Genomic DNA, 56,356 nt, shown 5'->3' with positions numbered 1-56,356 from the left:
CAGTCGTACGGCGAGCGTGGTCTTCCCCACGCCGGGCAGACCGGACACGACCACGATGGGCGGACCGAGCCGATCCGCGCCCGCCCGCAGCAGCTCCAGCAGCTCGGCGATCTCTCCCGCACGCCCGACGAAGTCCGCGGTATCGCCGGGTAACTGGCACAGCCCCCGGAACGCCATCGGCCGCGCGCCCGCTTCGACGTCCGCTTCGAGGTCCGCTTCGACGTCCGCGGCAGGCGGCATGCGGTGCCGGTCGGCGTCCGCGGCAGGCGGCGGCGCATGACGACCGGACTCTGCGGCCGGTGGCGGGTGATGATCGGTCTCGCCGGGGAGCAGCGGCGAACGGCGATCGGCGTCGCCGGAGAGCAGCGCGGCGTGCAGGCGGCGCAGCTCCGGGCCCGGCTCGATGCCCAGCTCGGCCACCAGCAGCTCACGCGCCTCGCGGAAGGCGTCGAGGTCCTCGTCCCGCCGCCCGCTGCGGTGCAGGGCGACCACGAGCTGCTCGCGCAACCGCTCACGCAGCGGGTGGGCGGCGACGAGGGTGCGCAGTTCGGCGGCCAGGCCGTCGTGGCCGAGCGCGAGCCGTACGTCGATCCACTCCGATCTGGCCACCGCCAGCTGCTCCTCCAGCTCGGTGATCCGCGGCGCCACGGCCCCGCTGAGCGGTACGTCCTCGGCCGGGGTTCCGCGCCACAACGCGACCGCGGCCGCGTACTCCCGCTCGGCCGCCACCAGGTCGCCGTTCGCCCGTTCCCGGCGCGCCCGGCGTACGCCCTCCTCGAACACCAGCAGGTCCAGACGCTCCGGCGGGACCTCGCAGGCGTACCCCGACCCCTCGGTCCCCAGCCACAGGCCGCTGCCCTCCAGGGAGCGGCGGAGCTGATGGACGTAGGTCTGGACGTTGGACAGTGCCGAGCGGGGCGGGTCGTCCCAGAGGAAGCCGATCAGGCGTTCGGTGGAGACGGTCGCGTTCGGGTGGAGCAGCAGGACCGCGATCACGGCCCGTTGCTTGCGGCTGAGACGGATCCGGCCGCCGGGACCATTGAGGCGAATGGTGCCCAGGATCGCGAAGTCCACCGGTCCTCCCTCGTGCGTAATCGGATGATCAGCTTTCCGGAAGGCAGTACACCTCTGGTGACGCCCATTTGACAAACGCGGCAAACCGCGGCCCGCGGGGCCGGTATCGCGGCGCACACAGCGCCAGAACCGGTCGGCGCGTCCTTCTTCTTGCGTGTGCCCGAGGGATCGTCTACCTTAATTCCCACTAAACCAGTCGCTTATTGTGGAATAGAGGCAGAGACGGTGATCCGTGGGGTCGGGCTGCGGGTGGCGGGGGTGGTCCTGCTGGCCGCGATCTGGTGGGCGGTGGCGGCCTCCCACCTGTGGCCCGAGGTGTTCGTCCCCAGCCCGGGGTCGGTGTGGGAGCAGTTCTTCCTGACCTCCTCCGTGCACGACGGCCAACGCGGTTACGGCGGCTACCTGCTGTCGGAGCACCTGCTGGCCAGCCTGCGCCGCATCCTGCTCGGCAGCCTGTACGGCATCGCGGGCGGCATCGCGCTCGGCCTGGTCGTCGGCCTGGTCCCCACCGTGCGCGCCCTGCTCAACCCGCTGATCACGTTCGTCCGCACGTTGCCGCCGCTGGCCTACTTCAGCCTGCTGATCATCTGGCTGGGCATCGACGAGCCGCCCAAGGTCTCGTTGTTGTTCGTGGCCGCGCTGCCGCCCGTCGCCGTGGCCACCGCCGACGCGGTACGCGGGGTGCACGAGGACTACCTGTACGCGGCCAGGTCGCTGGGGGCCGGGCGGTGGCAGCTTCCGTACCGGATCGTGCTCCCCTCGGCGCTGCCCGAGGTGATCACCGGCGTCCGGGTCGCGGTCGGGGTGGCCTACACCACGGTCGTGGCCGCCGAGACCGTCAACGGCGTGCCGGGCATCGGCGGGATGATCCGCGACGCCCAGCGCTACAACCAGACCGACGTCGTCGTGCTCGGGCTGCTCGTCATCGGCGCGTCCGGCCTGCTCATCGACACCCTCCTGCAATTCACCGAGCGCCTGCTCGTGCCCTGGCGCGGCAAGGCCTGACCCCCTGCGAAGGCATCAGCCATGAAACATCGCCTCATCCCCGCGCTGGCGCTCGCACTGTGCCTGGCGGCCTGCTCCACCGGCACCGGAGCCGCCACCGGCGCCGCCACCGGCGCCGCCGCCGACGGCAGCCCCAAGGAACTGCGGATCGGCTACCAGCTCATCCCGAACGGCGACCTCATCGTCAAGGACCAGCGCTGGCTGGAGAACGCGCTGCCGAACACGAAGATCAGCTGGATCAAGTTCGACTCGGGCGGCGACGTGAACACCGCGATGGTCGCGGGCAGCATCGACATCGGCCTGGCCGGCAGCAGCCCGGTCACCCGCGGCCTGTCCGCGCCGCTGAACATCCCGTACCAGGTGCCGTGGATCTTCGACGTCATCGGCGAGAACGAGGCGCTCGTGGCCCGTCAGGCGGGCTCGGTGGCCGAGCTGAAGGGCCGGAAGATCGCGACGCCGTTCTCCTCGACCTCGCACTACAGCCTGCTGGCCGCGCTCCAGGAGGCCGGGCTGAGCGAGTCCGACGTCACCGTCGTCGACCTGGAGCCGCCCGACATCCAGGCCGCCTGGACGCGCGGCGACATCGACGCCGCCTACGTCTGGACGCCCGTGCTCGGCGAGCTGCGCAAGAGCGGCAAGGTGCTGGTCACCAGCAAGGAGCTGGCCGCCAAGGGCAAGCTGACGGCCGACCTCGCCGTCGTCCGCACCCAGTTCGCCGCCTCCTACCCCCAGGCGCTGCGCACCTGGCTCACGCAGCAGGACCGGGCGGTCAAGCTCGTACGCGCCGACAAGCGGGCCGCGGCGGCGGCCGTCGGACGCCAGCTCAACCTGAGCCCCGACGAGGCCGCCGGGCAGATCGACGAACTGATCCTGCTGGACGCCAAGGAGCAGGCCGGCCCCACCTACCTGGGCACCCCGGACAAGCCGGGCGCGCTGGCCGAGAACCTGCGCAGCGCCGCCGAATTCCTCAAGGCCCAGAACAAGCTGCCCGAGGTGCCCGCCCTGGAGGTCTTCCAGAAGGGCCTGGACACCAAGGACCTGCGCGATGCCTTCACCGGCTGACACGCTCACCGCGGCGGCGGTGCGGCTGGAGGGCGTCTCGCTCACCTACCGGCCGCGCTCCCGCTGGTCGAAGGCGGAGCCCGTGGAGGCGCTGCGCGGGATCGGGGCCGACGTCGGCGCGGGCGAGTTCGTGACGATCGTCGGGCCCTCGGGCTGCGGGAAGAGCACGCTGCTCAGGCTCGTCGCCGGGTTCGCCGCGCCCACCTCCGGGACGGTCACGGTGGGCGGCGAGCCCGTGGCGGGGCCGGGTCCCGACCGGGGCGTGGTGTTCCAGCAGCCGCGGCTGTTCCCCTGGCTGAACGTACGGCGCAACGTCGAGTTCGGGCTGCGCATGACAGGGGTGCCGAAGCGGGCCCGGACGGCCAGGGCCGACGAGCTGCTCACGCTCGTGGGGCTGGCCGAGGTGGCGGGGCGGCGTCCGTACGAGTTGTCCGGCGGCATGCAGCAGCGCGCCGCCATCGCCCGTGCGCTCGCGCCCGACCCCGCGATCCTGCTGATGGACGAGCCGTTCGCCGCGCTCGACGCGCTCACCAGGGAGCGGCTCCAGGAGGAGCTGCGACGGCTGTGGCAGGCCACGGGCAAGACCGTGCTGTTCGTCACGCACAGCGTCGACGAGGCCGTCTACCTGGGCACCCGCCTGCTGGTGATGAGCCGCGGGCCGGGCACGATCGTGCTCGACCAGCCCTCGGAGCTGCCGCGCGCGGATGATCCGCGCCCCCATCCCGACTTCCCGTCCGTACGCGAGACCGTGGCCGCAGCCGTCCGGCGGGCCGCCTCCTCCGACCCCGAGGTTTCCTGATGCGTTTCCACTGGTTCCTGCCCACGACCGGTGACGGTCACGACGTACGCTCGGCCATCACCACCACCGACGCCTACCGCCCCTCCGCCCGCCCGGCCACCGTCGCGTACCTGACGCAGGTGGCCAGGGCGGCCGAGCAGGCGGGGTTCGAGGCCGCGCTCACCCCCGTCGGCGCGGGCTGCCCCGACCCGTGGATCGTGTGCGCGGCCCTGGCCCAGCACACCGAACGGCTGCGGCTGCTGGTCGCCTTCCGCACCGGGTACGCGCTGCCCACCCTGCTCGCCCAGCAGGCCCAGTCCTTCCAGGAGATCTCCGGCGGCCGGCTGCTGCTGAACGTCGTGACCGGGGGCGACCCCGTCGAGCAGCGCGCGTACGGAGACTTCCTCGACCACGACGCCCGCTACGCCAGGACCGGCGAGTTCCTGCACCTGCTCCGCCGTGCCTGGGACGGCGCGCCGTTCGACCACCACGGCGAGCACTACCGGGTCGAGGGCGGCGGCCTGCCCGCGCCGCTCGACCCGAGGCCGCCGCTCTACTTCGGCGGCGCGTCACCGGCCGCCGAGCAGGTCGCCGCCCGCCACGCCGACGTCGTGCTCATGTGGGGCGAGCCGCCGCAGGCGGTCGCCGAGCGGGTGGGCAGGTTGCGCACGCTCAGCGCCGCGCACGGCCGCACCCTCGGGTACGGCCTGCGCGTGCACGTCATCGCCCGCGACACGAACGAGGCCGCCTGGGCCGAGGCCGACCGGCTGCTCGCGGGCATGGACCCGGCCCGCGTCGCCGAGGCCCAGCGCCGCTTCGCCCGCTACGACTCCGTCGGCCAGCGCCGCATGGTGGACCTGCACGCCGGCGGCACCCGTGAGCTGGAGATCCACCCGGGGCTGTGGGCCGGGGTCGGGCTGGTGCGCGAGGGCGCCGGCACCGCCCTGGTCGGCTCGTACGACGAGGTCGCGGCGCTGTTCCAGGAGTACGCGGCGGCAGGGGTGGAGGAGTTCGTGCTGTCCGGGTGGCCGCATCTGGAGGAGGCGTACCGGGTCGGCGAGCACGTCCTGCCGCGCGTGAGGTGCGACGTCAGCCGAACTGCCACCAGTTCAGGTTGAACAGGTAGCCGCTTCCGCCGGTGAACTTCAGGTACAGGTCGCGGGTGCCGGTCGCGCCGCTGACCGGACAGGACACGGTGGTCCAGGTCTGCCAGCCGCCCGTGCCCGGCACGGTGCACGTCCCGGCCGACGGGCCGTTGACGCCGTCCAGGCGGAGTTCGAGCCTGCCGCCGGCGGCCGCCGAGGCGACCCGCGCGGTGAAGGTCCTGGCGCCGGCGCCGAACGCGACGCCCTTGACCTTGATGTAGTCGCCGTTCTCGATCCAGCCGACGTTCATCCCGCCTTCGCTGGAGGGCTCGGTCTCGACCCCCGACTCCCAGGCGATCGTCTCGGCCTCCTGGCGGACGTACGGGTTGAGGGTGCCCACCTGGGGCGGCCCGGACGCGGTCATGTTGATCGTCGGGATCGTGCCGCCGGAGCCGTAGGCGAACTTCTCCACGGCCACCGAACGGGTGAAGCCGCCGCCGCCCGGCAGTGCGCCGTTGTGGTAGAAGAAGTACGAGCCGCCCTGGTAGTCGACGATGCCCGCGTGGTTGGTGAAGCTGCCGCCCTGCGTGGGCATGATCGTCCCTCGGTAGGTCCAGGGCCCGGTGGGGCCGGGGGCCGTGGAGTAGGCGATGAACTCCGAGCAGCACTTGGCCGCGAACACGAGGTAGTACAGGCCGTTCCGCTTGTAGACCCAGGGCCCCTCCTCGAACAGCGTCGGGCGGTTGGCGTCACCCGTCCTGGTGCCGAATCCCGCCGTGGTGAGCGGGATCTGCGTCGCGCTTCCCGAGTACGAGGTCATGTCGGCGTTCAGCTTCACGTACCAGAGATGCGGATTGCCCCAGTAGAGGTAGGCCTGCCCGTCGTCGTCGATGAAGACCGTCGGGTCGATCTCGCCGTTCTCGATCAGCGGCCGGCCGAGCGCGTCCCTGAACGGCCCGGTCGGACTGTCGGAGACGGCCACCCCGATGGCCATCCGGCCGGTCGCCCGGTTGGTGGTGGGCACGTACCAGTAGAACAGGCCGTTCCGGTAGATGGTCTGTCCCGCCCAGGCGTCGGACTTCGCCCAGCTGAACGTGGTCAGGCTCAGCGGGGATCCGTGGTCGGTCCAGTTCACCATGTCGGCGGAGGACCAGACCCGCCAGTCCTTCATGGTGAACCAGGTCGAGCCGTCCTCGTCATGGCCGGTGTAGAGGTACACCCGTCCGTTGTGCACCAGCGGCGCCGGGTCGGCGGTGTAGACGGTCTGGATGATCGGATTGTCCGCCCTGGCCGGGTGGGCGGGCAGGAGCGCCACAAGCCCGAGCAGGACCAGCAGCCCTACGATTCCGCGTCCGGCTCTTGTGGTGGCCGGCAACCGTAATGCCATTCTCACGATCGCTCCCGGATGACGGATCAGCTACGGGTCCAGCGCTGGTTGGCGCCGCCGTTGCACGACCAGATGGTCAGCTTGGTGCCGTTGGCGGTGGCGTTGTTCGGCACGTCCAGGCACTTGTTCGCACCGACGGCGGTGAGGGTGCCGTCGGCGTTGAAGCGCCACTGCTGATTGCTCTGGCCGTTGCAGTCCCAGATGATGACGTTGGTGCCGTCGGCGGTTCCGCCGTCGTACACGTCCAGGCACTTGCCGCCGTAGACGCGCAGTTCGCCGCTCGCGGTGGGCGTCCACTGCTGGTTGGCCTGGCCGTGGCAGTCCCAGATCTGCGCCTGTGAGCCGTTGGCCTGCGAGGCGCCGGCGACGTCGAGGCACCTTCCCGAGCCCACTCCCTTGATCGCGACCGTGGCGGGCGGGACGATGCCGCCTCCCGTCACGACGTACATGGCCGCCCCGTGCCCGGGGACCGGCGCGCTGATCGTCCCCGTCGAGGAGGACGTCGCGTGCGCCCACAGGTCACGCACGGAGTAGGAGGACGCCGAGCCCAGCCCCAGAGCCGCGGCGGTGGTGGAGACGGTCGCGGTCGAGGTGCCTCGGTTGAGCAGGACGACCGCGACCGAGCCGTTCTTCATCGGCTTGCGCCAGACCTCCAGGTCGCCGTTGTCGCTGATCTTGTGGCCCTGCCGGCCGCCCCAGTCCTGGTTGACCGCGATGACCTCGGTGTTGGTGAGGATGGTGCGCGTGTCGGCGCTCATCGTCCGGAGGTCGTTGCCGGCGATGAGGGGCGCGTTCAGCAGCGACCACAGGCTGAAGTGCGCGCGCCCCTCGGTGCCCGTCACCGAACCGACGCCGACCTCCAGCATGTCCGGGTCGTTCCAGCCCCCCGGGCCCGAGTACGACTCCAGCCCGACCTGCTGGTCCAGGATGCCCATGATAGAGCTCCAGTTGGCCGCGATGTCGCCGGTGTCCCGCCAGGAGTTGCCCACCGGCGCCCCCCAGGTCCACACGTTCTCCTGACCCCAGTTGCACAGGCTGTACACGATCGGGCGGCCGGTGGCGGCCAGCGCGTCCCGCATGGCCGTGTACCGCTGCTGCCCGTTCATGCCGCGGTGGTCGCCGCAGTTGTCGTATTTCAGATAGTCGATCCCCCACGACGCCCACAGCGCCGCGTCCCGCCGCTCGTAGCCCAGGCTGGCCGGGTAGCCCGCGCACGTCGTGGTGCCCGCCGAGGAGTAGATGCCGAGCTTGAGCCCTTTGGAGTGCACGTAGTCGGCCAGGGCCTTGATGCCGTTGGGGAACTTCTGCGGATCCGGCACCAGGTCGCCGCTCGCGTTCCGGCTCTTGGTGGACCAGCAGTCGTCGATGTTGACGTAGGTGTAGCCCGCCGCCGCCATGCCGCTGGAGACCATGGCGTCGGCCGTCTGACGGATGAGTCCGTCGTTGACGTTGCAGCCGAAGCTGTTCCAGTCGTTCCAGCCCATCTGCGGGGTACGGGCGAGGCCGTTGTCCAGCGCGACGGCCGGGGACGTGGCACCGCCGACCGCGACGAGGGAGCCGGCCGCCAGTAACGCGGCCGTCGTCAGGCCGAGAATTCTGCGCATTCGCTTCTCCACCTCCTGGGTGTCGTCATGAGCCGGCGCGGGTCCAGCGCTGGTTGGCGGCGCCGCTGCAGGACCAGATCTGGAGCTTGACGCCGTTGGCGGTGCTGTTGCTCGGCACGTCCAGGCACTTGTTCGCCCCGACGGCGGTGATGGAGCCGTCGGCGTTGAAGCGCCACTGCTGGTTGCTCTGGCCGCTGCAGTCCCAGATGATCACGCCGGCGCCGTCGGCGGTGCTGCGGTTGGCCACGTCCAGGCACTTGCCGCCGTACACGCGCAGCTCACCGGCGCCGGTCGGCGTCCAGCGCTGGTTGCTCTGGCCGTTGCAGTCCCAGATCTGCGCCTGCGCGCCGTTCGCCTGGGACGCGCCGGTGACGTCCAGGCACCGGCCCGAGCCCACGCCCTTGATCTCCGTCCCGCCGGAGGGTTCGCCCTGCGGCTGGCCGATGCTGCCGGGGACCGATTGCAGCGCCGCGTACCAGGCGGCGGCCATCTTGTCGTAGCCGCCGGCGGTCGGGTGGACGCCGTCGATCAGGTCCGAGGTGGTCAACCTGCTGTGCATGTCGACCAGGTGGACGTGCTTGCCGCTGTTCACCTTGCTCTGGACGATGCCGGGGATCGCCGCGTTGAAGGTGCGGGCGGCCGACTCCTGTCCGGCGTTGGACAGCGGGATGACGGTCGCGACGAAGACGTCCGCGTCCGGCACGGCCGCGGTGATGTGGTCGATCAGCGTGGACAGCCGTTGCGGCGCGCCGGCCACGTTGTAGTTCTGCAGGATGTCGTTGGTGCCCAGGTGCAGCAGCAGCGTGCGCGGCGTGTACGTACGCAGCCAGCCGGTGAGGTTCGCGTCGATCTGGTCGATCCGCCAGCCTGGGTGGCCCTCGTGATCATGATCGCCCAGGCTGCCGGGCCCGTTGAACTGTGAACCGACGAAATCGACCGTGTAGCGGCCCACGGCCAGGCGCTGCCACAGGCCGATCCGGTAACCGCCCGGCACCTGCGTGCCCTCGGTGATCGAGTCGCCGAGGGGCATGACCCGTACCCCGCCGTTGGACTCGGCTCCGGCGACCCCCGTCCCCATCGCCGTCCCGGCCGCCAGCAACGCCGCCACCGTCAGCACGGCGGCCCGCCATCGTCTCCAGGTACGCATGCTCACCCCTTCACGACCGGCCGCGAGCCGGGCGAGCCGGCCGACGACGCCCGCGCTGACACGTCGCGCGCCCTTGAGGCATGCGCATCGACCCCGCTGTTGGTTGGGACATCAGGACCTCCTGTGATCACGTTCGCTGTCGCTGACCTCGCACCGGCCTCAGGTGCGGGTCCAGCGTTGGTTGGAGCCGCCGTTGCAGCTCCAGATCTGGAGCCTGGTGCCGTTGGCGGTGCTGTTGCTCGGCACGTCCAGGCACTTGTTCGCCCCGACGGCGGTGACGGAGCCGTCGGCGTTGAAGCGCCACTGCTGGTTGCTCTGGCCGCTGCAGTCCCAGATGATCACGCCGCTGCCGTCGGCGGTGGCGCGGTTGGCCACGTCCAGGCACTTGCCGCCGTACACGCGCAGCTCACCGGAGGCGGTGGACGTCCACTGCTGGTTGGGCTGCCCGTGGCAGTCCCAGATCTGCGCCTGGGCGCCGTTGGCCTGGGAGGCGCCCGCGACGTCGAGACACCTGCCCGACCCCGCGTTCTTGACCTGGCCGCCGGGCCCCGGGCCGGGCGAGGTGCCGTCGAGCCCGAGGAAGGAGAGGGCGTGGGGGAACATGCCCGTCAACGGCAGGGAGTGGCCCTGCCCCGCGAAGCTGAGCCCCTCGACCCGCGGTTGGGCTCCGGTGCCGCCGTACCGGGTGCGGGTGACGCCCGAACGCGGGCTGTCGGTGTACGCAGGGGTCTGGCTCACCCCGTTCAGGCCGGACCACTGCTTGATTTCTTCGCCGAAGTTGGCGTAGGCCAGTGTGGTGTCGGCGGTGCCGTGCCAGAGCTGCATGCGCGGGTAGGCGCCGGTGTAGCCGGGGAACATGGCGCGGGCCTGGTCGCCCCACTGCTGGGCGGTCTTGACGATCCGGCCGCCGGAGCACTCGCTGTTCCACAAGGACCCGTCGGCGGTGGCGAAGCAGCCGGCCGGGACGCCCGAGAACGCCGCGGCGGCCGAGAACACGTCGGGGTACTGCGCGGCGAGTACGTTGGTCATCATCGCGCCCGAGGAGAAGCCGCTGACCACGATCTTGGCGGGGTCCACGTCGTGGCGCTGCCGGGCATAGCTGACCATCGACATGATCCCGGTGGAGTCCCCGCCGCCGTCACGTCTCAGCGCGGCCGGAGTGGACACGTCGAAGCACTGGCCGCTGCGGGTGGCCTCCGGGACCACGATGATGTACCCGTACTGGTCGGCGGCGGTGACGTAGTCGTGCCCGACGCCGTTGAACACCCCGGCGGCCGAGCCCGTGCAGTAGTGCACCATGACGAGCAGCGCCGGCCGGGGCGCCACCCGGTCCGGGACATAGATGTACATGTTCAAGTTCGTCGGGTTGTTGCCGAAGCCGGTCACCCGGGTCAGCGACGCAGCGGCGGCGGGCCTGACGCCCAGCAGCACCGCGGCGGCCATCAGGAGGACGGCGGCCGCCGCGAGTGCGGCACGCGATGCCCGGGTCGTCGCGGGGCCGCGGTCGACGCGGCGGGCCGGGGGCATCACGTCAGAGTCCACTTCTGGTTGGCGCCGCCGTGACAGGTGTAGAGCTGGAGCCCGGTGCCGTTGCCGGTGCCTGCGCCGACGGCGTCGAGGCACAGCCCGGACTGGACGCCGGCGATGGTGCCGTCGCCGTTGACGCGCCACTTCTGGTTGTCGCCGCCCCAGCAGGAGTAGATCTGGATCCTGGCGCCGTTTCCGGTGCCTCCGGCGTCCAGGCATTTGTTGCCGTAGACCCTGAGCTCTCCGGCCGAGGTCCGCGTCCACTGCTGGTTGGTGCGGCCGTTGCAGTCCCACAGCTGGACGGCGGTGCCGTCGGCGGTGCCGGCGTTGGGCACGTCCACGCAGCGGCCGGAGGCCACTCCCCTGATCTGCCCGGCGGCCGGCGGGGTCGGCGTCGTGGTGGACGAGCCGCCGTCCAGGCCGAAGAAGCGGATGGCGTACGCCGCCATCCCCGGGTGGGGCAGGTCATGTCCGGCGCCGGTGACGGTGTACGCCTCGACCTGCCCGGAACCGAACACCCGCCGCGTCCAGCCGGACTGCGGGCTGTCGGTGGAGGCGGGGGTCTGGCTCAGGCCGTGGACGTCGGTCCACTGGTCGACCTCCTCCTGCAACATCGTGTACGACAGCACGGAGTCGGCGGTGCCGTGCCAGGCCATCACGCGCGGCCGGGGCCCGGTGTAGCCGGGGTAGGCGTTCCTGACCAGGTCGCCCCACTGCCGCGGCGTCTTGTCCCCGCATCCGGCGGGCCCGAGGCAGCCGTAGGGGACGCCCGAGAACGGCGCTCCCGCCTTGAACACGTCGGGGTAGGTGGCGAGCAGGTTGTTGGTCTCCATCGCGCCGGAGGAGAAACCGGTCGCGAACACCCGGTCCGGGTCGCCGTTGTAGCGTTGCAGCACGTAGTTCGTCATGGAGACGATCGACACCGGGTCGCTGCCGCCGCCGTGCCGCAGGGCCTCGTTCGACCAGACGTCGAAGCAGTTCGACAGGCCGTTGGCGCTCTTGTTCGCCTGCGGGTAGATGACGATGAAGCCGTACCGGTCGGCCAGCGAGGCGAACTCGGTGCCCTGGTGGAAGCCGGGGGCCCAGCCGTTGCAGCCGTGCATCGCCACCAGGACGCCCGGCCTGGCCGCCACCCTGTCGGGGACGTAGAGGTACATCCGCAGCCCGCCGGGATTGGTGCCGAAGTTCGTCACCTCGGTCAGGGCCGCCGCCGACGCTCCCGGAGCAGCGGTGAGGAACATGGCCAAAGTGGTGGCCGCCGCCGTGATCACAGCCGCCAGCGCGGCTCCGATGCCCGCGCGTCTTCTCCTGCGCGATTCGCCTGGTTTCATGCATCCGCCTCTCGTATGTTAGCGCTAACAAAGCGCTAACCCGTCGAGCTCTTCCGGGCTGTTGGAAGGGACGGAGGGAGCAAATAGGAGCCGGAAAGGCGCTGTCAAGAGCACCACGGCGCGCGACGGCCGGAGGAGGCCGCCGCCGAGCGCGCTCACCTTGACTTATCGAGCCGGGCCACCGAGGACGTCACCATGAAACTTTCATCCGCCTCCCCGGACAGGAGGCTGACGAAAATTTCCGGATCACAAGATGCACGTAGTAGCTGCACAATCGAGACGAACAGCCCGGCGACGCCGGAACTTTCACTAAATCCTTGACAATTTTCGGACACTATTCTCACACTGAGTGCCCGAGGTGGTCCCCCCATCGGATCGGCGGGACGGAGGCTCCAGCATGCGTGTCAACGCCATGTCCCCACCGACCGCCGCCCCAGGCGCTGGAAGTCGCCGAACCAGGTCGCCCGCGCGACCAACACGTCACGCACGATCGTCGTTCGTCACGCATCGATCCCTCGACACCCTTCGTCGTGCCCGCACTCCTAACGACTTGGAGGTCGCGCGGACAGGCGCTCCGGAGGTGCCTCTGGGTGACAGATGTCCGCTGCTAGGCTGAACGCATGTCAGCCGCATCGTGCTCGGCCGCTTGCGCGGCAGTGACCAGAACGTCCCGCTAGCGGCGGGACGTTCGACGCACAGCACCACCAACCTGGAACGTCCAGCCGCCTCGTGATCAGTCCGGAGCGGCTCTTCGTGCTGCCCGGAAACTCTTCAGAGCGACGGAGCACTCGATGCTTTCAGGCATTTCTTCTTCCCGCGGGCGAAGGACGTCTTCCACGCGCGCGTGGCTCGCGCTGTGCGCGATGTCAATGCTGCAGTTCCTCATCGCGGTCGACGTGACCGTGGTCAACATCGCGCTGCCCTCGATCGGCGCGAATCTCGGCGTCGATGGCCACTCGTTGACCTGGGTGGTGGTCGGCTACACCATCACCGGTGGCGGGCTGCTGATGCTCGGCGGCCGCCTCGGCGACCTGCTGGGCCGCCGCCGCACGCTGCTGGTCGGAACCACCTTGTTCGGTGCGGCGTCTCTGCTGGCGGGGCTGGCCCCCTCGTTCGCGGTCCTGGTGGTCGCGCGCCTCCTTCAGGGGGCCGGCGAGGCGATCGCGCTGCCGGCCGCGATGGCCGCCATCGTGCTCATGTTCCCGGAAGGCCCGCGCCGGTCGCGGGCTCTGAGCGTGTGGGCCGCGGTCGCCAGCTGCGGGCTGGTGCTCGGGTTCGCCCTGTCGGGCATCATCACCGCCCATCTGGGCTGGCGATGGATCTTCCTGATCTCGGTGCCGTTCATCCTGGTCGTGATCGTGGCCGCGCTCATGCTTGTCCAGGCCGACCGTCCCGCTCCCCGTGGACGGGCCCGGCTGGACCTGCCGGGCGCGATCTTGCTGACCGCATGCCCGCTGCTGTTCACCTACGCCGCGGTCGAGGCAGGTGAACCCGGCACCAGCCCCTGGGTGAGCCTGGCGTCGCTGGCCGGCGCGGTGCTGGCCGCCGCCGGGTTCATGCGGGTCGAGTCGCGGTCCCTGAACCCGCTGGTACCGCCGGCCTTCTTCGCCAACCGCCCCCGCCTGAGGGCGAACCTGACGACGATGCTGCTCAGCGGGGCGCTGTCGACCTCGTTCCTGCTGTTCACGTTCTACCTGCAGGACCGTCTCGGGATCGGCCCGCTGGGCGCCGGGCTCACGATGCTGCCGTTGGCCGGCGCGCTGATCGCGGCCTCGGTTCTTGTGCCCCGGCTGCTGGGAAGCTGGGGAGCACGCGCGTGCGTGCTGGCAGGCCTCGGCTCCGCTGCGGGCGCGATGACGGTGATCGCGCTCGTGGCAGCTCTGGGGGCCGGAGCGGCGTGGCTGCTTCCGGCGATGCTGCTGATCGCCGCCGGGATGGGCTTCGGCCTGGTGGGGCTGCAGTACATCGCGGTCAGCGGAACCACTGACGAGGACGCCGGGATCGCCTCCGGCATCCAGCGAGCAGCCGACCAGCTTGGAGGGGCCGGCGGCGTGGCGGTCTACGTGGGCATGGGGTTCGCCCCCGCCGTGCACGCCGGCGACCCGTTCCTGATCGCCGCGGTGCTCGCCATCGCCGGGCTGGTCGTCGGTGCCGTGGTCATCAGCCGTTCCTCGGCCACGACAGAGCTGCAGCCGAAGGCCGAATAAGAAACCATGCCGCCACGCACTGCCCTCGCGCAGTGCGTGGCGGCACGCCCCACCCGGCACGACCCGCCAAGCATCAGCGGAAGCTCACGTGCCCGTACTCCCCGCTTTCGTCACCGACCCCCTGTGGGACCAGTTCCAGGTTCTCCTTCCTGAGCGAACCGTCAGCCACCCATGGGGCTGCCATCGGCCCCGTGTTCCCGACCCAGTCGTCTTCGAGCAGCTCCACTGATCCATGAGCGGGCCGCCGACGCCCGCGTTGTTGACCGGGCTCCAGCGGTTCTGACCCGCACCCGCACCACCTCGGGGCCGGACACGAGCATGACGGCGATCCGGCACAGCGCACATCGCAGGCGCGGCGGCATGCGCCGCCCGACGAGACCACGCCGCCCGGCGGCCGGCGGCATCTGCCCGCGCACCCGGCCACGCCCGGCTCGGCTACGACCGCGCCCGGATCCCCCGCGCCGCCGGCCGCGATCTTGGCGGTCACCGCTCCCCCTTTGTGTCGGTCCAGTCGAAGCAGATGGCTCCGGGCGGTGCGCCGCCGTCTCGCAGGCGTGCGTAGGTGGATTCCGCGTCCAGGGGAGACACCCGCTCGGAGATCATTCCGGCGGTGCGGAACGTGCCGGAGGCGAGGCGGCGGAAGTACAACTCGGCCACCGCGTCGCGGTTGAGCGGGCCGGTTGACGGGTCGTCGGAGACGAGGCCGGCGTGCGCTCCGAGGATGGTCAGCGAGTTGCTGACCACGCCGGGCCCGAGCATCTGCCGGGACGGCGTGGGCGTGTCGCCGAGCAGGACGACGCGGCCCAGCGTACGGGCCAGCCGTACCGCCTGGGAGAGCACGGCGGGGTTGCCGGTGACGTCGAAGACCACGTCGGCGAGCCGGCCGCCGGTCAGGTCGGCGACGGCGGCGCGGGCGTCGGCCGCGGTCGCCGCGAGCAGGTCGCTCGCGCCGCTCGTTCGCGCCAGGTCGAGCCGCCGGGCATCGGTGTCGACGGCGATGACGCGGGCGGCTCCGTGCGCGACCGCGTACTGGACGACCAGCTGCCCCACCGGCCCGAGTCCGAGAACCACGACGGTCTCGCCCAGGGCGATCGCGGCTCTGGCGGTGCCCGCCGCGGCCGTGACGACGAGAGGCACCCACACCGCCTCCTCGTCCGTCACGCCTGCGGGCAGCAGCCGGACCTCGCGCTCGGCGAGTGTGACCAGCTCCTCGTGTGACGCGTAGCTCTGCACGCGGTCGCCGGGCCGCAACGTCGTGACGCCTGCGCCGACCGCCTCCACGACCCCGGCCATGCTGTACCCGGGCCGGAACGGGTAACGCACCCACTCCTCCCAGTTGGTGCCGGGGTCGAAGTCGCCGCGCAGGCAGGCCAGCTCGGTGCCGGGGCTGATCAGCGACAGCGTGGTGCGGCACAGCACTTCGCCGGAACCCGGCGGAGCGACGTCCTCACGCGCCACGCGCACCTCGCCCGGCTTCGGGAACTCCACGAACAACGACCTCATCGGCCCCTCCGAAGGTGGGCGGTTCATGCGATTTCGTCCATGCGTACGAACCGGGCGCCGGCCGCGCGCAGCCCGTCGATGACCAGCGGCAGGGCACGGCCGGTGGCCGTGGTCCAGGGATGGAACAGCACCACGGCGCCGTCGCCGTACGCGGCGGCCTCCTCGATGACCAGGCGGGCGACGCCCGGCCCGGTGGCCTTGCCGCGCCAGTCGAACGGGTCCACGTGCCAGCTCGTCTCCCGGTAGCCGAGCCGGTCCAGGGCGGACCGGATCGCCGGGTCCTCGCTGCCGTCGCCGAACGGGCAGCGGAACCAGGGACGCGGGTCGTGGCCGGTGGCGCGGCGGATGGCGCGTTCGGCGAGCTGTACGTCCTGCTTGAGGGCCTTCTGCGACAGCCAGCTCATCGGCGCGTGGTGGTGGGAGTGGTTGCCGATCAGGTGACCGCGGGCGGCCAGGTCCGCGGCCAGCGAGGGGTTGGCCTGGGCCCAGCGTCCTTGGACGAACATGGTCGCCACGGCCTCGCGCTCGGTGAGCGTGTCGAGCACCTGCCGGGTGCCGTCCGGGTGAGCGGGCCGGTCGCCGTGCTCGACGTCGAAGGTCAGCGCCACTCGCCAGGGCGCCGGTCGGGTTGGGGGTGACTTCGTCACGCTTTGTCACCTGCCTCTGAGTCGGGGGGCCGCCTTGACAGAGGTAGCGGCTGTGATCAGTGTCGGTGTTGCTGACAACATTGTCATCAAACAACCGCTTGGCAGATTCCGGAAGGAAGCGAACGCCCGATGGCCCGCTATCGGCTCGAAGCCGGTCCGATCCCCCTCCACCACCAGGTCTACCTGGATCTGAGCGCCAGGCTCGACGAGGGGGAATGGCAGGCGGGAGACCGCCTGCCACCGGAAAGAGAGCTGGCCCGCCGCTACGGATGCAGCCTCATCCCGGTCCGGCGGGCCCTGGCCGAGCTGGCCCGCGAGGGCCGCCTGGAGCGCACCCGCGGGCGCGGCACGTTCGTCCTGCATTCCCGGCTGGAGGTCGACATGGGCACCAGCCAGAGCTTCGCCGACCTCATGCACCTGCACGGCATGGACCCGGACACCAGGCTCGTCGAGTCCGGGATCGAGAGGCCGGGAGAGATGGTCGCCGCCGCGCTGGCCCTGCCGGCCGGGGCGCAGGTCGTCTACCTTGAACGCCTGCGCATCGCCAACGGCGAGCCGCTGATCCTGGAGCAGGTCCACCTGCCGGCCGACCGCTTCGCCGGGCTGCTCGACCATGACCTTGAGCGCAACTCCCTCTACGGTCTGCTGGCCGAGCACTACGGGGCCAGGATCGTGCGCGCCCGCGAGGTCATCGAGCCGGTACGGCTGCGCGCCCACGAGGCCCGCCTGCTCGACCAGCCGGTGGAACGCCCCGCCATGCTCGTCGAGGGCATCGCCTTCGGCCCCGGCGACGAGCCCGTCGAGTTCACCCGCAGTTACGTCAGAGGCGACCGCGCCCGCCTCTCCTTCGAGCTCTCGCTCGCCCGCCCCCCGAACCCCAGCCTCGGGAGAGACACGTGAATCGCTTATCGAACGCCCTGCTCGCGATCGCATCGGCCGTGGCACTGGCCGCCTGCGGAGCCGCCTCCCCGCCGGGCGGTGACGCCGCGGCGGTGGAGCTGCGCTGGTACTGCTGCCTCGGCACCGGGGAGCAGGCCGAGCAGGTCAAGGCAGAGCAGAAGGTGATCGAGAAGTTCCACGCCGCCCAGCGCAGGATCAGGGTGAAGCTGGAGGTCGTCACCTACGACTCCGCCCGTGACACGCTCGCGACCCAGATCGCCTCCGGCAACGGGCCCGACCTCGCCGGTCCCGTCGGCGTCGGCGGCGCCGCCGCCTTCCACGGTCAGTGGCTCGACCTGGCTCCCCTCATCAGGTCCAGCGGTTTCGACCTCAGCCCGTACGCCAAGGGCAGCGCCGACCTCTACCGGATCGGTTCCGTGCAGGAGGGAATCCCCTTCGCGATCTACCCGTCGACCCTGTACTACAAGGCCGACATGTTCGAGGAGGCCGGTCTGGCCGCGCCGCCGCACAAGTACGGCGAGAAGTACACCTGGCCCGACGGCCGCCAGAGCGAGTGGAACTACGACACGCTCAGGGAACTGGCCCTCAGGCTCACCGTCGACAAGAACGGGAAGGACGCCACCCAGGCGGGATTCGACCCCGGCGAGATCGTGCAGTACGGCTTCGAGCCGGCCCGCGACGACCTGCGCTACCAGGGAGCCGCCTTCGCCCCCGGCTCGCTGGACGCCGGCGACGGCAGGACCGTGAAGATCCCCGGCGCCTGGGCCGACGCCTGGCGCTTCTTCTACGACGGCATGTGGAAGGACCGGTTCATCATGACCGGCCCCGTCTTCGAGACCGAGCAGTTCAACGGGGACGGCGCCGCCTTCTTCTCCGGGCACGTCGCGATGAGCGTCAACTTCCTGTGGTCCACCTACGGCGTGGCCGGCGCGGGCGACGACTGGGACCTGGCCGCGATGCCCGCGCACGACGGCAGGACGACCTCCCCCACCAGCGCGGACACCTTCCGGATCCTGGCCGGCAGCAAGCACCCGGCCGAGGCCTTCGAGTTCCTGAAGTACCTGGTCGGCCCGGCCTCGCAGGAACTGCTGTCGGCGTACGGCGCGATGCCCGCCCGTACCGCCGACCAGGAAGCCTTCTTCGCCAAGCTGGCCGGGCAGTTCACCAACAAGGTCGACTGGCAGGTCGTCAAGGACAGCGTGGCGTTCGCCGACAACCCGCACTCGGAGTCGTACACGCCCAAGTACAACCAGACGCTCACCATCCTCGGCACCTACCGGAGCCGCTGGATGACCAAGGGCGGGCTCGACATGAACGCCCAGCTCAAGGAGATGCGCGAGGAGATCCAGGCGGCGTGGAACCGCTCATGAGAGGCGAGACGATGTCCCGGGCGGCCCGCCGGGAGGCCCGGTACGGATTCCTCTTCGTCCTTCCGTGGATCATCGGGTTCCTCGCGTTCACGGCGCTGCCGATGGCGGCCACGTTCGTCTTCACCTTCCTCAACATCTCGCCGGCCGAGCAGCGGCCGCTCATGTTCGTCGGCCTGGCGAACTACCAGCGGCTCTTCGCCGACCCGCAGGCGTGGGCCTCGCTGTGGGTGACCGCCCGCTTCGCCCTGCTCTGGCTGCCGCTGGTCGTCGCCCTGCCGTTCCTGCTCGCGGTCGCGGTCAACAGCAGGTACGTGCGCGCCGCCGGGCTGCTGCGCGTGCTGCTGTTCATGCCGTACGTGGTGCCGTTCGTGGCCGGCGCGCTGATCTGGCAGAACATGCTGGTCGACGACGGGTGGATCAACACCGCGCTGCGCCGGCTCGGCGTGGACGACGCGCCGAGCTGGCTGAGCGACCCCGCCTGGGTGATCCCCGGGCTCGTCATGATCGGCCTGTGGGGACTGGGCTCGGGCGTCATCATCAACCTGGCAGGGCTGCGCGGCATCCCCACCGAGCTGTACGACGCCGCCCGGCTCGACGGCGCCGGATGGTGGCGCCGGCTGTGGCACGTGACGATCCCGATGATGTCGCCGGTGATCTTCTACACGATGATCCTCGCGGTCGTCGAGGTCATGCAGTACTTCCTCGTCCCGCTGGTGCTCTTCAACGGCACCGGCGACCCCGGCGGCGCGACCCGCTTCTTCAACCTCTACCTGTACCAGACCTTCTTCACCTATCAGGAGATGTCCTACGGCTCGACGCTGGCGTGGCTGCTGTTCGTCATCACCCTCGTCGTGACCCTGGTGCTGTTCCGGCTGTCCAGACGCTGGGTCCACTACACGAGTGAGAGGTGACCCGGTGCCCCCGTACGCGGCCCGCCGCATCCGGACCGCCCTGATGACGATCGTGATGTTCGGCATCGTCGCGGCGTTCCTGTCGCCGCTCGTCCAGATGACGCTGGCGTCGCTGAAGAGCGAGCGGCAGGTCAGCCAGGCGCACGCGCCGCTGCTGCCGTCCGACCCGCGCACCTTCACCCATGAGGGCCGGCAGTACGACGTCTACCAGGTGCCGGTCGACGGCGCGGTCCGCGAACTCGCCCTGGTGAAGAAGGGGCGCGCCGAGAGCGAGTTCGTCGACCCGGCGGCGCCCGGGAAGGGAACCGTCATCTGGCGCGGCTCCTGGCGCACCCTCGAACCGAGCTGGACCCTGGCGCCGCAATGGTCGAACTACGCCGCGGTCTGGAAACTCATCGACTTCCCCCGGCTGCTGCTCAACACCATCGCACTCGCGGTGATCAGCACGATCGGGACCGTCCTTTCGTGCACGCTGGTCGCCTACGGCTTCGCCCGCTTCCGCTTCCCGGGCCGAGGACCGCTGTTCACCCTGCTCATCGCCACGATCTTCCTGCCCGCCGCGGTGACGCTGATCCCGACATATGCGATCTTCGCGCAGCTCGGCTGGGTCGGCACCTGGCTGCCGCTGCTCGTGCCGGCCTTCTTCGCCAACGCCTACAGCGTCTTCCTGCTCCGGCAGTACTTCCTCACCATCCCGCGCGAGATGGACGAAGCGGCCTCGATCGACGGCGCCGGACCGCTGCGCACGTTGCGTTCGGTGATCGTGCCGCAGGCGTGGCCGGCGATCACCGCCGTCACCCTGTTCAACTTCGTCTACACCTGGAACGACTACTTCACCCCGCTCATCTACCTCTCCGGCCGGCCCGAGCTTCAGCCGCTGCAGGTTGGCCTGGCCGCCTTCAACGGCCTGTACTCGACGAAACCCGCCTACATCCAAGCCGGGGCCATGATGACGATCGCCGTACCAGTGATCCTTTTCGTCTGTTTCCAGCGCACGTTCGTGCGCGGCATCATGAGCACCGGAGTGGAGAAATGACACCGGCGGCCCACCGAACACCCTTCCGTCAGAGGGAGCGGAGGGCTCCGGTGAAGGTTGCCGTCGCCACGCTCGGCATGAGGAAGAAGAGGTATCTCAATCACCCTTTTGCGGTAATGGTGCGGCGGGCTGCGAAGAGTCATCGTCAAAGGACTGACATGCGGCTCCGGAGGCACAGATGCCTGGAACGACCCCTCCCCTGATGGCGTACTGGGCCATGTACGACGCGATGACTCCCGAGGAGCAGAAGGAGCACGACAAGGCCACCCGCAAGGGGATCAAGCTCGCCCTCAAGCTCGCGAAGCACTGCGCGGACGTTGACACTCCAGATCCTGACGACAAAGACGACTGAGCCTAGCGCCGGCGAGGGCTTGGGGCGCGGAGGAAGGATCGCTGAAGTGCTCACACTGACGGCGATCGCCGAAGACCCCCTTGTCCTGACGCGTCGCCTGAACCTGAAGGACGGTTCGGAGGTCGTCTTCCGGCCGCTCCTGCACACTGACGCGGAACGTCCGGCAGCCTTCCTGGAAGGGCTGTCGGCCGAATCGAGGCGACTGAGAGAACGCAGCTCTTCCCGCTCATCGCGGACGTCGCACGGCATTTCGGCAGGAAGAGAATCATCCTGTTCGGCGGCGTTCACGCCGACAACCCACGCGCCGTTCGCTACTACAAGAAGCACGGCTTCCAGCTGGTCGGCTCCTTCACCGGGAGCGACGGCGCACAGTCGTTCGACATGATCCTGGACCTGCATCCGCTTTCAGGCCAGTGACGCCTTCGTCCAAGCTTCGGCGGCACACGCTTGACCTTCGCCGGCGCGGACCGAACGAGATCGGATCCCTCCTCTTGCCGTCGCCGAACACCTGACCCCGGTCTCGCGCATCCCATCCGCACCGGATGCGACGGTCTGTGCCGTCGTCAGCTTCATGCGTGAGAGCGCTGTGTCGCGTTCCCATCATGCACGGCGGCGTATTCTTCGATCACGCTACGATGGCCCCATGGCATTGCTCTACCAGGCAACGCTTCGGCCTACGAAGCTTGAGCTGCTGAGCGACTGGTTGCCGGGACGCCCCTGGTACTCCGGGTCGGCCGGCGAGATGCAGCAGACAGCCTCCTACCGGTTCGACGACCCGGCCGGCGCGGTCGGGATGGAGACGATTCTGGTACGGGTCGATGACGGCCCGGTTCATCAGATGCCGCTCACCTACCGGGGGGCGCCGTTGCCCGGTGGCGACGCGTGGCTGCTGGGCACCACCGAGCACTCGGTGCTGGGTACACGCTGGGTTTATGACGCGGTCGGTGATCCTGTCTACGCTGCGGCACTGGCGAGTGCGATCATCGGTGGCACGGGCCAGGCCGAGAAACTGGTGCAGGTCGATGGCCGCCTGGTGCGTCGCGAGCCTGACATGAGCGTCGTCGGCGGTGGAGGCGGGGCAGGGGTGACGCCGGCCGTGGGAGAGATCGAGCGCGTCACCGAGGACGACCCGACGGTCATCGTGACAGACACGATCGAGCTGGTCGTCGTCCGCCGACTCGACGTCGGCGTCGAGCTCGCGGACGTGGTGCTACGTGGCGCCTGGCCAGGCCAGGAGACGCCGGCGCCACTGGCGTCCGCGAGACTTCGCTGACGTCCACCAGACCACGGCTCAGGTCAGACCACGGCTCAGGTCCCGATACGAGCTCAGCTGAGCGGACAGGCGCCTCCTTCGGTTGCCTGCCGAGCGGCAGTGCGGAGACGGTGAACCGCGATGTCAGGTACGCCCGGCCGTCCGGCGCACGGACGGCACGGACGCGCCCGACCTTGTGAGCTACCAGTTACCGTCGCTGATGGGCTCCAGCCGGAACTTCTCGTTGTCCTGGGTGCCGGTGTCGTACTGGTTCAGGCTGGCGCCGTCCTTGAGGCTGGCGTTCTCGATCGCCAGCACCTTGCCCGACTGCTTGACCACGATGCGGACGTAGCCGTCGCCGGCGTCCCGCAGCTCGAACTTCTCGTTGTCCTGGGTGCCCGTGTCGTACTGGTTCACGCTGGCACCCGGATCGAGGCTGGCGTTCTCGATCGCCAGCACCTTGCCCGAATGCTTGACCACGATGCGGACGTAGCCGTCGCCGGCGTCGCGCAGCTCGAACTTCTCGTTGTCCTGGGTGCCGGTGTCGTACTGGTTCAGGCTGGCGCCGTCCTTGAGGCTGGCGTTCTCGATCGCCAGCACCTTGCCCGACTGCTTGACGATCAGCCGGGCTCGCGACGGGTAAGGAGCCATGGCTACCTCCTTGATAGGGGGATTCGGGGCAGGACCCTGCCACACACACCGGACGGTGCGGCCCTGCCAGTGGTCACCGCGTTGAGCCGGTCGACACTCAAGGGTCAATAGAGGCACAGTTGCCATATCGAAGACATATTCCTCAGCCTCGAATTCCGGCAGATGCGCCCGTCAAGAAAACCCGTGATGAGCTGCCAAACCACGGCTGCGCCTCGACATCATGGAGTTGTCGGTGATGGCCAGAATTGGCGACAGCAGAAATGGCCATTTGATCCCCTCCAATTGATGATCGAGGCGGCGACGCGCTGTTCGTCTCCATGAAACTTGATTGCGGGCGGGAAATCACCCTCCGGGCCGTGGCCACATCCGGCCAGGGTTCAAACCTCCGCCACCTGATCCCACCAGCGGTGTCAGGCAAGATCATCACGAGCTGCGAGGCCAGAGCTGCGGCCATCAGACAACGGCTCCGCCAGATCATTGTCTGGCATGACGTTGCGAATGTCTTGTAGCGGGATCAGAATGCCGTCATGGGCCAAGGGGCGATGCGGAAGCTCGCTGCCGTACGGCAGCGCGACGACTTGGATGCGTGCCAGGGAATAGCGTATGAGTGGGATCGGGGTGGTTCTGAGGCTATCGCGTTGAAGCATGTCCGATGGCGCCGAAATTACTTGGCAATGCCGCTGAATGTATGCATGCACTAAAGCGTGTCGACCTTGCCAAAAATCGGCCTAAATTTCGCGGACGTGAAGCCGGAGGCCGCGACCAGGGCCCGCCATAGGCCCTTTGTCCATGCAACGGACGGTCCTTGCTGTAGCCCGGCATCCGTTCTCGTGGAGCCGCAGGTCAGCGGGCGGCGACCGTGGCTGACAGGGCCAGGGTGGCGGCGCCTCGGGCGTGGCCGCTGTCGTCCCAGGGGCGGACCATGATCTCCACTCCCGACAGCACGCCGCTCTCCACCGCCGGCCGGAACCCGGGCTCCAGGTACGGCCACAGCACGTGGCTCTCGCCGATCACCGCCAGCGCCCGTACGGCCAGGACGTTCACCACGCCCGCGGCCGCCCTCCCGAGCGCCGCCCCCGCCTCGGCCATCAGGTCGCGCACGCCCGGCACGTCCTCGGCGGCCAGCCGGGGCAGCTCGGCCACCGGCACCGGCACCGGCGTCAGCCCGCGCTCGTACGCGCGGGCGGCCAGGGCGTAGTCGGCCGCGTAGGACTCCAGGCAGCCGCGCCGCCCGCACACGCAGGGCGGCCCCTGCGGGTCGATCGGCACGTGCCCGAACTCGCCCGCGACGCCGTCGGGCCCGCGATGGATGCGCCGCCCGAGCACGATGCCCATGCCGATGCCGCCGCCGACGGCCAGCACCAGGAAGTCGTCGTGGTCGCAGCCGGCGCCGAACAGCAGCTCGGCGCTGGTGCTGGCGCGGGTGTCGTTGTCGATGAGGACGGGGACCGGCAGGCGTTCGGCCAGCAGGGGCCGCAGCGGCAGGTCCGACCAGCCCAGATGCGGCGAGATGCGCACGATCCCCCTGGCCTGGTCGATCACGCCGGGGACGGCCAGGCCGATGCCGCGCACCCGGCCGCCGGCGGCGGGGTCGGCCAGCTCGCGGGCGCACACGGCGGCGAGCTGCCCGACGGGGTCGGCACGCGGGTCGAAGGGCACCGTGAAGCGGCGCGCCTCGCTGCCGTTGAGCCGCATGAGCACGCCGACCACGTGCGTGTGGTGCACCCGCAGGCCGAGCGTGTACGCGGCGTCCGGCACCAGCTCAAGGGGTACTTTCGGGCGACCACGCCCGGCCGCCTGCGGCGCCAGCTCGCGTACGTAGCCGAGCTCGATGAGGCGGCGGGTGTGCTCGGTCACGGTCGCCGCGCCGAGCCCCAGCCTGAGGGCGAGCTGCGTGCGGTTGAGCGGCCCGGACCCGAGCGTCGTCAGGATCTCCGTCCTGGCCAGATCCTCGCGCATCCGCAGTTCTCCCTCTTGACGTGTGTTCCGGAGCAAGCCTAGGGTTCCGCATCAATAATAAATTCGACCCCGAAAAATATACCTTGACGGAGGTCCCCCCATGAAGGCACTCCTGGCCGCGGGGCTCGTACTCCTCGCCGGCGTCACCGCGTGCGGCGGAGGCGGCGGCGCGGGCACGGCGGGCGGCGCCAAGCAGGACGACGGTACGGTCACCCTCGACTGGGAGATGTGGGCGGGCAGCGAGGAGGAGAAGGCGCAGCTCGACCACCTGGCCAAGCTGGTCACCCAGCAGGACCCGAAGATCAGGATCAACCTGCGGACCGCGCCCTTCAACGCCTACTTCACCAAGCTGCAGACCGAGTTCGCCGCGGGCGAGCAGCCATGCGTGGTCTCCATGCAGAGCCTGCGCCTGGGCGCCTACGCCGATCTCCTCGAACCCCTCACCGCTCCCGAAGGCTTCGCCCCCGCGGCACTGGACGCGCTGAAGATGAACGGCCGGCAACTGGCCCTCCCCTACGACCTGGGCCCGATGCTCCTCTACTACAACAAGGACGCCTTCGCCAAGGCCGGCCTGGCCGAGCCCAAGCCCGGCTGGACCACCGCCGACTTCGAGCAGGCCGCCAGGAAGCTGACCACCGGCGGCAAGTACGGGTTCGGCATGTCCTTCTCCGACCTGCACCTGCTGTCGATGCTGCTGTCCTACAACGGCGCCAAGCCGGTCACCGATGACGTGAAGCTGCAGCTCGACAGCGAGCCCATGGTCGCGGCCACCACCTGGTACGCGGGCCTGGCCGGGAACAAGGCGGCCAGCGTGCCGGCCGGGTCGGCGGAGCTGGGCTGGGGCGAGACGCAGTTCGTCAACGGCAACGCCATGATGGCGGTCGACGGCTCCTGGAACATCGGATCCACGATCAAGGAGGCCAAGTTCCGGGTGGGCATCGCGCAGCTTCCCGCCGGGTCCGGGGGCGCGAAGACGTACGTGGCCAACTCCGGGTTCGGGGTGGCCAAGGGCTGCCCGTACAAGGAGCAGGCGGTCAAGGCGGTCTCCGTGCTCAGCGGCAAGCAGGCGCAGGCGTACCTGGCGGGTGAGGGGCGCGGCTTCCCGGCGATGACCTCCGAGCAGTCGGCGTACGAGAACTTCCTGGTCGGCAAGAACCAGGACAAGGCCGACGACGTGCGGGCGGCGCTGTCGGCGGTCAAGGAGGCGGTGGCCGGGGGCGTGCCGCTGTTCACCACCAAGAACTGGGACGACGTCACCAAGCTCATGGCCCAGCACCTGCTCCAGGTCTACACCGGCGCGAGCGGCGCCAAGGAGGCGCTCGCCACCATCCAGCAGCAGGGGGCGCGCGGGCAGTGAGGTCACGAGAGCAGTGGCACGCGCTGGGGTTCGCCACGCCCAGCGTGCTCGGCCTCGGGTTGTTCACCCTGTTCCCGGTCGGCATGGCCGTGGTGATGAGCTTCTTCGACTGGCCGATGCTGGGCGGGAGCAGCTTCATCGGCCTGGAGAACTTCCGCTACCTGTTCGGCGAGGACCCGGCCTTCCTGTCCGCGCTGCGCAACACGTTCGTCTTCACCGGCCTGTACGTGCCGCTCAACATCGTCCTGGCGCTGGCGCTGGCGTTCTGGATCAGCAGGTCGCGGTGGCAGAACCTGTGGCGGGTGCTGTTCTTCATCCCGGCGATCACGCCGATGGTGGCCAACGCGGTCATCTGGAAGCTGCTGTTCCAGATGGTCGGCACCGAGCCGAACCTGCTGGCCGACGGGCGCACCGCGCTGGTGTCGGTGGTGGCCATGAGCGTCTGGCAGGGGTTCGGGTACAACCTGATCGTCTTCTCCGCGGCGATCAACGAGATGTCGCCGTCGGTCCTGGAGGCGGCCTCGCTCGACGGGGCCACCGGGCTGCGCAAGCTGGTCAGCGTGCAGCTCCCGCTGATCTCGCCGGCGCTGTTCTTCGCCACGACGATGACGGTGATCAACTCGTTGCAGGTGTTCACGCAGCCGTACATCCTCACGGCCGGCGGGCCGGGCAACGCCACGGAGACGCTCGTCATGACCGTCTACCAGGCCGGGTTCCAGTCGCGCGAGCTCGGGCTGGCGGCGGCGGGCGCGTGGGTGCTGTTCGCGATCATCCTGCTCGTGACCGCCGCGCAGTTCCTCGGGCAGAGGCGGTGGGTGCACTATGAGAGCTAGATCCGTCGTCTCCCACGTGCTGCTGGCGGCGGTGACGCTGGCCTTCCTCTATCCGCTGATCTTCGCGGTGGCCACCGCGCTGAAGCCGGCGGGCGAGACGTTCAGCGATCCCGGGTCGCTGGTCGGCTCGCGCATCCGTTGGCAGAACTTCGGCGACGTGTTCACGTACGTGCCGTTCCAGCGCTACATCCTCAACGGCGTGCTGGTGGCGGGCGTGGGCACGCTGGTCGTGCTGGCCGCCTCCGCCCTGTCCGCCTACGCCTTCGCCTCGCTGCGCTGGCGCGGCCGGGACGGCGTCTTCCTGCTGTTCCTGGCCACGCTGATGGTGCCGCAGGAGGTGCTGGTCGTGCCCATGTTCATCCTCATGCAGAAGTTCGGCTGGGTGGACAGCTACCAGTCGCTGATCTTCCCGTGGGCCTTCACCGCGTTCGGGACGTTCCTGCTGCGGCAGTTCTTCCGCTCGGTGCCGCGCGAGATGCAGGAGGCGGCGCGCATCGACAGCGCGAGCGAGGTGCGGATCTTCCTGTCCATCATGCTGCCGCTGGCCAGGCCCGCGCTCGGGGTGCTGGCCGTGTTCACCTTCATCAACTACTGGAACAGCTTCCTGTGGCCGCTCATCATGGTCAACGACGTGACCGAGCGCGGCACCGTGCCGCTCGGCCTGCAGTTGTTCTTCGGCCAGAACGGCAACCAGTGGCATCTGGTGATGGCCGCCTCCATCGTGTCCATCCTGCCGACGCTGTTGCTCCTCCTCGCCCTTCAGAAGCATCTGGTCAAGGGCATCGCCACCGCCGGTCTCGCCGGCCGCTGAAAGGACCATAGTGCTGTTTTTCGACCGCCGTGTAGGCCCCGACCTGGGCGCCGACTACCCGGCGAGGGACGTGCCCGACTGGTACAGGGACGCCAAGTTCGGCGTTTTCGTCCACTGGGGGCTGTACTCGGTGCCCGCCTGGGCGACCGCCCGGCTGCCCGGCGAGCACGTGCCCGTGGAGCTGGAGTTCAGCCACCACCAGTACGCCGAATGGCACGCCAACACCGTCCGCATCCCCGGCTCGCCCGCCCGCGCCTTCCACGAGCGGGAGTACGGGGTCGGCACCCCCTACGAGGACCTCGCCGACTCCTGGCGGGCGGAGGCGTTCGACCCGGCGGCCTGGATGCGGCTGATCGCGGGGTCCGGCGCGCGCTACGTCGTGCCCACGGCCAAGCACCACGACGGGTTCTGCCTGTGGGACACCGCCACCACGGCCTTCAGCAGCGCCCGCCGCGGCCCCCGCCGCGACCTGATCGCCGAGCTGGACCGCGCCGCCCGGGCGGCGGGCCTGCGGTTCGGCCTGTACTACTCCGGGGCGCTGGACTGGCACGTGTCCGACTTCCCGCCGATCCAGTCGATGACGGACCTGTTCACGCTGCGCCGCAACGACGAGGCGTTCGCGCGCTACTGCTTCGAGCAGGCCATGGAACTGATCGACCGGCACTCCCCCGACGTGCTGTGGAACGACATCGACTGGCCCGACTCGGGCAAGGCGGCCGGCCCGCACAGCCTGCAGGCGCTGTTCGAGCACTACTACGAGCGGGTGCCCGAGGGCATCGTGAACGACCGCTGGGGCGTGCCGCACCTGGGCTCGCGCACCCGCGAGTACGTCTCCGAGCAGCAGACCTCCCCGTGGGTGTGGGAGGCCACGCGCGGGCTCGGCCAGTCGTTCGGCTTCAACCGGGCCGAGGACGAGCGCCACCTCGTGCGGCCGGACGAGCTCGTCCACCTGCTGGTCGACACCGTCGCCAAGAACGGCAACCTGCTGCTCAACATCGGGCCGCGGGCCGACGGCTCGCTGCCGGAGTCCCAGGTCGAACGGCTGCGGCACCTGGGCGCCTGGCTGGCGGCCCACGGCGAGGCGATCTACGGCACCCGGCCGTGGGTCCGGCACGCCGAGCCCGTCGGCGATCCGGTCCGCTACACCGCCGCTCCCGACGGCGCCCTCCACGTGATCGCCCTGGACCCGGCCGCGGGACGGCTGACGCTCGCCGGCGACCTGGCCGAACGGGCGCGGGCCGGAGCCACCTGGGGTGACGGCCCGGCCGCGGTGGATCGTTCCGGCGGGGTCGTCGTCCCCGAGGCGTTGCGCGGGCTGCCGGCCGCCGTCCTCAGGCTGGCGCCCGGCGCCTGAACGGGGGGCGCGAACGCGTGGGCCGCGACCGCGCCATCGGCGTGGATGGCTGACGGAGCTGGAGAAGGGGGCGGTGGACCGGCCCGCCGGGCGCGGCGGGCCCACGCCGACTGTCCGGAATCTGCTGGACGCCTCAGAGAGCAGGTCGCAAGGAGCGAAGAGCGTGCGCGTGCACCCACCAGGCGAGCGGAAGTGCCGTCAGCACCACCGCCTGGATCGCGAGCAACGCCGGGACGATGCCCCAACGGTCTGCCACCAGGCCGGCTCCCAGGGCGACGAGCGCGTAGAGCACGCTGCCGAGCAGCGACGCCAGCGAACCCATCGTCGCGCGTTCCCTGTCGGTGAACTCGCGTTGCAGCAACGTCTGCTGGGCGATTGTCGACATGCCGTAGGCCGGTGACCCGATCAGCACGGGCGAGAACACCGTCGGCTTGACCAGCGCCACGAAGTTCGCCACGTTGTCGAACAGCTCACCGAACAGCAGAGCGCGGGCCGCGCCCATCCGGCCGATCACCCAACCACTGACGCGGAAGCCGACGAAGGCCACGCCATGGCCGAAGGTGCGCCACAGGCCCAGCGCCCAGAGCGGCCACAGCCCTGCCACGAAAGCAGGGGACAACTGGGCCGCGCTCTCGCTGCTGAAACGAAGCGCCGACACCAGAGTCATCCGGCGGAGCACCGGATTACGGCGGATGCCGCGCAGGGCCGATCCGAGATGCGCCAGCACGTTCGATTCCAGCGGGCCGTGCACCCGCGGTTCCCGGACCCGCAAGGCGACGAGCAGGCACAGCACCTGCGGCACGATCGACAGCACGACCACCACACGCAGCGACCACGCGCCCGCGACCACGCCACCGATGGCTGCCGCCAGTGCGAGCGCGATCTGGAACATCGAGTTCACCCGGCCCGAGTGCCGGGGGAACTCCTCCTCCCGGCCGGCTTCGAGCAACGTGTCGTAGAGCAGAGACTCGTTGTTGCCGCTCCACAGTGAGCTCGCCAGTCCCTCCAGCACAACAGCTGCCAGGAGGAGGCCGTAGCCCGATGCGATGGCGTACCCGAGATGGGCGGTCACCATGACGACGGCGCCGGCGATCATCGTGCCGCGTCGGCCGAGACGGTCGGAGAGCACCCCGGTAGGGACTTCGAACGCTGCCGACGACAGCATCTTCACCGCCAGGAGGCTGGCGGCAGCGGTGTACGAGCCGGTGACTTGCGCGAAGTAGATGACCATGATCGGCCCGTACATGCGGAAGTCGCCGAAGAAGTTGAACCAGCTCAGCAGGCGGACATTCCGGTCGACAGTCTGATCAGCGGAGTTCGGAGCAGGCGGAGCCGACCTCGGCCGTCGAGATTTGCTGCCGAACGGGGCAGCGGTCAGGCGTTCGATCAGGACACGTACACGGGGCAGCGAAGAATGACGAGCGGACACAGCAGAACTCCCGGAAAGGCGGATGAAGACGCCGAACAGCGCCATGGGCCGGTGACACGTGTCACCTCGCCCCGGCGACCGGGATGTGTGCTGGCTCTGCTGCTACACGCGCGGCGTTACAAGCCTGCGACCGCGGTCGCCAAGGGGCGGACGGAAGCTCCGGTCATCGTTGTGGACATCAGTGCTCCTCAGCTCCCCAGGCGGACGGGATTCCGCAACAGCGTCAACTCTAGCGACCGAACGACCTACATGTCCGGATATGTAGAACTGCCCCGGCAGAGTTCAAGAAACGATCACTTCTCCTGCGGGAAGCGATCTGGCGATGGCGGCCGGGTGCCGAACAGACCGGCGGCGAGCTTCTGCAGCAGACTGTAGGCCAGGATCGGTACGAGGACCTGCGGACGGTGCGCGAACCAGCTTGTGGCCAGGACCGCCGCCGCGCTGGTGTTGTTCATGCCGGTGGCGAAGGTGAGGGAGATGCCGTCGGAAGTGTCGCATCGGGTCCATCGGGACATCCACCTGCCGACGAGGAAGGACAGGCAGCAGACCGCGCCGGCCACGCCGACGGCCAGGGCCAGGAAGTCAGGGTCGGGGGGCGACAGCGCCTGCCCGAGCGCGCCGGAGGCGTTGAGGTAGCACAGCAGCAGGATGTTCACGATGTTGACCAGCTTGACGACCGGCGTGATGCGTGCCGCTCGCCGCTCCCCCAGCATGGCCCGCGCAAGGATCCCGGCCAGAGAGGGCAGCACGATCAAGGCCAGCGTGAACAGGCCCGCGCCCGCTGTCCCGGCCAGCCCGTCGAGCCGCGCCGTGTCATCGAGGCTGCGGGCGCCCCCTGGGCCGACCAGGGCGGCGGACACGGTCAGCCCCCACGGAACCGTGACCGGGCTGAGCAGCGTCGAGCCCACGACCATGGCGACCACCAGGGGAACGTTGCCGCCGGCGTTCTGCCCCCATGACGCCGCTCCGCCGGCGATCGGCATGGCCAGCACCAGCAGCAACCCGACCGCAAGGCATTCCACCTCCGCGGCGTCGGGCCAGGCCCGCAGGCACATCGCAGCAACCGGCAAGAGCGCCACGGGCAGGAGCGCGTTCATCGCCACGCCCGACGCCAGCCGCAGGGGCCGACCCACCACGGTGCGCAGATCCCGTACCCGCACCCCGAGACCGGCGCTCGACAACATCACCGCCAGCAAGACCATGGGCACCGTGACAGAACCACCCGATCCAAGCGCCATCACCCGCAAAGCCTCGCCCGGCCGCGGCGCGACGGCAGCCAGCAGATAGCAGACGATCATCAAGGCGAGCAGCCGCCGCTGCACCGCGCCCACCACCCGGTAGACCATCTGAGCAACCTATCGATTACCGTCAGTGACCTTGACTTCGGGGGGCAGGAACGGGCCGGGCCCCGCCGACGACAAGTCGGCGGGGCCCGGCGCCTGGCTCAGCCGTCCTCGGGCTCGGCGGCGTCGCCCTTGCTCTCCTGCTCGTGCTGGTCGCCCGCCTGGCCCTGCTTGCCCTCCTGGGTCTCGGAGCCGGCTTCCTGCCCCTTGTCGTCCTGGCCGTCCTCGGCTTCTGCCTTCTCGGCGCCCTGGTCGTCGTTGCCGTCCTCGGCCTCGGCCTGCGGGCCGGCCGTGTCGTCGTTGCCGTCCTCGGCCTCGGCCTGCTGGCCCTGCGCGTCCTCCTGCGTGCCCTCGTTGGGGTCCGCGCTTTCCGCGGGCGTGCCGGCCTCGTTCTCGGGGGCCTGCTCGGAGGGGGTGGCGGAGGACTGGGAGGAGGTGGGGGCGGGGCTCTGGTCGAGGAGGAGGCGTACGCGGCAGCCCCGCCGCCCGCCACCAGGACGACCACGGTGGCGAGACCGGGGATGAGCATGGACTTACGCATTGAACTATCTCCGATGCATTGACGTCGTACTGACGCACTCAGTCTGGGGAGACGCGGGACAGCAGCAGGTTCGGCGGACCACAACGTGGGGTTAATCCTGGCCGGAACCCCGCACCTGCCCCGGGCCCGCGCCTGCGGGAAGGTAAGCGCCGCGCTAACCGAGTGCTGAGCGGGCGCTGTCACGTCGCTCTCTACCGTGCGTTCATGAGATCAGGCAGCACAACGACCGTCCCGGTGCGGGTCTCCGCGGCTTTTCTGGGCCTGGGGGTGGTCGTCGGCTTCGCCGCGCGCACGCCGGCGTGGACGGCGGTGGACATGAGAGTCAGCCACGCGGTGCAGTCGCTGCGCGGCCCATGGCTCACCGCGCCGGCGCAGGTCCTGAACGTGGGCTTCGGCACCGTCGTGGGCACGGCCCTGGCCGTGCTCCTCGTCGTGGGTGTCGCCGTTTCGGGACGGACCCGCGCCGCCGTCGGCGTGCTGACGGTGATCGCGGCGGGGTGGGGCGTGGGCGCGCTGGTCAAGGTGGTCGTCGCCCGTCCCCGGCCGCCGGCGGTGGACGCTCGAACTGGAAGGGGTTGTCGTCGGGCACGCTGCGAGTGCCGCAGAACGCCGTCTGCCCGTTCTGGAGGTTGATGTTGACGCAGCGGGCATCCGCGGGAAGAGACTCCAGGCGGGCGGTGAGGTTCTCGACCTCCACCGAGAATCCCGTGCCGTTGAAGACCTCCGTCTGGGCCTGCTTCCAGGCGGCTCCGGTCCCCCAGATGCAGGCTCGGGCCGACAGGCCGGGGAAGACGAGACTGGACGTCCAGCTTCCGCATGTCGGGTCGGCCGCAGCCAGGGCGCCGCTCGTGCCGGTCAGGCCCGGCGCCATCGTCACGGCAGCCGCCACCGCTTGCAGGGATCAGCACAGAACCCGGCGCACGCGATGACACCGAAGACGTCGTTCCCCCTCAAGACACGACAAAGAGCGGCCCCGTGATCACACTGGTGATCACGGGGCCGCTTCGTCGCTTGCTCAACTCGCCGACAGCGTCGCCATCGAGGATGCGCAGCTGTCGTGAGGCTGGTTGCGCGTTCTAGTCGGGCAGGCGGTCCAGGAGCCAGGTGGCGCCCTCTTCGGTGATCTCGGTGTGGCCGCGGTTGTCACTGGCGCACAGGAAGTCGTCGAAGTCGCTCTCGTCCGGCGACAGCGCGTCGATGTCGGTGTACAGGTCGGCTTCGGTGACGTCGCGGACGGAGACGGCGCTGATGGACGGGACGAAGCAGTGGCCGGCGATCGGATTGTCGACGTCCAGGCCGAGACCGGTGGCTTCGGCGATCGCGTTGAGCGCGTCGGCGAGGATCTTGAACCCGGTCAGGATGCCGCCGGGCGCGCCGTCCACGCACGGGACGCCCGGCGCCTGCACCTCGATGACGTCGGGCGTCAGCAGGCGAATCAGGCCGGCCAGGGTCTCGGGCGCCTTGGGCTGCGTGCGCAGGTCGGTGCCGGTGATGAGGTCGCCGGTGCCCAGCAGCGCGCTCTCGCCGGCGCCGGTGCCGTTGCCCGCGCCGTTGCCGGCGCCGTCGGCGACGGCGAGCAGGCGCGGGATGCGCGGCCACTCGCCGACGGACTCCAGCTCGCGCAGGAACTGGGTACGCAGCGGATCGACGCCGGGCACGCCGTCGGTGCCGGGCAGGTGCCAGGCCAGCAGCTGGCGGGCGGCGGGGCTGTTGAACAGGTCGGAGAAGCGCGAGTCGTAGGCGTTGATGTGGTGCGCGAACGCCTGGAGCGAGATCGGCACGTAGGCGCCGCGGTGCGGGGTGTCCCAGGAGAAGAACACGCCGACCTGGTGGTCGATGCGCTGCGTCTCCATCCGGGCCAGGGCGTAGCGGGTGACCAGACCACCCATGCTGAACCCACCGGCCAGCAGGCGGCTGCCGCCGGCTCGCTCGGCGGCGGCGCGGTGGATCGCCGCGGTGGCGGTCTGCGCGTTGTCGAGGATGGAGGCGCCGCGGTCGTCGTAGCCGATGATGACGACGTCGCGGTCGCGCCGGCGCAGCTCGCTGATCAGCGGGAAGGCGCGCCGCTCCAGGCCGTCGTAGAGCTCGTCGATGTCGCTGGCCCCGGATCCGAAGCCGTCGGCCAGGAGCACCGGCCGGGTCAGGGTCTGGTTCCGTTCGCCGTAGTAGACCCATGCGGTGCCGCCGGGCAGCGGCCAGCGGTCGCTCCAATCCTCCGCGGGCGGGGCGGTGGTGGTGGCGCCGGCCCTGGAGCTGGCGCTGGATGACAGGACGACCGGCGGCGCGGCGCTCAGGGCGCGCGCGATCTGCTGTTTGTTGATCACTCCAGAGTTATCACCATTAGTGGTCACACGGACACCTAAAGCTATGATCTCGACCGGCCCCTGGTTTGGTTCACACAGGACCGCAGCAGGGAGTAGGAGCGGCGGAGAGTCCGGCGCTCGTCAGGGCTGCGGCAGCGGGATGATCTTGCGGTACTTGCCTCCGGCCGACTGCTCCGGCGGCTCCTCGGCGCGCTCGATCGTCACGTGACCGGCCTTGTGCTCGGTGAGCAGGTGGACGGCCCGGTCGTGGGCGGCCTGCCAGACGCGGTCCGCGTCGGCGCCGGCGGCGGCCCGCAGGCGTACCCGCAGGACGGTGGGCGCGGTCTGGACGAGCTGGAACTGTTCCATGCCGGGCACGGCCAGCGCGGTGCTGAAGGACATGGGCGAGACGCCGACGCGCTCGCCCGCCCCGGTGGGAAAGGTGAGCAGATCGGCCGCACGCCCCTGCACCTGGACGGCCGGGAGCGGATTGCCGCACGGGCAGGGGTCAGGACGCATCAGGACGCTGTCGCCGAGGTCGTAGCGCAGGATCGGCTGGACCCGGTTGGCGAGATTGCTGATCAGGACGGTGTGCGACAGCCGCCCGGGTGGCACCGGCCGGTGGTCGGCGTCGACCGGCTCCAGGACGACCCAGTCACTGTTGACGTGGTACCAGCCCTCCCGGCAGCCGGCGGTGAGGAAGCCGCACTCGCCACAGGCGTAGGCGGCGCGGACCTTCGCCCCGAACGCGGCGGCCAGGCGTTCCCGGGTCTGCGGGCTCAGCGTCTCGCCGCCGGGGATGACGAGCGCCGGTCGGATGCGCAACCGGCCGGCCTCCTGTTCCCCTGCCAGCAGCGTGAGCAGCCCGACGAAACCGGCGACGCTGGCCGGATCGAACCGGTTGAGCTCGTCGACCATCTTCTCCATCGACTGGTCGGTCGGGATGATCCGCATCAACCGGCCCAGCCACGGCCGTTCCAGGGCCGCCCGTGCCGGCCCGGCGAGGGTGGCGAAGTGGCCCCCGGGCGCCGTGACGATGGCGGTGCGGCCGGCGCGGGCGAGCGTGCGCAGGACGTCGCGGGCCGACAGTCCGGCGCCGGTGCGCAACCCGGTGGCGGTGTGCACGGTCAGGCACCGATCGTCCTGCACGAACAGGCCGCGCTGCCCGCTGGTGCCGGTGGTCGTGGTGACCAGGTAACGGCCCAGGAACCGGTGGCCCACCAGATCGGGATCGGCCACGAACTCCTCGACCCGCTCTCGGGTCACCTCGCGGTCGGCGACCCAGTCGTCGAAGCGGGCCATCAGCGTCTTCTTGTCGGTGACCGGGAGCAGCTGCGGGTCGTCGGCCCCTTCCGGCAGGTCGTGGTAGAGCTCGCGGTAGAAGGGCGAGTGAACGCGGGCATGGGCCACCAGCTCGGCCAGGCGAGCCCGCCGCCGCCGCGCGATCGCCTCCGGGCCTTCCTTTACGGCGCGCCGCATGTCGCGGGCGGCCCGCCGGATGCTCTCTCCCATGATCGTCGCTCCTGTCTGCGGTGATACGTCAAGGGTTCGGGACGGGCGGCGGCACCGAGCGCAGGCCACGCATGGCGATCTCGACGCCGTGCCGGCCGGCCTCCCACAACTCCTCCTGGGACCGGCCGAGCTGGACGCTGGCCAGGCCCGCCTGCTGGATGGCGCCCATCAGGGCCCCGATCATCGCGGCCGCGGTGATCGGGTCGAGGCCGGGGAAGACCTTCAGCAGCTCTCCGACGACGCGCTGCTGAAGGTCGAGCAGCAGGTAGAGCCCCTTGGCCTGGAGCGCCGGCGTGGACAGGGCCAGCCGGGTCACGCCGGACAGCTCCGCGGCCTCCTTGGCGGGAATCTTGGGCCGGCGGTGGGCGGCGTACCGCTCGACCGCCCTGGCCAGCACCTCGCCGGGGCCCTCCTCGGGGCGGCGGTCCGCGATGGCTGCGACCAGCACGTCGAAGTCCCGCTCCATGTCGACGAACAGCACTTCGTCCTTGGTGCGGAAGTAGTTGAAGAACGTCTTGGGATCGACGTCCGCCGCCGCGGCGATCTGCGTCACGGTGGTCTGCTCATAGCCCTGCTCTTCGAACAGGGCTATGGCCGCCGACACGATGCGCTGCCGGGTCTCCCGCTTCTTCCGCTCCCGCCGCGACTCCTGCATGCGAGCGAATATACTCGTACTAGAAACTTCCAGCAACTGGAAGTTTTACGTAGGTGCGCTCGGCTCAAAGCTGCTCCGCCGAAACGGGGTGCGGCGTGCTCTACGGCGCGTTCACGAAGGGGTGGGTGACGCCTTGATCCCCTCCATGACGATCACGGAATCCACACCGGCCAGGCGACGGCCAACATAGGCCTGTGACCCGGCCAGGGACCGGGTGAACGCCGCGAGGTGCCGGCGCCCACGCCGTGGACGGTCAGCCGCAGGCTGATCGCAGCCAGCAGGGCGTCCAGAAGTTCGTCGAGGTCGGCGATCTCGGCGGACAACTGCTGGTAGCGGCGGGCCAGGGAGCGCAGCGCGAGCTGGGTGGCGGTGGCAGGGCCGGCGCGACGATCCGCCGCATCCTGAAACGAGCACGCCTGGGAGGGTGCTGAAGATCCCGCCGCGCACCACGCACCAACGCGTTCGCCGAGCGATGGGTCCCCACCGCACGCACAGCGTGCACCAACAGGCTGCCGATCTTCGGTGAGCGGCACCTCCGGACCATGCTGGAGGAATGTGCCGATCACAGCAGTCGGGACAGGCCCGCACCACTCTCTCAGCCTTCGAGCTCCCACCGATGATGACTCCGACGGGGCGAGCAGGAGTTCCAGGAACGTCCCGGGGCGGACCACTGTCTTGCCGTTCGAACGCGATCCGGTAGCCGTGGCGCTCTGGAGTGCTTGGCTCAGGTGCGTGGTGACATGGTCGGTGCCCGGTCAAACCACGGTCAGGGCGACGCCGCGACGACGTCGGGTCGAAGCCAGCCGGTACGCGGCCAGGAGCGACGCCCATGCCATGATGAGCGCAATGGCGAGGGCGAAGGCGACATTGGCCACCCTGGAGCCCTGCGCCGCGAAGATAGAGATCCAGGCCGCCACGAAGGTCGCGCCGGTCATCCTGCTGAAGGCGGCCCAGCGGCGACGGCCGGCCGCCGTGAACCGCCGGCCGAACACGAAACAGGCGGCGATCAGCGCGAGAAAGGCGATCCCGGAGACGAGGAGGTGCAGCATCGCCTGCGTGCTCATGCTTGTGGGCGGGCCGACGGGCGTCCCGGGCGGGAAGCCGTCGGCAGGGTCGGCGGAGAAGCAGGCAGCGGCGATCATCCCGGCGCCGAAGACGCCGACCAGTCGCGGCCCCCAAGCGCCGCCCCAGCCCGCCGGACCACGAGCCTGGTGCAGGCCGACCGCTCCGGCCACGAACAGCAGGCCGCTGACCACGAAGTTGGCGATCTGAATCCACCCTTGGTCACCGTTGCTCAGCATGCTGGCCGGGTACCGGCTGATGTCGAACCCGTCCCTGGTGAGCATCTGCAGCAGGACCACGATGATGTAGAGCGGGCCGGCGACGGTGCCGCACATCAGCAGCGTCCTCGTCGCCCTGCTGACCGTTGTGAAGGTGGGGTTGTCGGTCATCCGGCCTGCTCCTGTCTTGAGAACGGGACGACTCACCGCGCGGCGGGTCATCTGCCGCCGTCCCTGCCGGTCACGGGGGCGAAGTGCTGCGCGGCGAAGGCGACGGCCGCGGCGAGGTCGTCGTCGCCGGCGCCCCAAGCGGCCTGGATCGCGGGTCCCCAGGCGTGGCTACCGGCGGTGACGAACTCCTTCGCCTCGGGCGTGTCCCCCCATGTCGCGGGGTCGAACGTGACACCCCCCTGGAACAGGTCGAGACCGAGCAGCGCGAGCTCCCAGCCGACTCCCCTGCCGACCGTGGTACCGGGCCCGTACGTACGTGCCATCTCATCGACGATCTCGGCAGGTGCGGCGTGCTCCAGCTCCAGGACGGTGCCGACGCCGTCACCGCCGAGCGCCAGGCGCACTTCGACGCCGCCGAGCCGCAGGTCGCCGTCGATCGGGGTGAGCCGGCGGCTGATCCGGTCGGGGTCGGTGCAGGCGCTCCGCACGGCCTCGATCGTGGCGTCGTACGTGCGCCGCAGCAGCAGTGAGCGTCCCGAGCCGACGGCGACCGGCCGGTTGCCGATCTCCCGCTGGGTGGCGCTTGTCTGGTTGACGATGTCGATCATTCGTCCTTCTTCTCGTCGTTCGAGCTTGGTCGCCCCTCAGCGGACGGAGTGTCCTCAAGCAGGGGGTGGCGCTCGCGCCGGGCGCGCGCGACTTCGGTGTCCAGCGCGTCCAGGTGCCGGCTCCAGAAGCCGAGCACGTCGAGTGCGTGCATGGGCCATAATTTCAGCCACTACTTATATAAGTCAAACCTAATATAGTGAGAGGGTGTCGTCCGTGGAGTGGTGCAACCAGGCGATCGACTGCCGTGATTCTGCTTGGTCGACCACGCGCCTGCCGGAAATCACGCGCAGGTCATCCAGATCGCCCTGCTGATCACGACGTGCGCCGCCAGAAACGCCGAACCCCCAGGTCAACCTCACAGGGTGGAGTCCTGGTCAAGCCTGCGCTTCTTCGATCCCTGAGACCTTGGCGCACGAGAGGTCGACGGTGAGACCGGACGCGGCGATGCCGATCTCACCGTCGTATTCGGCCCCGGCGGCGGCTCGCGCGGCCGAGGTGTCCGTGCCTGGCTGCAGGTGCGTCAGGAGCAGGTGCCGGACCTGGGCCTCCAGCGCCTGCCGGCCCGCCTGACGGGCGCTGGTCAGGTGACGTCGGGAATCCTCCGGGACCTGGTTCACATAGGTGGCCTCGGCCAGCAGCAGGTCAGCGTCACGCGCCAGTTCCACCCTGTCGGGGCTCGGGCCGCTGTCGCCGGTATACGCGAGCACCCGTCCGCCCGCTGCCAGCCGTATGCCGGCATTGGGTACCGAGTGCGGCAGCAGGCGAGTCCGTGCGTGAAACGGGCCGATGTCGAATCTGTCGCCGACGGTGAGCTCGTGCAGGACGTAGGCGTCGGTCAGCACTCCCGGGCGGTCCAGCGCGAGCACCGCGTCGAGGGCGCCGGGCAGCGAGTACACCGGCAACGGCGCCGCCGGGTCAGCACGCATTGTGCGCGCCCGTAGCAGCGGGTTCAGGTCGGCGCAGTGGTCGGGATGTCCGTGGCTGATGAACACCGCATCGATCTGATCGGCGTCGACCCGTTCCAGCAGCCGCGGCACCGTCCCGGATCCGAGGTCGACGAGCAGCCTGAACCCGTCGTGCTCCACGAGGTAACCACTGCAGGCCTGGCCCGCCGCCGGCCACGCACCGCATGCGCCAAGGATCGTCAGCAGCATCGGTGAACCTTAACGGATGTCGCTCGTTCTGAGCGGCCGGCAAGCCACCTCTTCCCAAGAGCTGTTGGGAAAACGTAATATCCCAAGGTGCCTTTGGAAAATCCGGATGACCTCGTTCCTCTCCGCGCCCTGGCCAACCCGCTGCGTATCCGCATCGTGTCGCTGCTCACCGGCGCGTCGATGTCGGCCACCGAGGTCGCCGACGAACTCGGCATCGCGCACGCCTCGGCCAGCTACCACCTGCGCCAGCTGGCCAAAGCGGGCTTCCTCCAGCAGACGGACGAGCGTCCGCGGGCAGGTAAGGGCCGCCCGCAGCTGCGCTACCGGTACGACCCGTCCAGCGGCGAGCGCCTCGACCGGTCCGAGGGACGGCAACTCCTCCACCAGGCGATGAGCACCGACCTGGCCAGGCGTCTGGCCGAGACCGATCGCCGGCGCACGTCCATGGACGCCGAGGTGTGGCTGGCCAGGCCCGTCTGGGAGGAGATCGTCGGCCTGATCGACCAGGCCGTGGCGCTCCTGCACGACAAGGCCGGACCGCCGCACGACGGCGTCAAGGTCAGCATGACCGCGCTGCTGCTCGAATTACGTGACGAACGGTGATCGGCCGCCTGCTCGGCTGCGCGGCCGGCGCGTTCCTGTCGATCGGACTGCTCGTCCCGGCGGTTCCGCGATACCTCACCGGCCCATTGGGCCAGCAGGCGGACATGGTGGGCGTCTCGCTGGCCGTCACCGCTGCGGCCGGCGTGCTCGCCCGCCCGCTGGCCGGACGGGTGGCCGACAGGGCCGGACGCCGCACGGCCCTGTGCGCGGGCGCGCTGCTGCTGTCCGGCACGTCCCTCGCGCTGCTCGCCGTCGGACAATTACCGCTCTTCTTCGTCCTGCGCGGCGTCGCCGGCGCCGGTGAGGCGCTCGCCTACGTCGGCCTCGCCACTCTGGCCGGCGACCACCGGCGGCCCGGCGCGGCGATCAACCACTTCTCCGCCGTCGTCAACGCCGGCCTGCTCGCGGGGCCTGTCATCGCCGAGACGCTGTACGCCGCGTCCGGGTTCGCCGCCGTCTGGATCACGGCCGCGGCCGTGGCGCTGGGGTCGGCCGTGCTCGGCCGCGCCCTGCCGAAGACCATGAGCCCTGACACGGAGAGGACCAGGCCGGACCCGGGAACCGGGCGGGCCCGGCTGTACCACAAGTCCGCTCTACGACCCGGCTTCGGCTACCTGGCCTCCGTGTGGGGCTACACCGCCATCAGCGCCTTCCTGCCGCTGCACCTCGCCGCGCTCGGCGGCGGCTCCGGCGGCCTCCATTTCCTGGTCTACGGCGGCGTCCTCGTCGCCGTCCGGCTGGCCGGACATCGCCTGCTCGCCACGGCCGCCCCGGCGCGCCTGGCCGTCGCCTCCCTCCTGCTGACCGGGACGGGATCGATCCTGCTTGCCGCCTGGCCCTCGCCGGTCGGGACATGGTGCGCGATCGCGCTGATCGGCGCCGGGCAGGGCCTCGGGCTGCCCGCCTTCCTGCGGATGGCGGTGCACGGCCTGCCCGCCGGCGAGCGCGGATCCGCCGTCGCCACCACGACGGCCTTCTTCGACGTCGGATTCCTCAGCGCCGCTCTGTCCCTCGGCGTCCTCGCCGACCGGTTCGGCCTGGCCGGCGGCTTCGCCCTCGTGGGCGCCGTGTCCGCCGCCGGAGCGCTGCTGTTCCTGCCGATACGCCACAACGAACACGAAGGAGCCCCCCTTGACCATTCCCCCCGCTGACCTGTCCGACTATGCCGACGTCGTGTTCGACGTGGCCGTGCCCCTGCTGGCGGACGACCGGGTGCTGATCAACGCCGAGATCGAGCACGCCCCGCTCGCCCGCGCCCTGGCCGAGGCCGCCTACGCCAGAGGCGCCCGCTACGCCGACATCTGGTACTTCGACCCGCACGCCAAACGATCCCGGCTCCGCCACGCCGACACCGCGAGCCTGGCCGAGGTGCCCTCGTGGCTCGACGCCCGCAACGACGAACTGGGGCGGGACGGCGGCATCATCGTCAACGTCCGCGGCGCCGCCGCCCCCGACCTCCTGGCCGGGCTGGATCCGATCCGTGTCGGGCTGGACCGCATGCCGTCGCTGACCTCACGGCAGCGGCTCCAGCTCAACAACCTGGTCCGCTGGACGATCGTCCCCTACGCCACCCCCGAGTGGGCCCGTGCCGTCTTCGGCGAGCCCGACCAGGCCAGGTTGTGGCGGCACCTGCGCCGCATCCTCCGTCTCGACGAGCCCGATCCGCGCGCGGCGTGGCGGCAGCGCATCGCCGAACTGCTCGATCGCGCCCGACGGCTCACCGAGCTGCGCCTGGACGCCGTGCGGTTCGAGGGCCCCGGCACCGACCTGACCATCGGCCTGCTCCCGGACGCCCACTGGACCGCCGCCCGCCTGGAGGACGTCAACGGCCGCCCGTTCCAGGCCAACCTGCCGACCGAGGAGGTGTTCACCACCCCTGACTACCGACGCGTCACCGGTACGGTCCGCGCCACCCGGCCGCTGTCCCTCGACGGCACCCTCATCCGCGACCTGGAGCTGACCTTCGCCGATGGCGTCGTGACCGAGGTGAGAGCGAGCGCCGGAGCCGACGTCGTTCGCGCGCACCAGGCCACCGACGCGGGAGCGGCGCGGCTGGGCGAGCTCGCTCTGGTCGACCGTTCCTCGCGGGTGGGCGAGAGCGGCATCACCTACCTGGAGACCCTTCTGGACGAGAACGCCACCTGCCACCTGGCCTGGGGCGCCGGGCTGCCTCCTGGCGTGCCCGCCCACCTGCGTACGGACGACCCCGCACGGCTGGACGCGGCAGGCGTGAACACCTCGCGCGTGCACGTCGACTTCATGGTCGGCGGCCCGGACGTCACGGTCACCGGGCTGGGGCCCGGCGGGAAGGTGGTGCTCCTGCGCGACGACACCTGGGAGTTCTGACGCCCTGCCACAGTCAGAAATGTCGACTTAAGGGCTGCTGGGTGGCCGGAGGAGGTCTCCCCCGGCTCCCACGGACCCGACCGTGAACCTCTTGGCCGATCCGGCTCCTGTCATCCGGCGCGCCGTCCTGGGCGAGCGCCCGGCGCAGAGGCTTGTCGTCCCGCTCCGAACACGGTTCCAGGCCGTGAACCGGGGTTCTGCTGCGCAATCAGACCTGCGGCGGCGAGCTCACCTGCTCGATCCACTCCACGAGGTCATCCCAACCATCCTCCCGCTATATCAGCATTGACTTATATAAGCCGAGGGTGAAACCATTGGGCTGCGCACGCGTTCGACGTGCTCGGCGGCGCCGTAGGCATCTCAGGAAGGCCGGCATCTGGCTGTGCGGGGCGACATCCCCCAGGCCGGACGCCCCGCAGTGCCGTCCGCTCGCGAATCGACGGGATGGTTCGGCCGATCTGCAGGCGTGCCGCTCAGGTGATCCATAGCCTGGAGGGCTGACTTGTCAGACATGGAAGATTGTGTCGGTATGCACCTTTTGCGGGCGACCGTTCTTGTGCTCACAATGACCCTGACCTGCGCATGCGGGCCGAAGGATCAGCCGGTGCGCGACATCCCGCCGGCTGCGGCCTCCAGCACCAGCCCCTCGGTGCCGCCCTCCGCCCCGGCTACGGCGGAGGCGGGCTACGTGAGCGAGGGCATGGTCGGTTTCTACATCGCCACCCCCTTCAAGATCGAGGTGCGGGCCATCGAGCGGCACGCCAAGCTGACCGTGCTACGCATGGACATCATGACGACGGCGACCACCAACACCGCCGGCGACTTCGGCTACGGCACCATGCCGACCTCCTTCGCCAGGTTCAGGTTGTTCGACCCGATCGGCAGGAAGGTCTACTTCACCCTGCGGGAGAACGACCACAACGGCGACGCCTTCGGCACCAGGCACCGCACCGCCACTGCCGACTATCCCGACGACTTCGTGCCAGGCGTGCGCTACCCGGTGGAGGTCTACTTCCCGCCGCTTGCCGCCGCCGCCAGGACGATGTCGATCGTGCCCGACATGCCGATGGGCCCGATGACCGGCATCCCGGTCACCGACGGCGGCGCCGAGCCGACCGCCCGCGAGCGCAGTTCCTCCGAGCTGCCGAAGACCGGCGACACGTTCCAGTGGCCCGTCGTCGTGCCGGACGGCGAGATCTGGTCAGCCGTCTCCGACGTGAACGAACTGGTGGAGACACCGGTGAAGACCACCACGCAGTCGGGCGACACGGAGACGATCGGCCTGCGCACCGACGTCCTGTTCGCCTTCGACAAGGCGCGGCTGAGCACGAAGGCGGCGGCCGTACTCGACGACGTGGTCGAAGAGACCAGGCGACGGGCCGACCCCGCCAAACCGCCCATCACGATCACCGGCCACACCGACGACAAGGGCTCCGACGGCTACAACCAGACCCTGTCGGTCGAACGAGCCGAGGCGGTGCGGAGGTATCTCGCCGCCAGGCTCGGCAACGACTACCAGTACCGACCGGAAGGCAAGGGTGAGCGCGAGCCGATCGCCAAGAACCAGAAGCGGGACGGCAGCGACAATCCGGCAGGACGGGCCAGGAACCGCCGCGTAGAGATCTCCTACTCCATCAGGCAACAGGGCCCGGACGTGGCCACCACCACAAGCCCCTCCCCCGGCCGAGTACGCGGCTCCACGGGAGCGGCGGCCCCCTTCCGCGCCGACCCAGGACCGCGGGTGGCCGGTTTCACCTGGTCGTTCCGCAGCCAGCCGGACAAACTCAATGTGGACGTGCTGCCGCTCTATCGTGACGGCGCCTACGTGGTGGCCTCCTTCGACATCACCAAGGCCAACGACGGCACGTTCGTCCCGTTCCCCGTTCCTTTCTCCGGGTGGGATCACGAGTTCTCCGCCGGCTCCGATTTCGGCGCCTTCATCCTTGTCGATCCGGTCACCAAGGCGCGTTACCACCCGCTCAAGATGTACACGGAGTTCGTCGAGAACTACGTGCCCGCCCTGGATGCAGGCGAGACCAGCAGGGCCTACGTCTACTATCCCGCCCCGCCGGACGATCGCACGAGCATCACGCTGGAGGTGGCCAACGGAGGCGTCTACCCGGCGGTCCCCATCGAACGCTGACCGGCCGGGAGGCCGGGACACGAACTCGCCGCCCAGCGCGACGGGCGACCCGTACGCCCGCGCCTCGCTCGCCGCCGAACGGGCCGACGAACGGATCGCCGGGCCCGGCCGCGGCCGGCGGGGAGACGTCCGACAGGCGGCGTCTCGGCGTGTGGACGGCGGGTACGGCCCTGCTCGACCTTGCGCAGCACCACGCCGAGCAGCCGGTCGGCGGTCAGGTAGCCGGTGCGGCGGGAGTCGAACGAGCGCCGCGGGTTGTCGCCCAGCACGCGCTCCCCGGGCCGGTAGGTGGGCAGCATGCTCTCCCCCTCCACGGTCACCACCACGTACGCGTGCCGCAGCCAGGCGAGCCCGAGCACGATCACCCCGAGCCCGGCGACCAGGCCGGTGACGAGCACCACGATGTCGTCGGCGTCGCGGATCGCGCCGAGCCGGTGGGAGACGACGACGCTGGTCCGTCCGGCCCGCAGGCGGGCGAGCTGCCGGTGGACCTCGTGCTCGGCCTCGGCGTCGAGACCGGCGCTCGGCTCGTCCAGATCATCAGGTCGGCGTCGCGCCGCAGGAAGGCCCTGGCCAGCGCCAGCCGCGCGTACGTCAGAGCAGGCGATCAAGGGGACACCGATCATGCGATCCTCGGCCCCTGCCAATACGGCGCCCGCAGTACGTCGCCATCGACGAGATCAGCAAGGACGGCACATCGAGGACGACGAGACGCTGGAGTCGACGGCCGACACCTGTCGTGGTCCTTCGGGCTCCGTGGTCAGTGCACCTGGTCGGCGAGGTCGGCCAGGTCCTCCTCGGTCAGCTTCAGGGACGCGGCGGCGACGTTCTCCTCCAGGTGGGCGAGCGAGCCGGTGCCGGGGATGAGCAGGATGTTCGGCGACCGGGCCAGCAGCCAGGCCAACGCCACCTGCGGCACGGTCGCGCCGTGGCAGGCGGCGACGGCGTCCAGGCGCTTGGCCGTGAGCGGCCGGAACCCACCGACCGGGAAGAACGGCACGTACGCGATGCCCGCCTCGGCGCAGGCGTCCACCAGCGGGTCGTCCTCGCGGCTGGCCAGGTTGTAGAGGTTCTGGACGCAGACGATCGGCGCGATCTTCTGGGCCTCGGCGAACTCGGCGGGTGTCACGTTCGAGACGCCGAGGTGGCGGATCAGCCCCTCCTCGCGCAGTGCGAGCAACGTCTCCAGCGGCCCGGCGAGCGGCGTCCCGGCGCGGTCGAGGTCGCCCATGCGCAGGTTGACGACGTCGAGACGGTCCACGCCGAGCGAGCGGAGGTTCGCCTCGACGCCGCGGCGCAGGCCGTCGGGGGTGAGGCCGGTCTTGCCCTCGGCGGGCAAGGCGAGGTCAGAGCCCTCGACCAGCGCGCCCACCTTCGTCACGATCACCAGGTCGTCCGGGTAGGGATGCAGCGCCTCCCGGATCAGCTCGTTGGCCGCCACGCCGTCGCGAGCGTAGTAGTGCGAGGTGTCGATGTGGTTCACGCCCAGGTCGACGGCTCGGCGCAGGACGGCGAGCGCGGTGTCCCTGCTGGGACGGTCGCCTTTCGGCCAGCCGGTCAGCTTCATCGCGCCGTACCCGACCCTGGCGACGCTCAGGTCGCCGCCCAACGCCCCTCGTCCAGTCGTCATGATCACCCACTCTAGCGGTGACCAGCGTCCGGGGCCGCGGATGCCGTCGAGGGCCTCGGCAGTCCGATGAAGTGCGTTCCACCGGTCGGCGATGGTGGCGGCCTGAGCGAAGTGCGCGGCGGCCTCGGTGCAGAGCCGTTCGGCGGCGAACCGGCCCTCGATGAGCGCCAGGGTCGCCAGCACCACCTCGGCGACCCACGCGCCGCCACCAGCAACGCCGGCACGCCCCGCTGCCGCGGCCCGCCCAGGGGAACGGGCTCGCCGCCGGCCTCGGCCGCGAAAGAGCCCAGCACCCGGACGAAGACCGTGATCCGCACATCATGTGGACGTTCCAAATCCCTTCCAAATCCCTTCCAAACACCCAGGAGCAGCCTGAACACATCGCAACCGACGAAGGAGCGGGAACAGATGAGCGTCAACACCCAGGACATGGAGATCGTCCACCGCGTGCTCCGCCGTGAGTCCCGGCTGCTGGTGGAGCTCGTCGCGGACGTCGTCCCGGGTGACACCGCTCGCGCCAAGGTGATCGCCGGCCACTTCGGCATCTACCGGCTGGGCCTGCACAACCACCACGAGGGCGAGGACGAGCTGCTGTGGCCGCCGCTGCTTTCCCGGGTGGACCTGGGGGCCGACATCGTCCTGCGCATGCAGGCCCAGCACGAACGCGTCGCGGCCACCCTGAGCAGGCTGGACGCCGCGTTCCCTGTCTGGGAGGCCACCGCGGGCGCCGACGAACGCGACACCCTGGCGGCCGCCCTCTGCGAGCACCGCGCGGTCCTGCTGGAACACCTCGACGACGAGGAGGCCACCCTCCTCCCGCTCGCGGCCGAGCACATCACCGAGCAGGAGTGGGCCTCCCTGGGCGACCACCTGGTGCACAACACGCCCAAGCTCACCCTGCTCACGCTCTTCGGCGCCGTCCTGGAGGACGCGAACCCGGCCGAGCGCGCCATCGTCCTCGGCGGCCTGCCCGTCCCGGTCCGCGTCATCTGGCACGTCGTCGGCCGCCCCCGCTACGCCCGCCACATCCGCCGCGTCCGCGGCTGAACCCTGCCCGTCCGTACAAACGAGGAGAACGACCATGTCGCTGAAGAAGCTCAACACCGTCCTGGCCACCGTCGTCGTCCTGTTCACCCTCTACCTCGGGTTGTCCTTCGTCCTGCCCCTCGGGACCACCTTCCCGGGGCTGGCGAACTGGCCCTCCGACGGCAGCGGCTTCTCCATCGTGAAGGGCAGCCGCGAGATCGCGATGGGCCTCGCCATGGGCGTCCTGCTGGTGACAGGCCACCGCCGCCCGTTGGGCTGGGTCCTGCTGATGACGGCCGTCGCCCCGTTCGGCGACATGGTCAACGTCCTTGCCCACCACGGGTCCACGGCCGCCGCGCTCGGCGTCCACGGCCTGACCGCGGCGCTGATCGCGGTCACGGGGGTGCTGACCCTCCGCGAGGCCGGCGCCACCCCGGCGACCGCCGCACAGTCCGCCTGACGTCCGCATTCTCTGACGACTCGACAAGGGAGACGACAATGACGACCAACGATTTGCGCGGTGTCCTGAAGGGGCGCGTGCTCCTGCCCGGTGACGACGGCTTCGAACAGGCGGCCACCGCGTGGAACCTGACCGTCAGGCAGCCGGTGGCGGCCGTGGCGGAGGCCGCGGACGCCGATGACGTGGCGGCGCTCGTGCGTTACGCGCGGCGGGCGGGGATGACGGTGACCGCGCAGCCGAGCGGGCATGGCGCCTCGGGCGATGTGGAAGGCCTGATCCTGTTGCGTACCGGCCTGCTGAACAAGGTGGAGATACGCGCGCGGGAGCGCGTGGTCCGGGTGGGCGCGGGCGTGAAGTGGGGGCAGGTGCTGGCGGCGGCCGGTCCGCTGGGGCTGACCGGCCTGTCCGGCAGCGCGCCGGGGGTCAGCGTGACCGGCTACACCCTGGGCGGTGGGGTCGGCTGGTTCAGCCGCAAGTACGGCTTGGCCTCCGACAGCGTGCGGGCCATCGACATCGTGGACGCCGACGGCGAGCCGGGCCGGGTGACCGCCGAGTCGGACCCCGACCTGTTCTGGGCGCTGCGCGGCGGTGGCGGGGACTTCGCGGTGGTGACCGCCCTCGAACTCGACCTGTATCCCGCTCCGGACCTGTACGGCGGGCGCGTGATCTGGCCCGAGCACCGGACCAGGGAGGTGTACGACGCGTTCCTGGAGATCACCGCCGAGGCGCCGCGTGAGCTCAGCGTCTGGATCAACCGGCTCCAGCCCCCCGGCGCGCCGCCGATGGTGACGCTGGATCTGGCCTACCTGGGTGAGGCGGCGCAGGGGGCGGACCTGCTGGCACGCATCGACAAGATCGGAGGCGCGATCTCCGACAGCCGCGGCGTCGTCCCGGTCGCCGACCTGGGTGCCATAGCCGCCGAACCCACCGATCCGGTCCCGTCCATCGCTCGTGCGGAGCTGCTCACCGGCCTGAACGCGGACACGGTGGAGCTCCTGCTGGCCAAGCCGATCGAACCGCTCATCAACCTGCAGATCAGGCACCTGGGCGGGGCGCTCGCCGAGCCGGGCGGCGGGGCCGGTGCGAGCGGCGCGGTGGCTGAGCCGTACCTGCTCGGGCTGGTGGGTCTCGGCCTGCCGCAAACGGCCGACGCGACGCGCGCCAAGCAGGCCGAGGTCGTGGCCGACCTGGAGGCGTACGTCAGCGGCCGCAAGCCGTACACCCTGCTGTCCCCCGGCGACACTGCGGCGCAGTCCTTCTCCGGCGGCGCGCTCGCGCGGCTGCGAGAGATCAAGCGGGCCCGTGACCCGCACAACGTGTTCCGCGCGAACTACCCGGTGCTCGGATAGACCGGTTCCCAGCGGCTCGTGGCCCCGCCGCCCACCACGGCGGCGGGGCCGCACCACACCCGCGGGCGGCCCATGTGATCGCTGGTCTGATATCTGCCCCTGCTGGTCAGCGTCCGGGATTTCCTCTTCAAGGATCGTGTACGTCACTGGGACGCTTCGGTGTGCCCCGTTCGCAGACGGAGCTCCAGGACCTCCTCCCGGCCGAAGACCTGCCCGGTGGGAACGAACCCGGCAGAGGTGTAGAGCGTCCTGGCCGCGACGTTGTCGCCACGCACTCCCAACCGCAGCACCGGTGCGTCGAACGCGTCCCGCACGTGGGCGATGACCTGCTGGAGAGCCGCTCGGCCCAGCCCCTTCCCCTGGTGATCCTTGTCGATCATCAAGCGATGGAGCCAGATCTGGCCGTCATCGGGATCGGGACCGTACATCGCGAAGCCCACGGCGCGCTCATCGGGTCGTCAAGGCGCACGCGAATCGACATGGATCCTCTCTATCGGATCATGCGCAGACCGTCATGCGAATATCACCGCGACAGTCACCTGCAAGAGTGCGGCAGCGCCGCAGAGGGCTCGCCGGAGCCTTCCGCCGTTCGGCAAGAAGTCGCCCAGCATTCGCTTCCTCCCCATGCAAGCCGTCACGCTCCTCTGCGAGCGTGACGAAGGGCCGCAGGTTCACCTGCTCCGCCCCACTTCGTGCGCAAGCTCATGGGCCACCCGAGAACGACGCACCAGGTATTCCAGATGAAAGGTATGTCCCATGTGCCGCACCCATGCACACTCCCACAGCGCGCCGGAAGGAACGGCTGCGTTCGCCGACTTGTCCGTCTCAGAGACCGAGCTGTCGCCCGCCGACCTCGGTCGGCGGCGCTTTCTGCTGAACAGTGGGCTGCTCGGCATCAGCAGTCTCGGCGTCACCGCTCTGGGCGGGCTGACCGCGCGTCCCGCCGCCGCGACCAGCAGCGGCTCCCGCTCGCTCCACTGGCTGGCCGGCGATCATCACGTTCACACGCAGTACAGCTACGACGGCATGTACACCATTGAGCAGCAGGCTGCGGGCGCTCTCAAGCACGGCCTGGACTGGTTGGTCATCACCGACCACGGGCACGCCGCGCACGAGAAGTTCGCGGTCGAGTCCACTTTCGCCGACATCGTCACCTCCCGGGCCAAGCACCCTGAGCTGCTGTTGTGGCAGGGGCTCGAATGGAACGTTCCCGGAGGCGAGCACGCCACGGTGTTCTTCGACGGCGCTCGCGATGAGATCCAACTGCTGCGCGCGTTCGAGCGGCTCTTCGACTCCAGGATCAACGGCACCGGCGCCGGCAGCCCGGCGAACGAGGCCAAGGCGCTGGAGGCGCTCGCCTGGCTCGAGACCGCGCTGCGCACGGGTTCGGCGAGTTCCGCGCTGTTCCTGATCAACCACGTGATGCGGCGCGGCAGGTACTCCCCGCGTGACCTGCGCGCCTATCGCGACAAGGCGCCGGACATCGCAGTCGGCATGGAGGGCGCGCCCGGCGCCCAGAACGAGCCCAGGGCCCGCGGCGACTTCAACAACACCGCCGACGCCGACTCCTGGGCCGGCTGGCGGCCGGAACACTTCCCGACGTACGGCGGCTTCGACTCCATGACCGGAATCCTGGGCGGCATGTGGGACTCGATGCTCGCCGAGGGCAAGGGCTGGTGGATCACCGCCAACTCCGACGGCCACTTCTACAACGGTGACACGACCGTCGAGCCCTCCCGACCTGCTGACTGGTACGACCAGCACGGTAGATACCCCGATCCCGTCGACGGCGGCGTCCCGCTGCGGCACGCCGACTTCTGGCCCGGTCAGTTCAGCCGCACGGTGGTAGGGGCGACCTCACGCAGCTATGGCGCGGTCATGGAGGCGATCAAGGCCGGGCGATCCTGGGTGTCGATGGGCGGCCTCGTCGACGGGCTGCACGTCGACGCGCACGCCCCCGGCAACGCCCCGGCCACGTTCGGCGGACGGCTGTCGGTGCGGCGCGGCGACGACGTCACCATCACCATCTCCGTCGATCTCGCTGGCCGTCCCAACGCCAATGAAGAGATCCCCCGGCTCGCCCGCCTGGATCTGATCCGCGGTGCGATCACCGGGCCGGCCGCCGACCCCGACGTCTTCACCGCCCCGGACGTGCGTGTGGTCGAGTCGTTCCTGCCGAAGGGCAAGGGCCGGGTCGCCCAGTTCCACTACAAGTTCCGCGACGTGCGCGAGCCGTTCTACTTCCGGCTGCGCGGCACCGACGGCAGGCGCAGCGCTCCCGGCGGGATGGAGCCGGCGGCGGACACCGGCCGCAACGAGAACCCCTGGCACGACCTCTGGTGCTACACCAATCCCACCTTCGTGGAACTGACCTAGAACGAGAGGGGACGCCGGTCCGGCGCCCACCGGCGGCGTACCCCGTGCCGGAGCGCCCGCGTCCGGAAGGGCCCGCTAGCATCGGGGTCCCCCGGTCCCGCCTCGCGGATGCCCCACTGCGACGGACGCCCGGCCGACCCGCCACGGAGCCCGCGTGCCCACGATCGACCCCCGACGCCTCCTCATCCTCCGTGCCTTCGTGCTGTCCGACTCTGTCACCGCGACCGCGGCGGCGCTGCACCTGACGCCGTCCGCGGTGTCGCAGCAGCTCGCGGCGCTCGAGCGCGAGGTCGGGCAGGCGCTCGTCATACGGTCGGGGCGCAAGCTGGTGCTCACGCCGGCCGGGCACATCCTCGCCGGGCACGCCGAGGAGATCAGCTCCCGGCTGAAGATCGCCGAGGCCGACCTGGCCGCGCACGCAGGCGGTGTCCTGGGGCAGCTCCGGATCGGCGCGTTCCCCACGGCGATCAGCTGGCTGGTGGCGCCCGCCATCGTCGAGCTGCGCCACAAGGCGCCGGGGGTCGACGTCACGGTCGTCGACGCGGAGGTGCACATGAGCCACCGGATGCTGATGCGCGGCGACATCGACATGACCATCAGCCTGGAGTACGAGTCCGACCCCGGGCGCGACTCCCCCGACGTCGTGAAGTTCCCGCTCTACATCGAGCGGTTCAAGGCCGTCCTCCCCCAGGCGCATCCGCTGGCCGGCGAGGAGGGCGTCGCGCTCACCCAGCTCACCGAGGAGGGCTGGATCATGCCCTCGCCCGGCAACCCGTGCCGCACGATGGTGCTGCAGGCGTGCGCCGAGCTCGGCTTCCACCCGCCGATCAGCCACGTCTCCGACGACTACCGCGCCGCGCTGGCGCTGGTCGCCGCCGAGGCGGGGATCTGCCTGGTGCCGGAGTCCGCGCTCTACGCCCGCGACGCCGACTGGGTGACGATCCTGCCGACGCGCGGCATCGCGCCGCTGCGCAAGGTGATCATGACGACGCGGCGCGACAACCAGCGTCATCCCGTCGTACGCGCGGGGCTGGAGGCGATGCGGGCCGCCATCGCCGAGCCGGACTCGGAGATCTACGGCCCGCTCGCGCGATCCGACACCTTCAGCGTCGAGTGACGGTTCCAGCCGGCGGCGCGTTCTCGCGGAGGAAGGCGTCGACGTGCCGGTGGTACTCCTCCGGCTTGTCACGGCGCACACAGTGGTGGGCGCCCTCGATCACGACGACGTCGAAGCCGGGCGCGACGGCCGTGAGCCGCTCGCGGGAGTGCTTGTCGACGATGACGTCGCCGGTGCCGGTGACCAGCAGCGCCGGCACGCCGGCCGGGCCGACCGTGATCTGCCGCGCGGTCGGCGTCCAGATCCGGCGCTTCTCGTGGACCCGCTGCTGCATGTAGTCGATGTCGACGGCCTTCATCGCCTCGGCGAGCGGGCGCAGCTCCTGCTCCGCCCAGTGGGGCTTGAGCTCGCGCTGCATGTCCATGAGCTCCTCGACCGACGCCGTGTCGGCGTAGTCGAAGGGGTCCTTGGTGGTCTGCTCGACGCTGAGCCACGGGTTGGGGCCGGCCTCCGGCACCCACCATGGCGGGTCCTCCAGCACGACGCCGGCCACGAGGTGGGGGGCGTCGGCGGCGACGAAGGCGGCGATCCGCGCGCCCATGGAGTGCCCGACGAGGAGCGTCCTGCGGCCGGTCTCGTCGAGCATGTCGTTGAGGACGTCGATCGCGTCCTGCACCATCACGTCGGTGGACGGGACGCCCTCGTGCTCGGGCAGGCGACCGGGCGACCTGCCGTGGCCTCGGGCGTCCGGCGCCACGATGTGGTAGTCGCCGCCCCAGCGGTCGACGGCGTCACCGTAGCAGGCGCCGGACTCCACGGCGCCGTGCAGGATGAGGATGGCGGGCGCATCTGCTGCGTCCCGCCCGTATTTCCGGACGAACAGGTCGGTTCCCACGTGTCCTCATTCGGTGCTCTGTCGCGCCGGCCCCCGGCCGGCTCACGACGGGGTTGTCGTTCAATGGATCATGGTCACGATCGTGGCACGCCTCTTCGGCGTCGCGCAACGCTCCCGCAGGTCAGCTCAGGTCGGCAGCTCCGCCTCCGGCGTCGCCTCGACCAGCGCGCGCGTGTAGGGGTGCCGCGGCGAGCGGAAGAACTCGTCGGACGGGCCGGTCTCGACGATGCGGCCGCGCCGCATGACGGCGACGCGGTCGCTGTAGAGCCGGATCACCGCCAGGTCGTGGCTGACGTGCAGGAACGAGATCCCCTGGTCGCGTTGCAGGTCGGCCAGCAGGTTGAGGATCTGGGCGCGGACCGACACGTCGAGCGCCGAGGTCGGCTCGTCCGCGATGATCAGATCCGGCTTGAGGGCGAGCGCGCGTGCCACGGCGACGCGCTGGAGCTGCCCGCCGGACGCCTCGTGCGGGTAGCGCCCCAGGTAGTCGGCGCCGAGGCCGACCGACTCCAGCAGCGCGACCAGCTCGGCGGTCGACGCCGTCTCGCCGTGCGCGCGGAAGACGTTCTCCAGCGTCTGCCGCACGGTCTGCAACGGGTTCAGCGACGCCAGCGGGTCCTGGAAGACCATGGCGACGTTGCGCCGCAACCGCCGTAGGTCTCGCCGGCCGAGGCGGGCGACGTCCCGCCCGTCCGTACGGACGGTGCCGGACGTCGGCGTCACCAGGCCGTTGACCATCCGCGCCAGCGTGGACTTGCCCGAGCCGGACTCGCCGACCAGGCCGAGTGCCTCGCCGCGTTCGATGTGGAGGGAGACGCCGTCCACGGCGAGGAAGCTCCCGCGCCGGCGGCCGAAGCCGCCGGCGGTGCGGAAGCGCTTGCTGACGTCGGTCATCTCCAGGATCGGCGCACTCATCGGGCGACCTCCTGCCGCGCGGGGAGACGGTCGAGGTGGCAGGCCGCGAGGTGCAGGCCGCCGGCCTCGCTGGTCGGGCGGACGGTGGGCAGTGGCGCCTCGGCGGCGCAGCGTTCGCCGACCTGGTCCGCGAAGCCGCAGCGCGGCGCGAAGGCGCAACCGGGCCCGGCGGCACGCAAGGACGTGGGCGCGCCGGGAATGGCACGGAGCCGGGTCCGCTGCCCTCCGGTGTCGAGCCGGGCGTCCAGCCGCGGCGTGGCCGCGCGGAGACCGGCGGTGTACGGGTGGGCGGGCCGGTCGAAGATGTCGCGGAGGCTGCCGTACTCGGCCTGGTGGCCGGCGTACAGCACGAGGACGTCGTCCGCCGCCCTCGCCACCACCCCGAAGTCGTGGCTGATCAGGAGCATCGCCATGCCGTACTCCTGTTGCAGCTCGCGGAGCAGGGCCAGGATCTGCGCCTGCACCGTCACGTCGAGGGCGGTGGTCGGCTCGTCGGCGATGAGCAGCGCCGGCCGGTTCACCAGGGCCATCGCGATCACCGCCCGTTGCCGCATCCCGCCGGAGAACTCGTGCGGGAAGCGGCGCACGGCGTCCGCGGGCCCGGGGATGCCGACCCGGTCGAGCATCTCGACGGCCCGGGCCCGCGCGGCGCGGCGGGTGACCGACGGGTCGTGCAGGCGGACCGCCTGGGCGATGTGCGCGCCGATGTCGAGGTACGGGCTGAGCGCGGACATCGAGTCCTGGAACACCATGGCCACGTCGGAGCCACGGGCCCGGCGCAGCTCGCGTTCGTCGGCGGAGAGCATCTCCCGGCCGGCGACGACGATCCGGCCCGTGGCGCTCGCCCCGCGCGGCAGCAGCCGCATGACGGCCCGGCCGGTCATCGTCTTGCCCGACCCCGACTCGCCGACCACGGCGAGCGTGCGGCCGCCCGCCAGCCGCACGGACAGATCCCGGACGACATCGACGGTGACGCCGCCGCCGGTGAACGAGACGCACAGGTCCTCGATCTGGAGAACGGGGTCAGGCACGGCGGATCCTCGGGTCGAGAAGTGGCATCAGCAGGTCGGCGATCAGGTTGCCGACGATGATGAGGAAGGCGGAGAAGAGCGTCACCCCGACGACGATGCTCAGGTCGGACTCGTTCACCCCGGACAGCAGCAGGTCGCCGAGCCCGTGCAGGCTGAACACCTTCTCCGCGATCACCGACCCGCCCAGGAGCGCGGTGACGTCGAGCGCGAACATCGCCACGACCGGCACCATGACGCCGCGGACGGCGTGCCGGTTCACCTGCCGGGACGACGCGCCGCGCGCGGTCATCGCGACGAGGTGGTCGGCCGAGAGCTCGTTGAGCAGCTGGTTGCGGGTGACCCGGACGTAGCCGGCGGCCAGGATGAACGACAGCACCATCCACGG

The 56,356-nt window shown here is 70.4% G+C and carries 54 protein-coding genes and 1 pseudogene (2 of these 55 running past the window's edge); 27 read left to right on the top strand and 28 right to left on the bottom strand.

Annotation, left to right across the window (positions count from 1 at the left end; translation table 11 throughout):
* Positions 1–1,074: the 5' end (the start) of an AfsR/SARP family transcriptional regulator gene (locus ABT158_RS31140; RefSeq protein ID WP_352359445.1), read on the bottom strand. It extends 2,130 nt beyond the left edge of the window; only the first 1,074 of its 3,204 coding nucleotides appear in the window; its start codon is at positions 1,072–1,074; its stop codon lies off the left edge, out of view.
* Positions 1,075–1,299: 225 nt separating this feature from the next.
* Here ABT158_RS31140 and ABT158_RS31135 point away from each other — a divergent pair, with 225 nt between their 5' ends.
* From ABT158_RS31135 to ABT158_RS31120, 4 genes are read left to right on the top strand one after another with little or no spacing between them, the layout of a single operon-like run.
* A complete protein-coding gene (locus ABT158_RS31135) occupies positions 1,300–2,079 on the top strand; it encodes an ABC transporter permease (RefSeq protein WP_352359443.1) in 780 nt (259 codons plus the stop codon).
* Between the two features lie 21 nt (positions 2,080–2,100).
* Positions 2,101–3,141: a taurine ABC transporter substrate-binding protein gene (locus ABT158_RS31130; RefSeq protein WP_352359441.1), complete on the top strand. Its 1,041-nt coding sequence runs from the start codon at positions 2,101–2,103 to the stop codon at positions 3,139–3,141.
* Positions 3,125–3,940 (top strand): ABC transporter ATP-binding protein, encoded by an 816-nt coding sequence (locus tag ABT158_RS31125; protein WP_352359439.1) that lies wholly within the window; start codon positions 3,125–3,127, stop codon positions 3,938–3,940. The genes ABT158_RS31130 and ABT158_RS31125 overlap by 17 nt, the downstream gene beginning before the upstream one ends.
* Complete coding sequence (locus ABT158_RS31120) at positions 3,940–5,037, top strand: LLM class flavin-dependent oxidoreductase (RefSeq protein WP_352359437.1); 1,098 nt, start codon at positions 3,940–3,942, stop codon at positions 5,035–5,037. Before ABT158_RS31125 ends, ABT158_RS31120 begins: the two co-directional genes overlap by 1 nt.
* Here ABT158_RS31120 and ABT158_RS31115 read toward each other — a convergent pair.
* The 5 genes from ABT158_RS31115 to ABT158_RS31095 all read right to left on the bottom strand — a co-directional run bounded on the left by ABT158_RS31115 (position 5,009) and on the right by ABT158_RS31095 (position 12,000).
* Complete coding sequence (locus tag ABT158_RS31115) at positions 5,009–6,391, bottom strand: glycoside hydrolase family 43 protein (RefSeq protein ID WP_352359634.1); 1,383 nt, start codon at positions 6,389–6,391, stop codon at positions 5,009–5,011. The two genes, ABT158_RS31120 and ABT158_RS31115, sit on opposite strands and share 29 nt — an antisense overlap.
* A gap of 26 nt (positions 6,392–6,417) precedes the next feature.
* Complete coding sequence (locus tag ABT158_RS31110) at positions 6,418–7,995, bottom strand: lectin (RefSeq protein ID WP_352359435.1); 1,578 nt, start codon at positions 7,993–7,995, stop codon at positions 6,418–6,420.
* Positions 7,996–8,020: 25 nt separating this feature from the next.
* Entirely contained in the window at positions 8,021–9,142 is a 1,122-nt protein-coding gene (locus ABT158_RS31105) for a lectin (protein ID WP_352359433.1), read from the bottom strand.
* 159 nt (positions 9,143–9,301) lie between these two features.
* Positions 9,302–10,669 carry an extracellular catalytic domain type 1 short-chain-length polyhydroxyalkanoate depolymerase gene (locus ABT158_RS31100; RefSeq protein WP_352359431.1) on the bottom strand — a complete coding sequence of 456 codons (1,368 nt, stop codon included), beginning with the start codon at positions 10,667–10,669 and terminating at the stop codon, positions 9,302–9,304.
* A complete protein-coding gene (locus tag ABT158_RS31095) occupies positions 10,669–12,000 on the bottom strand; it encodes an extracellular catalytic domain type 1 short-chain-length polyhydroxyalkanoate depolymerase (protein ID WP_352359429.1) in 1,332 nt (443 codons plus the stop codon). The genes ABT158_RS31100 and ABT158_RS31095 overlap by 1 nt, the downstream gene beginning before the upstream one ends.
* An 863-nt stretch (positions 12,001–12,863) precedes the next feature.
* Here ABT158_RS31095 and ABT158_RS31090 point away from each other — a divergent pair.
* Positions 12,864–14,207, top strand: coding sequence for an MFS transporter (locus ABT158_RS31090; RefSeq protein WP_352359427.1), 1,344 nt, complete (start codon positions 12,864–12,866; stop codon positions 14,205–14,207).
* An 88-nt stretch (positions 14,208–14,295) separates the two neighbouring features.
* Positions 14,296–14,430, top strand: a pseudogene (locus ABT158_RS31085) (IS5/IS1182 family transposase); the annotation flags it as partial.
* Positions 14,431–14,690: 260 nt separating this feature from the next.
* On the opposite strand, the gene ABT158_RS31080 reads toward ABT158_RS31085, so the two are convergent.
* Both ABT158_RS31080 and ABT158_RS31075 read right to left on the bottom strand, forming a co-directional pair.
* Positions 14,691–15,710 (bottom strand): zinc-binding dehydrogenase, encoded by a 1,020-nt coding sequence (locus ABT158_RS31080; protein ID WP_352359425.1) that lies wholly within the window; start codon positions 15,708–15,710, stop codon positions 14,691–14,693.
* A gap of 23 nt (positions 15,711–15,733) precedes the next feature.
* The gene (locus tag ABT158_RS31075; RefSeq protein WP_352359423.1) at positions 15,734–16,357 is read right to left on the bottom strand and encodes a polysaccharide deacetylase family protein; all 624 of its coding nucleotides are present in this window, start codon (positions 16,355–16,357) and stop codon (positions 15,734–15,736) included.
* 129 nt (positions 16,358–16,486) lie between these two features.
* Between ABT158_RS31075 and ABT158_RS31070 the strand changes: the two genes are divergently transcribed.
* The 6 genes from ABT158_RS31070 (at position 16,487) to ABT158_RS31045 (ending at position 22,199) form a co-directional block, all read left to right on the top strand.
* Positions 16,487–17,257: a GntR family transcriptional regulator gene (locus ABT158_RS31070; protein WP_352359421.1), complete on the top strand. Its 771-nt coding sequence runs from the start codon at positions 16,487–16,489 to the stop codon at positions 17,255–17,257.
* Positions 17,254–18,627 carry an ABC transporter substrate-binding protein gene (locus ABT158_RS31065; protein WP_352359419.1) on the top strand — a complete coding sequence of 458 codons (1,374 nt, stop codon included), beginning with the start codon at positions 17,254–17,256 and terminating at the stop codon, positions 18,625–18,627. The genes ABT158_RS31070 and ABT158_RS31065 overlap by 4 nt, the downstream gene beginning before the upstream one ends.
* The gene (locus ABT158_RS31060) at positions 18,624–19,538 is read left to right on the top strand and encodes a carbohydrate ABC transporter permease (RefSeq protein ID WP_352359417.1); all 915 of its coding nucleotides are present in this window, start codon (positions 18,624–18,626) and stop codon (positions 19,536–19,538) included. Before ABT158_RS31065 ends, ABT158_RS31060 begins: the two co-directional genes overlap by 4 nt.
* Before the next feature lie 4 nt (positions 19,539–19,542).
* A complete protein-coding gene (locus tag ABT158_RS31055; protein ID WP_352359415.1) occupies positions 19,543–20,574 on the top strand; it encodes a carbohydrate ABC transporter permease in 1,032 nt (343 codons plus the stop codon).
* Between the two features lie 178 nt (positions 20,575–20,752).
* Positions 20,753–20,926, top strand: coding sequence for a hypothetical protein (locus tag ABT158_RS31050; RefSeq protein WP_352359413.1), 174 nt, complete (start codon positions 20,753–20,755; stop codon positions 20,924–20,926).
* A 643-nt stretch (positions 20,927–21,569) separates the two neighbouring features.
* Positions 21,570–22,199, top strand: a complete 630-nt coding sequence (locus ABT158_RS31045; protein WP_352359411.1) for a CG0192-related protein — start codon at positions 21,570–21,572, stop codon at positions 22,197–22,199.
* Between the two features lie 180 nt (positions 22,200–22,379).
* Here ABT158_RS31045 and ABT158_RS31040 read toward each other — a convergent pair whose 3' ends face one another.
* Both ABT158_RS31040 and ABT158_RS31035 read right to left on the bottom strand, forming a co-directional pair.
* Entirely contained in the window at positions 22,380–22,829 is a 450-nt protein-coding gene (locus ABT158_RS31040) for an RICIN domain-containing protein (protein ID WP_352359409.1), read from the bottom strand.
* 843 nt (positions 22,830–23,672) lie between these two features.
* Positions 23,673–24,788 carry an ROK family protein gene (locus ABT158_RS31035; protein WP_352359407.1) on the bottom strand — a complete coding sequence of 372 codons (1,116 nt, stop codon included), beginning with the start codon at positions 24,786–24,788 and terminating at the stop codon, positions 23,673–23,675.
* A 100-nt stretch (positions 24,789–24,888) separates the two neighbouring features.
* Here ABT158_RS31035 and ABT158_RS31030 point away from each other — a divergent pair, with 100 nt between their 5' ends.
* The 4 genes from ABT158_RS31030 to ABT158_RS31015 are packed head-to-tail and all read left to right on the top strand — an operon-like array spanning position 24,889 to position 29,143.
* Positions 24,889–26,145, top strand: a complete 1,257-nt coding sequence (locus ABT158_RS31030) for an ABC transporter substrate-binding protein (protein WP_352359405.1) — start codon at positions 24,889–24,891, stop codon at positions 26,143–26,145.
* Positions 26,142–26,978, top strand: coding sequence for a carbohydrate ABC transporter permease (locus ABT158_RS31025; RefSeq protein ID WP_352359403.1), 837 nt, complete (start codon positions 26,142–26,144; stop codon positions 26,976–26,978). Before ABT158_RS31030 ends, ABT158_RS31025 begins: the two co-directional genes overlap by 4 nt.
* Positions 26,968–27,789 (top strand): carbohydrate ABC transporter permease, encoded by an 822-nt coding sequence (locus ABT158_RS31020; RefSeq protein WP_352359401.1) that lies wholly within the window; start codon positions 26,968–26,970, stop codon positions 27,787–27,789. The genes ABT158_RS31025 and ABT158_RS31020 overlap by 11 nt, the downstream gene beginning before the upstream one ends.
* A gap of 10 nt (positions 27,790–27,799) precedes the next feature.
* Positions 27,800–29,143, top strand: coding sequence for an alpha-L-fucosidase (locus tag ABT158_RS31015; protein WP_352359399.1), 1,344 nt, complete (start codon positions 27,800–27,802; stop codon positions 29,141–29,143).
* Positions 29,144–29,276: 133 nt separating this feature from the next.
* On the opposite strand, the gene ABT158_RS31010 is transcribed toward ABT158_RS31015, so the two are convergent.
* Positions 29,277–30,617: an MFS transporter gene (locus tag ABT158_RS31010; protein ID WP_352359397.1), complete on the bottom strand. Its 1,341-nt coding sequence runs from the start codon at positions 30,615–30,617 to the stop codon at positions 29,277–29,279.
* A gap of 248 nt (positions 30,618–30,865) precedes the next feature.
* The gene (locus ABT158_RS31005; RefSeq protein WP_352359395.1) at positions 30,866–31,918 is read right to left on the bottom strand and encodes a bile acid:sodium symporter family protein; all 1,053 of its coding nucleotides are present in this window, start codon (positions 31,916–31,918) and stop codon (positions 30,866–30,868) included.
* A gap of 143 nt (positions 31,919–32,061) precedes the next feature.
* Here ABT158_RS31005 and ABT158_RS31000 point away from each other — a divergent pair, with 143 nt between their 5' ends.
* A complete protein-coding gene (locus tag ABT158_RS31000) occupies positions 32,062–32,478 on the top strand; it encodes a hypothetical protein (protein ID WP_352359393.1) in 417 nt (138 codons plus the stop codon).
* A gap of 182 nt (positions 32,479–32,660) precedes the next feature.
* Entirely contained in the window at positions 32,661–33,089 is a 429-nt protein-coding gene (locus ABT158_RS30995; RefSeq protein ID WP_352359391.1) for a phosphatase PAP2 family protein, read from the top strand.
* A 443-nt stretch (positions 33,090–33,532) separates the two neighbouring features.
* Here the strand turns inward: ABT158_RS30995 and ABT158_RS30990 are convergent, their stop codons facing one another.
* The 9 genes from ABT158_RS30990 to ABT158_RS30950 all read right to left on the bottom strand — a co-directional run bounded on the left by ABT158_RS30990 (position 33,533) and on the right by ABT158_RS30950 (position 40,140).
* Positions 33,533–34,780, bottom strand: coding sequence for an esterase/lipase family protein (locus ABT158_RS30990; protein ID WP_352359389.1), 1,248 nt, complete (start codon positions 34,778–34,780; stop codon positions 33,533–33,535).
* Positions 34,781–34,900: 120 nt separating this feature from the next.
* On the bottom strand, positions 34,901–36,271 hold the full coding sequence (locus ABT158_RS30985; protein WP_352359387.1) for a hypothetical protein: 1,371 nt from the start codon (positions 36,269–36,271) through the stop codon (positions 34,901–34,903).
* Between the two features lie 28 nt (positions 36,272–36,299).
* A complete protein-coding gene (locus ABT158_RS30980; protein WP_352359385.1) occupies positions 36,300–36,926 on the bottom strand; it encodes a TetR/AcrR family transcriptional regulator in 627 nt (208 codons plus the stop codon).
* A 152-nt stretch (positions 36,927–37,078) separates the two neighbouring features.
* Positions 37,079–37,459, bottom strand: coding sequence for a hypothetical protein (locus ABT158_RS30975; protein ID WP_352359383.1), 381 nt, complete (start codon positions 37,457–37,459; stop codon positions 37,079–37,081).
* Between the two features lie 222 nt (positions 37,460–37,681).
* The gene (locus ABT158_RS30970) at positions 37,682–38,428 is read right to left on the bottom strand and encodes a DUF998 domain-containing protein (protein WP_352359381.1); all 747 of its coding nucleotides are present in this window, start codon (positions 38,426–38,428) and stop codon (positions 37,682–37,684) included.
* On the bottom strand, positions 38,425–38,985 hold the full coding sequence (locus ABT158_RS30965) for an SRPBCC family protein (protein ID WP_352359379.1): 561 nt from the start codon (positions 38,983–38,985) through the stop codon (positions 38,425–38,427). The genes ABT158_RS30970 and ABT158_RS30965 overlap by 4 nt, the downstream gene beginning before the upstream one ends.
* Positions 38,982–39,137 carry a hypothetical protein gene (locus tag ABT158_RS30960; protein WP_352359377.1) on the bottom strand — a complete coding sequence of 52 codons (156 nt, stop codon included), beginning with the start codon at positions 39,135–39,137 and terminating at the stop codon, positions 38,982–38,984. The genes ABT158_RS30965 and ABT158_RS30960 overlap by 4 nt, the downstream gene beginning before the upstream one ends.
* A gap of 37 nt (positions 39,138–39,174) precedes the next feature.
* Positions 39,175–39,339, bottom strand: coding sequence for a hypothetical protein (locus ABT158_RS30955; protein WP_352359375.1), 165 nt, complete (start codon positions 39,337–39,339; stop codon positions 39,175–39,177).
* Between the two features lie 21 nt (positions 39,340–39,360).
* On the bottom strand, positions 39,361–40,140 hold the full coding sequence (locus ABT158_RS30950; RefSeq protein ID WP_352359373.1) for an MBL fold metallo-hydrolase: 780 nt from the start codon (positions 40,138–40,140) through the stop codon (positions 39,361–39,363).
* A gap of 87 nt (positions 40,141–40,227) precedes the next feature.
* Here ABT158_RS30950 and ABT158_RS30945 point away from each other — a divergent pair, with 87 nt between their 5' ends.
* From ABT158_RS30945 to ABT158_RS30930, 4 genes are all read left to right on the top strand, one after another.
* Positions 40,228–40,743, top strand: coding sequence for an ArsR/SmtB family transcription factor (locus ABT158_RS30945; RefSeq protein ID WP_352359371.1), 516 nt, complete (start codon positions 40,228–40,230; stop codon positions 40,741–40,743).
* Entirely contained in the window at positions 40,740–41,894 is a 1,155-nt protein-coding gene (locus tag ABT158_RS30940) for an MFS transporter (protein ID WP_352359369.1), read from the top strand. Before ABT158_RS30945 ends, ABT158_RS30940 begins: the two co-directional genes overlap by 4 nt.
* On the top strand, positions 41,875–43,089 hold the full coding sequence (locus ABT158_RS30935; RefSeq protein ID WP_352359367.1) for an aminopeptidase: 1,215 nt from the start codon (positions 41,875–41,877) through the stop codon (positions 43,087–43,089). Before ABT158_RS30940 ends, ABT158_RS30935 begins: the two co-directional genes overlap by 20 nt.
* Before the next feature lie 604 nt (positions 43,090–43,693).
* Positions 43,694–45,232, top strand: a complete 1,539-nt coding sequence (locus ABT158_RS30930) for an OmpA family protein (protein WP_352359365.1) — start codon at positions 43,694–43,696, stop codon at positions 45,230–45,232.
* Here ABT158_RS30930 and ABT158_RS30925 read toward each other — a convergent pair.
* Positions 45,205–45,858: a hypothetical protein gene (locus ABT158_RS30925; protein WP_352359363.1), complete on the bottom strand. Its 654-nt coding sequence runs from the start codon at positions 45,856–45,858 to the stop codon at positions 45,205–45,207. The two genes, ABT158_RS30930 and ABT158_RS30925, sit on opposite strands and share 28 nt — an antisense overlap.
* 134 nt (positions 45,859–45,992) lie before the next feature.
* Positions 45,993–47,048: an oxidoreductase gene (locus ABT158_RS30920; protein ID WP_352359361.1), complete on the bottom strand. Its 1,056-nt coding sequence runs from the start codon at positions 47,046–47,048 to the stop codon at positions 45,993–45,995.
* 222 nt (positions 47,049–47,270) lie between these two features.
* Here ABT158_RS30920 and ABT158_RS30915 point away from each other — a divergent pair, with 222 nt between their 5' ends.
* The 3 genes from ABT158_RS30915 to ABT158_RS30905 are packed head-to-tail and all read left to right on the top strand — an operon-like array spanning position 47,271 to position 49,697.
* Positions 47,271–47,909: a hemerythrin domain-containing protein gene (locus ABT158_RS30915; protein ID WP_352359359.1), complete on the top strand. Its 639-nt coding sequence runs from the start codon at positions 47,271–47,273 to the stop codon at positions 47,907–47,909.
* Between the two features lie 34 nt (positions 47,910–47,943).
* On the top strand, positions 47,944–48,348 hold the full coding sequence (locus tag ABT158_RS30910; protein ID WP_352359357.1) for a DUF4267 domain-containing protein: 405 nt from the start codon (positions 47,944–47,946) through the stop codon (positions 48,346–48,348).
* A 38-nt stretch (positions 48,349–48,386) separates the two neighbouring features.
* The gene (locus ABT158_RS30905) at positions 48,387–49,697 is read left to right on the top strand and encodes an FAD-binding oxidoreductase (RefSeq protein ID WP_352359355.1); all 1,311 of its coding nucleotides are present in this window, start codon (positions 48,387–48,389) and stop codon (positions 49,695–49,697) included.
* A 143-nt stretch (positions 49,698–49,840) separates the two neighbouring features.
* On the opposite strand, the gene ABT158_RS30900 is transcribed toward ABT158_RS30905, so the two are convergent.
* On the bottom strand, positions 49,841–50,137 hold the full coding sequence (locus tag ABT158_RS30900; protein WP_352359353.1) for a GNAT family N-acetyltransferase: 297 nt from the start codon (positions 50,135–50,137) through the stop codon (positions 49,841–49,843).
* Between the two features lie 376 nt (positions 50,138–50,513).
* Between ABT158_RS30900 and ABT158_RS30895 the strand changes: the two genes are divergently transcribed.
* Complete coding sequence (locus ABT158_RS30895; RefSeq protein ID WP_352359351.1) at positions 50,514–52,073, top strand: PHP domain-containing protein; 1,560 nt, start codon at positions 50,514–50,516, stop codon at positions 52,071–52,073.
* Between the two features lie 154 nt (positions 52,074–52,227).
* Positions 52,228–53,190 carry a LysR family transcriptional regulator gene (locus ABT158_RS30890; protein ID WP_352359349.1) on the top strand — a complete coding sequence of 321 codons (963 nt, stop codon included), beginning with the start codon at positions 52,228–52,230 and terminating at the stop codon, positions 53,188–53,190.
* Here the strand turns inward: ABT158_RS30890 and ABT158_RS30885 are convergent.
* The 4 genes from ABT158_RS30885 to ABT158_RS30870 form a co-directional block, all read right to left on the bottom strand.
* Entirely contained in the window at positions 53,177–54,025 is an 849-nt protein-coding gene (locus ABT158_RS30885) for an alpha/beta fold hydrolase (protein ID WP_352359347.1), read from the bottom strand. The genes ABT158_RS30890 and ABT158_RS30885 overlap by 14 nt on opposite strands.
* 126 nt (positions 54,026–54,151) lie before the next feature.
* Entirely contained in the window at positions 54,152–54,940 is a 789-nt protein-coding gene (locus ABT158_RS30880; RefSeq protein WP_352359345.1) for an ATP-binding cassette domain-containing protein, read from the bottom strand.
* Positions 54,937–55,971, bottom strand: a complete 1,035-nt coding sequence (locus ABT158_RS30875; protein WP_352359343.1) for an ABC transporter ATP-binding protein — start codon at positions 55,969–55,971, stop codon at positions 54,937–54,939. The genes ABT158_RS30880 and ABT158_RS30875 overlap by 4 nt, the downstream gene beginning before the upstream one ends.
* A protein-coding gene (locus ABT158_RS30870; RefSeq protein ID WP_352359341.1) for an ABC transporter permease crosses the window boundary here: on the bottom strand, positions 55,964–56,356 show its end. The gene runs 594 nt beyond the window's last position; 393 of the gene's 987 nt are visible here — the last part of the coding sequence; its start codon lies off the right edge, out of view; the stop codon is at positions 55,964–55,966. The genes ABT158_RS30875 and ABT158_RS30870 overlap by 8 nt, the downstream gene beginning before the upstream one ends.

The organism is Nonomuraea sp. NPDC001636 (assembly GCF_040298265.1).
GTDB lineage: Bacteria > Actinomycetota > Actinomycetes > Streptosporangiales > Streptosporangiaceae > Nonomuraea.
The sequence above is the reverse complement of the archived record's forward strand: the minus strand, read 5'-3'. Positions and strand labels throughout refer to the sequence as shown.

Excerpts from the sequence above, each read along its gene's own strand:
- ABT158_RS31130 (WP_352359441.1), top strand. The coding sequence starts at position 2,101 with ATGAAACATCGCCTCATCCCCGCGCTGGCGCTCGCACTGTGCCTGGCG.
- ABT158_RS31125 (WP_352359439.1), top strand. The coding sequence starts at position 3,125 with ATGCCTTCACCGGCTGACACGCTCACCGCGGCGGCGGTGCGGCTGGAG.
- ABT158_RS31120 (WP_352359437.1), top strand. The coding sequence starts at position 3,940 with ATGCGTTTCCACTGGTTCCTGCCCACGACCGGTGACGGTCACGACGTA.
- ABT158_RS31115 (WP_352359634.1), bottom strand. The coding sequence starts at position 6,391 with ATGGCATTACGGTTGCCGGCCACCACAAGAGCCGGACGCGGAATCGTA.
- ABT158_RS31110 (WP_352359435.1), bottom strand. The coding sequence starts at position 7,995 with ATGCGCAGAATTCTCGGCCTGACGACGGCCGCGTTACTGGCGGCCGGC.
- ABT158_RS31105 (WP_352359433.1), bottom strand. The coding sequence starts at position 9,142 with ATGCGTACCTGGAGACGATGGCGGGCCGCCGTGCTGACGGTGGCGGCG.
- ABT158_RS31100 (WP_352359431.1), bottom strand. The coding sequence starts at position 10,669 with ATGCCCCCGGCCCGCCGCGTCGACCGCGGCCCCGCGACGACCCGGGCA.
- ABT158_RS31095 (WP_352359429.1), bottom strand. The coding sequence starts at position 12,000 with ATGAAACCAGGCGAATCGCGCAGGAGAAGACGCGCGGGCATCGGAGCC.
- ABT158_RS31090 (WP_352359427.1), top strand. The coding sequence starts at position 12,864 with ATGTCAATGCTGCAGTTCCTCATCGCGGTCGACGTGACCGTGGTCAAC.
- ABT158_RS31080 (WP_352359425.1), bottom strand. The coding sequence starts at position 15,710 with ATGAGGTCGTTGTTCGTGGAGTTCCCGAAGCCGGGCGAGGTGCGCGTG.
- ABT158_RS31070 (WP_352359421.1), top strand. The coding sequence starts at position 16,487 with ATGGCCCGCTATCGGCTCGAAGCCGGTCCGATCCCCCTCCACCACCAG.
- ABT158_RS31060 (WP_352359417.1), top strand. The coding sequence starts at position 18,624 with ATGAGAGGCGAGACGATGTCCCGGGCGGCCCGCCGGGAGGCCCGGTAC.
- ABT158_RS31050 (WP_352359413.1), top strand. The coding sequence starts at position 20,753 with ATGCCTGGAACGACCCCTCCCCTGATGGCGTACTGGGCCATGTACGAC.
- ABT158_RS31045 (WP_352359411.1), top strand. The coding sequence starts at position 21,570 with ATGGCATTGCTCTACCAGGCAACGCTTCGGCCTACGAAGCTTGAGCTG.
- ABT158_RS31040 (WP_352359409.1), bottom strand. The coding sequence starts at position 22,829 with ATGGCTCCTTACCCGTCGCGAGCCCGGCTGATCGTCAAGCAGTCGGGC.
- ABT158_RS31035 (WP_352359407.1), bottom strand. The coding sequence starts at position 24,788 with ATGCGCGAGGATCTGGCCAGGACGGAGATCCTGACGACGCTCGGGTCC.
- ABT158_RS31030 (WP_352359405.1), top strand. The coding sequence starts at position 24,889 with ATGAAGGCACTCCTGGCCGCGGGGCTCGTACTCCTCGCCGGCGTCACC.
- ABT158_RS31020 (WP_352359401.1), top strand. The coding sequence starts at position 26,968 with ATGAGAGCTAGATCCGTCGTCTCCCACGTGCTGCTGGCGGCGGTGACG.
- ABT158_RS31010 (WP_352359397.1), bottom strand. The coding sequence starts at position 30,617 with ATGGCGCTGTTCGGCGTCTTCATCCGCCTTTCCGGGAGTTCTGCTGTG.
- ABT158_RS31005 (WP_352359395.1), bottom strand. The coding sequence starts at position 31,918 with ATGGTCTACCGGGTGGTGGGCGCGGTGCAGCGGCGGCTGCTCGCCTTG.
- ABT158_RS30995 (WP_352359391.1), top strand. The coding sequence starts at position 32,661 with ATGAGATCAGGCAGCACAACGACCGTCCCGGTGCGGGTCTCCGCGGCT.
- ABT158_RS30985 (WP_352359387.1), bottom strand. The coding sequence starts at position 36,271 with ATGGGAGAGAGCATCCGGCGGGCCGCCCGCGACATGCGGCGCGCCGTA.
- ABT158_RS30980 (WP_352359385.1), bottom strand. The coding sequence starts at position 36,926 with ATGCAGGAGTCGCGGCGGGAGCGGAAGAAGCGGGAGACCCGGCAGCGC.
- ABT158_RS30970 (WP_352359381.1), bottom strand. The coding sequence starts at position 38,428 with ATGACCCGCCGCGCGGTGAGTCGTCCCGTTCTCAAGACAGGAGCAGGC.
- ABT158_RS30965 (WP_352359379.1), bottom strand. The coding sequence starts at position 38,985 with ATGATCGACATCGTCAACCAGACAAGCGCCACCCAGCGGGAGATCGGC.
- ABT158_RS30960 (WP_352359377.1), bottom strand. The coding sequence starts at position 39,137 with ATGCACGCACTCGACGTGCTCGGCTTCTGGAGCCGGCACCTGGACGCG.
- ABT158_RS30950 (WP_352359373.1), bottom strand. The coding sequence starts at position 40,140 with ATGCTGCTGACGATCCTTGGCGCATGCGGTGCGTGGCCGGCGGCGGGC.
- ABT158_RS30925 (WP_352359363.1), bottom strand. The coding sequence starts at position 45,858 with ATGATCGGTGTCCCCTTGATCGCCTGCTCTGACGTACGCGCGGCTGGC.
- ABT158_RS30915 (WP_352359359.1), top strand. The coding sequence starts at position 47,271 with ATGAGCGTCAACACCCAGGACATGGAGATCGTCCACCGCGTGCTCCGC.
- ABT158_RS30910 (WP_352359357.1), top strand. The coding sequence starts at position 47,944 with ATGTCGCTGAAGAAGCTCAACACCGTCCTGGCCACCGTCGTCGTCCTG.
- ABT158_RS30905 (WP_352359355.1), top strand. The coding sequence starts at position 48,387 with ATGACGACCAACGATTTGCGCGGTGTCCTGAAGGGGCGCGTGCTCCTG.
- ABT158_RS30880 (WP_352359345.1), bottom strand. The coding sequence starts at position 54,940 with ATGAGTGCGCCGATCCTGGAGATGACCGACGTCAGCAAGCGCTTCCGC.